This is a genomic window from Desulfosediminicola sp. (assembly GCF_048381775.1).
Lineage (GTDB): Bacteria > Desulfobacterota > Desulfobulbia > Desulfobulbales > Desulfocapsaceae > Desulfopila > Desulfopila ganghwensis.
In genome coordinates, this window is record NZ_JBLXGE010000007.1 from 230,687 (window position 1) to 286,991 (window position 56,305).

Below are 56,305 nucleotides of genomic sequence, written 5' to 3' on the forward strand. Positions count from 1 at the left end.
AGCTTGAAAGGTTAGGAAGTAGACATGTAATGTGGAACGTGATTGATTGGCAAGTGACCAATCCCCGGAATAGCTCCGCAATCGGCTTGTAGAGAAGTGCTTTTAGCTTTAAGTTTGTACTCCTACCACCTTTCTCCGCACCCCTCACTCCGTGAAGCTGATCCTCAATGGTAATCAGAATTATTCATCCAACAACCTGACTAAGGTCGATAACCAGATCACAAGCAACCGCAAAGGAACGCCAGGCGGCACTGAGTACCGCTTGGCACTCGTTGGTTTCACAGTCTAGACCTGACTATAGAGTCACAAGCAGAGCGCCTTTCGCGAAGTACCCCCCTAAAGAAAACAACAGTTTTTCTGCGACAACACACTGCTTTTACTAACTTTTTCTTAGTAAATTACAATACATAATCAGATTGTGTCCACGCGCCAGGCAGTGGTCGATCTCTTCTCGTCTCTAATGGAGAAATCCATGAAAAAATTTATCTATCTCATTAGCACAACCCCAGTATTTGTCGCAGGCGGCAAAAATCATGGAGATGTAGGATAGGGAACGTGTCGATCAGGGGGGACACCGGCAGTGAAACCGGAGCAGCTCCCGGAGACAATGCCCAGGATAACCAAAGTCCTTAATCTTCAGTTGCCCGAGACCAACCGCCGCCCCATTACAAACCGATTCTGAGATTACTCACCAGATGTGATGGGGCTCAAAAGAACACCTGATTTTTTTTCCTCACACTTTCCTTCCTACTTCAACCGAACTTCGCATAGAAACGATTTCGTTAGCAGAAATGCGAACAACTCCAGGGCGGAACACATTATCTAGTGGTTGACTTTGCCCCCTCGCACAATATAAAGTAGGCGCCTCATTGTATTGGTTCACTTCAGGTGAAGTGTGGCAACAGGGAATCTGGTGAGAAGCCAGAACTGTCCCGCAGCGGTTATCAGAAACGAAAACCATTCAAATGCACTGGAACTGTCAGGATCTTCATCCGGATTTTTTTCGTATGTAAACCAGATAGTCCGGGAAGCTATGGTGATTAGGCAACAGTGGTTCTTACCAGGCACGACCTGCGCGAGAATCCCACTTACGCCGTTGTTGATACCAGCACTACGGCAAAATGTCTGAAAGTCCGAAGACCTGCCAATACCTCACAGTCATTGACCACCTTCGAGGAGAGGAGTTATGTCAGCACATCCAGCAGAGATCCGACCGCTTGGCCTATATAAGATCAGAAAACGGAACGGTGAAGTTGTTTCGTTTGAATCACACAAAATCACAATGGCCATAGCCAAAGCAGGTCTTGCAACCGGCGAGTTCGGTAAAGACGAAGCCAAACGACTCAGCATTAAGGTATTGTCACTGGCACACCAGATAGTTGAGGGCATACCTGAAGTTGAAGAGATCCAGGATCTGGTTGAAGAGGCTCTGCTCGCCTCACCCCACAGGAAATCAGCCAAGGCCTACATCCTCTATCGCGATCAGCAGAATCGCCGCCGCGAGATGATCGAAGAAGCCGATGTGCAGCTCATCGACAACTACCTCGACCGGCTTGACTGGCAGGTGAATGAAAACTCCAATATGGCGTATTCACTTCAGGGGTTGAACAACTATATCGCCAACGAAACCAGCAAGACCTACTGGCTGCACCGCATCTATCCCCCCGAGGTACGGCAGGCTCACGAGAGTGGCGACCTGCATATCCACGACCTCGGTCTGCTCTCTGTCTACTGTGTTGGCTGGGATCTCCAGGATTTGCTCAAAAAAGGCTTCCGTGGCGTACCAGGCAAAGCTGCTTCTGCTCCGGCTAAGCATTTCAGGAGTGCGATGGGCCAGGTTGTCAACTTCTTCTACACCCTTCAGGGTGAGGCCGCCGGTGCCCAGGCTTTTTCAAGCTTCGACACTTTGCTTGCCCCTTTCGTCCGCTACGATAAGCTGAGCTATAAAGAGGTAAAACAGGCAATTCAGGAGTTTATTTTTAACCTGAATGTACCGACACGTGTCGGCTTCCAGACACCTTTTACCAACCTCACCATGGATCTTCAGCCGCCATCCACCTTACGCGACCTGCCGGTTGTGATTGGCGGGGTTGAGCAGGAAACCTGCTACGGCGACTATCAGGCTGAAATGAACATGATCAACGAGGCCTTTTTAGAAGTTATGTCTGAGGGTGATGCCAATGCCCGTGTTTTCACTTTTCCCATCCCAACCTACAATATCAGTCCGGACTTCAACTGGGAGGAAAAGAGCCTTGATAAGCTCTGGTCGGTGACGGCCAGATACGGCATCCCCTATTTTGCCAACTTCGTCAACTCTGACCTCTCCGTGGAAGACGCCCGCTCCATGTGTTGCCGTCTGAGGCTTGACACCCGTGAGCTGGAAAAACGAGGCGGCGGTCTGTTCGGCGCCAACCCGCTCACCGGCTCCATCGGTGTTGTCACCATCAACCTGGTTGCACTCGGTTACCAGAGCAAGGATAAGACCGAGTTTTTTGAACGGTTGGATGCTCAGCTGGCAATTGCCAGTGCAAGCCTCGAACTGAAACGCAAGGTGCTCGAAAACTACACCACCAAGGGGCTTTACCCATACACCAAATATTATCTGCGCAAAGTATATGAGCGCTTTGGTCGCTACTGGGAAAACCATTTCTCCACCATCGGCGTGATCGGCGCCAACGAGGCCTGTCTCAGCGTGGTAGGAGATGGTATTGCCAGTGCTGAAGGCAAACAGTTTGCCGAGGAAATTCTTGATTATATCCGTGAGAAGCTTTCCACCTTTCAGGAAGAGACAGGCAACCACTACAACCTTGAAGCCACCCCGGCTGAAGGTACCGGTTTCCGTCTGGCCCAGATAGATCAGAAGCGCTTTCCGGAGTTGACCACCGCCCTCAGAACAAGCGATGGCAAAACCCCGATCTACACCAACTCTACCCAGTTGCCGATTAACTACAGTGACGACATCCATGAGATCTTAGACCTGCAGGACAGCCTGCAGACCAGGTATACCGGCGGCACAGTCCAGCATATCTTCCTGGGCGAGGCTGCACCTGATCCTGAGGCAGTGAAGAACTTCGTACGTTCAACCTGCAACAACTACCAGATCCCGTATTTTACCCTGAGTCCGTCATTCTCTATCTGCTCTGATCATGGCTATGTAAATGGAGAAGTTACCTCCTGCCCAACTTGTAATGCCGACACCGAAATTTACTCACGTGTTGTCGGTTATCTCCGCCCGGTACAGCAGTGGAATGAAGGAAAGCAGTCCGAATTTGCCCAACGTTCCCACTTCACAGTGGTGAAATAGTGCGGTTAGGAGGTTTACAGAAGTTCAGCCTCTCCGATTTTCCGGGAACTCCGGCTGCCATTATCTTTACTCAAGGGTGCAACTTTCGTTGCCCCTTTTGTCATAATGGCAGCCTGTTGCCGACTGCTGGAGAGCATGAACTCGACGTTGAGGAAGTGCTCTCCTGGCTGAAGACTCGTTCTGGCAAATTGGAAGGAGTAGTGGTGACCGGTGGCGAGCCGACGATTCATGCTGACTTACCCGACTTTTTGGCCACGATCAGGGGGATGGGCTACAAGATCAAGCTGGACAGCAATGGCAGCAACCCGAAAATGTTGAAGCAGGTCATTCAAGCAGAGCTGGTCGATTATATCGCCATGGACATCAAGGCTGACTGGGGAAATTATGAGAGGCTGTGCGGTACGCCCGTAGATCTTGAAAAGATTAACAGAAGTATTGAAATACTTGCAAACTCCGGCACCCCGCACCTCTTTCGCACCACCGAGGTTAAAGAACTCATGTCCACCCATGAAATAGCAAATATCGAGCGGATGCTGCCAGCCAGCTCAAACTATAGTATTCAAACGTTCAAGCCGGAAACCGCCTGGAACATGTAACAACACTTCCACCCCGCCCGCAATTTTTCACTCCTTCAGTCATGACTCTTCGCCGGTTAGGCGAAGAACCCTTTCAAGAACCATCAACACGTTATCTATTACTTTCTGCCTAAAAGAAATATTTGCCCTTTGCAGCCCCCTTTTCGGTCAGATCAGGCCAGTGGCCCAGGACAATAATAAATACATTTCCATATAGATAGCCGACGACATCTGACAATCCCGGCTATCCATTCTTGCTAAGGGCCAAACCAGCTGCATTGCTTCCTGCCAGTTGCCTGATCTGTTTCTATTGCCACCTGTTATGGATATCAATTAATGTTGGGGCAAACAGTACATTCATACTCTTTGGAGGAGTGAAAATGAATACAATCCGGTTCGGCATCCTCTCCACCGCCAAAATTGCTCGCCAGAAAGTCATTCCTGCCATGCAGCGGTCTGCCCATTGTGAGGTTACGGCTATCTGCTCGCGTAATCTTGACAATGCAAGGCAGTACTCTAAGCAGTTAGGCATAGCCAAGGCCTATGGCAGTTATGAAGAACTATTGGCTGACCCTGAAATTAATGCCGTTTATATCCCTCTGCCCAATCATCTGCATGTCGAGTGGTCGATAAAAGCCCTCGAGGCAGGTAAGCATGTTCTCTGTGAGAAACCGATTGGCCTGAATAGTGGCGAAGCACAAAAGCTTATCGATGCTGCATCCTGCTTTCCAGACCTGAAAATCATGGAAGCCTTTATGTATCGCCACCACCCGCAGTGGATCGAGGCTAAAAAGCTGGTTGAGAGTGGAGCAATCGGTGAGCTGATTACCATCCAGTCGTTTTTTTCCTACTTCAATAATGATCCTGGAAATATCCGGAATATTTCAGATATAGGTGGTGGCGGCATGATGGATATCGGCTGTTACAACATCTCACTCTCCCGATTCCTTTTTGATGCTGAGCCGGATCGTGTCACAGGCTTTATCGACCGCGATCCTGATTTCGGCACTGACCGGTTATTTTCGGGCATGATGGATTTTGGCGGTAAAGTCTCCTCGTTCACCTGCTCAACCCAGCTTTCACCGTATCAACGGGTGAACATTCTCGGTACTTCCGGTCGCATAGAAATCCTTATCCCATTTAATGCTCCACCGGACAGAGAGTGTGAGATTGTCCTCCAGAAGGAAATACCCGACCAGGCAAGTTCATTAAAGACATTCACCTTTCCAGCATGCGATCAATACACAATACAGGCAGACCTGTTCTGTGAGGCTATTTCAGAGGACAGCCAGCTTCCGACCCCACTTTCTGATTCGCTGAATAACATGCTGGTATTGGAGGCACTTGTTCACGCTGCTGATGGGAAAAAATGGCTTGAGTTTAAGGCCTAACCTGCTCTCAAGATCGATTACCTCTATAATGGGCAGATTCCCCCCTGCCCGTTATAGTTTCGAGACCAGTATTGCGTGATAGCTGCATTTCTTATCAGAATCGGTAATTCAGGCCAGCTGTAACCAGCACCGCACAGGCATTCGAAAATTCGCCAAAAACTATACCCTCAGGATCAGCAGTATTCGATCTGGTTTCTTTATGATCATAGAGAGCTGCTATGCCAATATCCATCTTGTCATTGACCGCGTATTGCATGCCGATTGTGTAGATATAGCCGGTTGAATCAGGTGTGCTGAATTCCAGATTTTCGGTAGGGATTGGATCGTCATCGTAGGCAAAGCCCGCCATGAGCGTATATTTTTCATTCAACTTGTAAGTAATGCCAATACGAAAGGTATCGGCATCATCCCAGTCTCTTGCGGCTGGCAGAGCAAAAGGATTTGATTCCGGATCATTAAAGGGCGGTGCATAGTTGAATTCAAGCGCGTCATACTCTGACCAGAAGGTTCTATCCCAAACCAATTCTATGTTGAGCTTATCTGTGACGTCATAGGCTACTGCAACAGCCAGAACGGCTGGTGCCGGGACTTCAACCTCACCGTATACTGTAAAAGGATTTCCCATTATATTTAGATAGCTGTTATCCTCGAATTCGAGATCCACATTCGAGCGATAGGTAACAGCCAGATCCAGCCGATCATTTGGTTTTGCCGCCAATGCTACATTCCAGCCCCATTCTATCGTACCGTCCTCCATCGATCTGGAGAAAGGCCCTACCAACTCTACTACCCCATCGTCCTCTCGTTCAGGGACATACAATCCTGTGCTTTTTACCTTTGCTTCGGAATAAATCATCCTAAGTCCTGCCGCCACCGAGAACATATCTCCTATACCATAACTCACCGTCGGGTTTATATCGAAAACAGCCAGGGAGAATTCTTCAGCGAACGCCTTGGCATACCCCTCCTGCCATCGCTTCTTCAGGCCAAACGGTTCAGTAATTGAAAGGCCGAAGCGCGCCCCGCCATAGCTTGGTGAAACTATAAATCCTGTTGGCAGCAGGCAGTGTTCCTTTTCAGAATCACTGTCAAAAGCTGGTGTTCGATCGTCTTCATATTCAACACTCGAGAGATAGAGATATGTGAGATTTCCTTGAATATGCCACGTGTCCTCCATCCAGGTCATTTTTGCAGGGTTATAGTAGGCCGTATCAGCACGACTTGCCGAAGCGATGTTGGCACTTGCCTTGGCAGTGGCGTCTACCGATTGCTCAGGTATGCGATATCCTGAAGCCCAAGCTGTACCGCCGGAAATGATACCCAGAGAAGCAACAACACAGATAGTTTTCTTCATGCTTTTCTCCCATTACGTTGAAGTATTTCGCAATTGATCCCGATACAATCAATTGCCCTCCTCTCTCTTCACTATTTAAAACGGGATACTGCACAATATGCCTTTTACGTTAAAGTCAATTAGCGGACCCGTTTTGGTCATACGCCAACACTTCAACAACACCTCTTTCAAACTTCGTTTATCTTCAGTTTTTTCAGAATGTTCTTACCGGGGGCACCATTTTGATCATAGCCCCGTAAGCTGTAATAGCGTGGAACAAGATCGTCTATGGGTACAGTCTTCTTCTCTGCATCACAGGGCAATGGTTCTTTCGTCAACCGCAAGGGCAGGATATCTTCTGATCCAGTTCCCCCTTCACGAATATTCATATATCGTTCAAGGACATGGATACGATCCCCTGCCTGTAAAAATTCGCGGTTCGACATTCGTATCCCGGTGGCTCCATTCCACAGTTGGGTGTAAGTGCTGAAGTCGATCAGAGCTATGGCAAGCTTCGGGATATTCTGCATCAGCAATCCCAAGATCAGATCTGGGGTATATTTAGACAGCAGCGGTTCCAGGGTGTAGGAGTACATGGTAAATTGACAGGTTTGCAGGGCATTGATACAACAGGTCAGGCGCTCGAAGAAAATTACGAACTCAGGTTTCGCCCGGATGGTGTCAGGCTTCAGCAATCCAAAGTAATTCTCCAGCGCCACCAGATATGCCGAAAGATGACATGGACCCCTGTTGGCCACTGCATAGGCAAGGCCTTGCCCGAAACTTCCTCTAGGGTCGTAGGCTGCCATCTCAAGGCCCTTGACCTGCATGGCAAAATCCTGCCCACCATATTTTTCAGACAAAGCCCGACAACCAAGACCTAGCTCTTTGCCAAACCCTCTGCCATAGGCTATATCGGCTATTACTTCGGCAACCTTCTCCTGCTCGCCAAATCTCAGATCCATATCGATCAGACCTTTTTCAGCAGCCTCCATAGCCCAGCCCAGAGTCCCGCCGGTACTGATGGTATCAAGCCCCAACTCACCACAAAGCTCGTTGAATTCGGCAATGGCCTGTCGATCAAAGATATCCAGGTTAGAGCCGAGCATGGCTGTAGTCTCATATTCCGGCACTGCTAAGGTTTTCCCACCATAATTGCCTTTATGACCACAGAGGATCTTGCATGGCTTGCAGGTCTCGAACCGGGTGGTGTGAACGTCCTTTACCATTTCGCCGGATATTTGATACGCTCTGTCATCTCTGCCATCGGAAAAATTTTTCACCGGCAGAATCCCGGCCCTGTTGTTCGGATTCACATTGGAATTCGTACCGTAATTCCTGAGCCGCACAGCACTCATCTCATTGCGTGCTATATAGCTACTGCCTCGCTTTGCCGCCCGCTTGTACTCCTTTTTACTGACTGGGGCAATTCGATAGGCTCCGCCGCACGCAACCAGCGCCTTGAGCTTCTTGGCCCCCATCACCGCACCAAGCCCGCCTCTCCCGAGGAATCTCTTGCCGGAACGAACATTGGCATAACGCACCAGATTTTCTCCGGCCGGGCCGATCAATAACGAACTCTGTTTCTCATCATCCAGTACATCCTGAGTTTCCACTGTGGATTTTCCCCAGAGATGATCCGCAGCATGAATGCTCGCACCGTGCTCATCAATCAGGATATAGACTGGTTTTTCCGAACTTCCTGAAACAAGGATACCGCCCCAACCGGCTGTGCGAAGCGCCAGACCAAAGGGTCCGCCGCAGGAAGATGTTGAGATGATACCCGTCAAGGGAGATTTGGCCAGGGCATGAAACCTGCCTGTGCAGGGGCCACCCATACCAAGCAGCACTCCTGGCATGATCGCGAGAATATTGTCCGGCCCCAGAGGGGCCCTGCCAGGTTTGAGACGGTCAAAGAGGAGTTTCAGACCTAGCCCTTTTGCTCCCAGATAGAGGCGTCTTTCCTTATCCTTTACCTGGTAGATCGATACCTTGCCCGTAGACAAGTCAACTTCAAGGATTCTATTGCCGGGCCCTGTGAATTCCTGTGTCATTGCGGTCCAATCCCTGCTCATGTTAACAATTCAGTTCTCAATACGCCTTTTTCAGAATATTAAGCGCATCCTCATACTCAAGCTCTCTTGTGTTGAAGGTTACCGAGCCGTCTGAGATTGCCGCTCTGGCAATCTCCCCGAGCTGATGTTCTGCCACACCTGCGTCTCGCAGATTCATAGGAAGCTGACAACACTTATAGAGTGATCTCTGTAGATCTCTAATGACAGAGATTGTCTTAAACGCACGCTCATCCGAGTGGGTTCCTGCGTAAAGTTCAGGACCAGCCAGAGGGAGCAGAAGCTCGGCAATCAAATCCTCGTTCACACTCAAATTGTATTCAAGGCCGAGGGGAAGAAAAATTGACATTGCCTGCCCATGGGGAATATGCGCAACGCCACCCGCAGCATGGCCGAGAGCATGCACCACGCCCACCATTGAGTTAGAAAACGAAATACCAGCCATGGTGGCAGCATTGGCCATAGCCATACGTGATTCGCGCCCAGTTCCATCCTGAACAACAGAGAGAAGATGTTCACCGACAAGCTTTATCGCAGCAACAGCATACGCATCGCTTAAAGGGTTTTTCTGCAAGCCGGTATATGCCTCCATGGCGTGGGCCAACGCATCCATACCGGTGGCGGCTGTTATTTTGGGTGGCATAGTCAGGGTCATCCGCGGGTCAAGAATCGCCACATTCGGCAAGAGACGCCTCGACGCAAATGCCATTTTAACATTCCGTTCCGGGTCCGAGATAACGGCGACCTGGGTAACTTCTGAACCAGTGCCGGAGGTGGTCGGAATAACCAGCAGCGGTTTCATCGGCTTTTCAAGAATATCCACACCCATAAATTTCATCAGGTCATCAGAACCTTCCGAAACCAGAATATTGACCCCCTTGGCAGTATCGATCGGTGAACCACCTCCGATTGCTATGATCGAATCACAGCAATTCTCTGCAAAAATTACCGCTATTTCATTCACCACCAGGCTGGATGAATCGGCTGGAACCGTGTCATATATCGCCCCGATGGTCACCTCGGAACTGTAAAATGCCTTGATCAGCTTCTTGACCAAACCGGCTCCTGCCACACCCTGATCCGTGATCACCAGTGGCCTTTGGACCCCAAAATTCTTTAATTCGGAAGGTATGTTCTCGAGCGCTCTCTGCCCCGAAACAATTTTAACAGGATTACTGAATTCGTAATACGACGGTATCATGTGCGACTCCTTTGATTATGGACGACTCAACACATATTCCCCGATAACAATTTGATACTACACAATACTTATATTGAAGTGGTTATCGCCCAAATGGGATGCCAACCATGTAGAGATACAACCTGCGTCTGTATAAAGAGTGAATCGGCTCCGGTAGTCGCTTAACCAGCCTCCTGGCAATAACTCCAGGATAGAGATAGGCAAGAGTAACATTCAGACAACGGGTCAAGGCTACGGCTTTTGCCAGATCGCCGACAACACTCAACCTGCTTTCGGAAAAGGCTCTGGCCGCCCCCATCTGGGGGGTGAGCACCAAAAAGGCAGATTCGAGATTGTTAAAGCGTATGGTAAGATCTGCCCGGGAACGGAGACGGCCTGTATATTTGAGCCTGCCGTTCGCTTTCTCCAGTACCATTGTGGGGGAGATCCGGCCTGTTTCCCTCTCCGGCAATACCACCATTTTTATTGTGAAACCTTCCGGCAACTGAGCTACTTCGTTTTCGAGGCGGTGATCAAACTTTGCAGCACTCTGCAATGCCCGACCAAGAACGGACAAAACGATCTGGCAGATATATTCTTTCAGCCATTTCCTTTTGGGCGGGACAGCTTTGCAGAATTTCACATTATACCCCCTTCTTTTATGTCCAATCCATAGACTGCATTACATGATCATCTGAAAGCACAGCATATTTTCAGCTGAAATACCCCTTCCGTACTGGTTAGAATCTGCTTAAATACTCACCTATCTCTTTGGTGGGGATATCTCTTGCACCAAGCAGGCTCTGGAGAATGAAACCGTCTATCACCGCAATGATGGTGTCTGCCAGATAGGGATGATTGACACTTTCCGGGTCGAGTTGCGCCATATTCGCGACCAGCAACTGTCGCCATTCACTGTATTTGCCCCTGAAGCGTTCCCTGAGTGCCTCATTGCCTGTTAATGCCTCATGCATCAGGTAGTTATGCAGACGCCCACGGGTTTCGGCCTGAATCAGTGCCTCTAGCACCAGACCAATAGCCTCTGCCAACGACTTATCCTGCATGGTATTTGCCACCAGATCGAGTAGCTCTTCGGTCAACCCGGCCATCTGGCGTTCCGTAATTGCAAATATCAGGTCGTTTTTGGAGCTGAAGTAGTAATACAGCGTTCCTTTACTTATTCCTGTTGCCTTGGCCACGTCAGACAGACTGGTATTGTGGACCCCTTTTTCTACAAAAAGCCCCTCGGCAACATCCTGGATCCGCTCTTTATTATTTGGCTTTTCAGCACATTTTTTCTGCACGCTCACCCGACGCCTCCGTCCTGCTGGTTGTCAGTCGGCCGGCTGGCCGACAATTTACGTTTAACTGCATCGTATTGTTTTGTCAACATTATTCATTGACCACTGCGACGTTCATCGGTGCATGCAGACAGTGCAGGTACTGGATCAACTTTGCTAATCTCCCCCCTGGAATCCTGCCAAACCTGAGAAGCCCCCCTCACTTTTGCCGACTCAGCACAAAAGCCGAAATCGCAGACACTGCCCTTGTCAAACTCCCGGCAGTGACTAATAAGGTACTTAATAATAAAGCAAATCAGCTAACCAGAACTTCACATACGGTTGCTCCTTTATGCCGATCTAAAAAATCACGATAATTTCACCTCGGACGGATCAATATGAAAAGTTTAGAGCACAAAAACTGCAGGATAGTTCTCGCTTCAAGACCTAAGGGTGCCCCGACCAAAGACAACTTCAGAATGGAAGAAGTCACCTTGCCGCAACTGACTGCGAATCAGGTTCTTCTGCGGACCGTCTTCTTATCGCTGGATCCATATATGCGCGGTCGGATGAGTGATGCCCCCTCCTATGCGGCCCCGGTGAAAATTGGTGAAGCTATGGTAGGTGCCACTGTCTGCCGTATTGAAGAATCCTTGAACCCGAAATTCCAGGAAGGCGATTGGGTACTGACCTATGGTGGTTGGCAGTCCCATATAATTTCAGACGGTTCAGATCTCACCCGATTGGGCAGTAACCCTGAAAAACCTTCCTATGCTCTCGGCATTATGGGTATGCCAGGGTTCACTGCATATATGGGCCTGCTCGATATAGGCAAACCTCAAGATGGTGAGACACTGGTTGTCGCTGCTGCAACAGGCCCCGTGGGTGCAACCGTCGGCCAACTAGGTAAACTCAAGGGGTGCCGGGTAGTGGGGGTGGCAGGTAGCCCTGAAAAATGTAGATATGCAATCGACACGCTCGGCTTTGATGCCTGCCTGAATCACAAAAATGCTGATTTCGACGAACAGTTAAAAACTGCCTGCCCCGGCGGTATAGATATTTACTATGAAAATGTCGGTGGCAAGGTCTTCGACGCTGTTATGCCACTTTTAAACGTCGGAGCGCGAATCCCCGTTTGCGGCTTGATTTCCCGTTACAACGCAACCAGTCTTCCCGATGGCCCGGATCGATTGTCGCAATTAATGGCCACCATCCTGATCAAGCGCCTTACAGTAAAAGGGTTCATCATCTTCGACGACTACGGCCATCGTTATGATGAATTTGTTCGGGAAATGAGCCAAATTCTTAAAAGTGGCAAGATGTATTACCGGGAGCAAATTGTCGAGGGACTCGACAAAGCACCTGAAGCGTTCATCGGCCTGCTGGAAGGCACAAATTTCGGCAAGCTCATCATTCAGGTTTCCTCGGAAGATTAATAGTTCAGGGCAACTCCCACAAAACCAGAATATCACCAGGAGTAATTTATGAATATTTTAATGGTACTCACCTCCCACAATCAACTTGGCGACACCGGGCACAAAACCGGCTTCTGGCTAGAGGAGTTTGCATCTCCATATTACCTCTTCAAGGACCGGAATTTCACCGTCACCCTTGCCTCGCCGAAAGGTGGCCAGCCTCCTGTTGATCCTATGAGTGAACAACCCGACCATCAGACTGCTGCAACCCTACGCTTTAGTAACGACGACGAGGCTAAAGAACAGCTCGCCAACACCCTTCGTCTCGATAGTGTTGAACCTGAAAATTTCGATGCGATCTTTTACCCCGGGGGTCATGGTCCGCTTTGGGACCTGGCCGAGGACAAGCATTCAATTTCACTTATTGAGCAATTTGCCCGTCAGGAAAAACCTGCCGGTTTTGTCTGTCATGGGCCTGCTGTTCTGAGACATGTAAAAGGAATTGATGGCAGACCGCTGGTTAGTGGCAAGCGAGTGACTGGATTTTCAAACAGTGAGGAAGCCGCTGTGCAATTAACAGGGGTCGTCCCTTTTTCAGTGGAAGATATGTTGACGGCAAACGGTGGTCTTTACATCAAAGCAGATGACTGGACGAACCACGTTCAGGTAGATGGCAGGTTAATAACAGGCCAAAATCCTGCATCTTCTGAAAGCACAGCATTACATCTTGTGAAGGTACTGAAAAAGTAAGAGCGGCAGTAGTGGAGCCCACGACCGGATTTGAACCGGTGACCTCATCCTTACCAAGGATGCGCTCTACCAACTGAGCTACGTGGGCCTCCAAAACGAGTACAGTATGCCAAGAGCTCTCTGCATACTGAAAAATGGTGGAGGGGGGAGGATTCGAACCTCCGAAGGCTGAGCCGACAGATTTACAGTCTGTTCCCTTTGGCCACTCGGGAACCCCTCCATATTTTGGGCGCCTCATTGAAAAGGCAGAGTCCTATTTACACTCTCTGCTGCTCTCTGCAAAGATCTTTTTTACTTTTTTTTGAAAAATTTAAAGAGAGTCAGTGAGTCAATATCGACTATCCACCATAAGTCGGCAACATAGCACCTCCCCTGATCCCGGTTTGAGAAGGCATCCAATCCAGGGAGCAAATCAAACAGGATTTTCCCGCCTGTACCGGTATCGATTTTTCATCCAGCAGACAGACTCCCAGCCACGATAGTCATTCTGCAACCTGACTTAACCGGGCAAACGGTATCCCCTGTTTCTGATCAATCCGAAAGCTTCATTCCCCCAGCGCCCTTGTCTCGCAATGATATAGGGTTTCAGTCAATTTTCATCTAACCTTTTCCTCTTTTCACAGATATGATCATAGGATGAACAATGAACGAAGAAATACCAATGTCAAAGGATTTTGGTGGAAGCGTTTCTTTTACTCGGTCACAGGAGCAACCAATGACTACGAGTTGGGCCCCAACTGGTTTGCCTCCGTGATGGGTACAGGAATCATAGCCAACGCAGCCGCTTCGTTGCCTCTACTTTCTGAAAAACTTCAAGTATTTGCTCTCATTGTCTGGTGCATCGCGTTTACCATGCTGGCTGGCCTTATGCTTGCAACCTTCGTCCTCCTGCTCCAGGGACTCAGTGTCTGGAGAAAGCATTTCAGAGATCCGATGATGGCGCAATTTTACGGGGCACCTCCCATGGCCATTCTCACCATTGCAGGTGGCACCATCCTGCTGGGTGATACCATCCTCGGCCAGGAATTTGCTCTTAGAGTCAGCTGGGCTCTCTGGTTTCTCGGCACCATCAGCGGCCTTGGCTCTGCTGTGATTATTCCCTATCGCTTGTTTACTAAATTCAGGGTGCGACAGGACTCTGCCTTTGGAGGTTGGCTGATGCCAGTTGTCCCTCCAATGGTATCCTCGGCAATTGGGGCGATGCTTGTTCCCCACACCCCTGCGGGCACTATCAGAGAGACGATGTTTTACCTCTGTTTTTCCATGTTCGGGTTGAGCATGGTGACTGCCGCGATCATCATATCAATGATCTGGAGCCGACTGGCGCACCATGGTACATCCGGCACCTCCCGGGTACCAACTCTATGGATTGTTTTAGGCCCATTGGGCCAGTCCATGACCGCGGCAGGTATACTCGGTACTGTCGCCGATGGCGCGATCCCGACCCATATTGCTCAGGGGTTTGAGTTGTTCGCTGTGCTCTATAGTGTACCAATTTTCGGATTTGTGATCCTCTGGACATGCATGGCAACGCTGCTGACCTTTCGTGCCCGTCGCCGGCAGATGAGATTTGCCCTTACCTACTGGGCATTCACCTTTCCTGTGGGTACGTGTGTCACCGGTATTGCGCAATTAGCCCACCACACCGATCTTCCCCTGTTTGAATGGGTGAGTATTTTCTTCTATCTCTGCTTATTAACCGCCTGGGCTGTGGCCGCCTTTGGCACCACAAGAGGCATGATAACAGGACATCTGTTTCGACCACCAGCCTCAACATCCCCCATCATTTCCACCAAAGACCCCGACTTCACCGGTGACATTCTCGATGAGCCATAGTCACTGTCAGCACAAGGCATATAAAATCAATGAGTAAAACTTCGATCAGTCATAACGTGATAGGGCCCCGACACGTAATTTTCGGATATAGTCGCCCTGCATTCCTTCCCTTCCGTTGACTACAAACAAAAAAAGCCCCATGGACCGAAGTCCATGGGGCTTTTACAATCTACTCTAAACGTAATCAGAATTAGATCTGGGTAACGTTTGCAGCAGCAGGTCCTTTCTGACCCTGTACAACGTCGAAGGTTACGCGAGCGCCTTCTTCGAGGGTTTTGAAACCGGTAGCATTGATTGCGGTGTGGTGTACGAACAGATCGTCGCCGCCATCCTGAGCAATAAAACCAAAACCTTTTGAATCGTTAAACCATTTTACTGTTCCTTCAGCCATGATACTTCTCCATAATGAAGTTCTTTGTTCCAAACCAAGGCAGAATCCATCATACTGAAAAAACAGTATAGTAATAAATTTCGCATCCTAAGTACTGAAACAGAGTAAGAGATAACTTTCTTACCTCTATTTAATATGAATAAGACGAAATGCCCTATCCATCTCTACTGTGCCGTCTCCCGATCCAATATGAACCAATCGATCATGCACCCTACCGACACTCTGTCGGATATTTTTCGAGGGTTTACAGCTAAAAACCATCCTCCCTCTTTATATCTGGTACGCCCGAGAGGATTCGAACCTCTGACCTACGGATTAGAAGTCCGTTGCTCTATCCAGCTGAGCTACGAGCGCTCATAGATTGTAGATGTGTAGTGCCAACAAAGACAACACAGTCACGAGCGACATAATAACCAAACCAAAACAAAAAGCAACAGGTTCTTTTAAATTAATCGAGTCCCCTGATTTTTTTCCATACAGGGCCACTGTCAGTATCGATCACAGTTATCCCCTTAGCTGCCAGCTCTTCTCTTGCATCATCAGCAAGTTGCCAGTCTTTTTTTAACCTGGCCTGCTCCCGGCGCTGGATCAAAGCATTCACTTCCGGCGCCAGTGGACAACCCTGCAAACGAAAAATTCGCAGCACATCATCAATTTTTTTCAGGCATTCAAGAATATACTCTTTTTGGTCACGATCCAGATTATTGAGCAGGAGAATGGGATTGGTCCGATTGATAAAGATGTAAATCGCAGCCATCGCTTTAGAAACGTTCAGATCGTCATCCATTGCCTCGAAAAACTGTTCTTCCATGGCCGACACATAACTTGCAACTTCCGGATGCGGCTTGCCCGGCGGCAAACAGTGCAGCTTGCAGATAAATTCATCAATACGCCTCAAAGCCGTACGTACACTCTCTAACCGTTTATAAGAGAAGTTGATTGGCTTGCGATAGTGCACACTCAGAAGCATCAAGCGCACTTCCCTTGCGGTGAAACCCTTCGCCACCACATCGGCAAGAGTCACCACATTACCATTCTCAGCAGCCATCTTTTTCCCATCAACCAGGAGCATCTCAGAGTGCAGCCAGTATTTCGCCAGTGGTTTGTCCGTCAACGCCTCCGATATTGCGATCTCATTCTCATGATGGGGAAACATCAGGTTACGGCTGGAGGTATGGATATCCATCGTCTCACCGAGATTGCGAATTGCCATGGCAGCACACTCTACATGCCAGCTTGGGCGTACATTTCCCCAGTCTGTCTCGAAGAAGATACCTTTTTTCAACTCAGACAGAGTCGAACGCTTTAAAAGAGTAAAATCACGCGGGTTGTCTTTTTCATAGTCATCCAGATCAACTGTTTTGCCCAACTGAATCTTGCTAAGATCAACCCCGGAGAGCCGGCCGTATCTGGGAAATTTAGAGATATCGAAATAGATTGAGCCATTTTTTTCGTAGGCATACCCTTTATGCAGCAACTCATGGGCAATCTCGATCATGTCCTTTATATGCTCACTGGCCCGGGGGTAACCTGTTGCCTTCCTGGCACCCAATGCCTCAATATCTGATATAAACCCATCGATATAGCCCTGGGTAAAATCAGCCAGTGGCTTACCTGCCGCCTCTGCACCGGCGATGGTGTTATCATCGATATCGGTGAAATTCATATACGCTGATACCTCAAAGCCTTTAACTTCGAGATAACGAGTCACAAGATCCGAAAATACAAAGCGCCTGCAGAGCAGCAGGTTTGCCTCTTCATATGCGGTGGGGCCACAACTGTACAGGGTGACACTCCCCTCTTTTTGTGGCTCGAACAGTTCTTTTTTCTTGGAAAGAGTGTTGAAGAGATGAAGTTGAGATTCTTTTTCCTCTCTCTTTTTCGGAGGTGTAAAAAGCGGAGTACTGAGATACCGCTCACCACTATCCGGCAGCAGCACTACAAACATCCCACTCTCGACGTTTTTGGCATAATCCACCGCCGCAGACATGGCCGCACCGCTGCTCATGCCAACCAGCACTCCCTCTGTGCGCGCTAACCTGCGCACCATGTTGAAGGCATCATCATCTTCAATAGGCAGAATCTGGTCCGGCTGATTTTTATCATATATACCAGGACGATACGACTCCTTCATGTTTTTCAGACCCTGGATTTTATGTCCCCGGCCTGGCTCAACAGCCAGCACTTTGACATGGGGATGATTATCCCTGAACCATTTACTCAACCCCATGACGGTGCCTGATGTCCCCAGGGTTGCGACCACATGGGTCACCTTTCCTTCCGTCTGCCGCCAGATCTCCGGGGCAGTACCAACATAGTGCGCCCGCCAGTTGGCCTCGTTGTTGTACTGGTCGGTCATAAAGTAGCGATCGGGAAATTCCCTGGCCATTGCATAACACTTCTCTATCGCCCCATCTGTGGCGCGCCTGGCAGGAGTCAGTAGAATCTCCGCACCATAGGCTTGCATTATCTTACGACGCTCAATGGAGGCAGACTCCGGCATCACCAACACACAACGGTAGCCCTTGGCTGCACAAACCATAGCCAGGCCGATACCGGTATTGCCGCTGGTAGCCTCCAGCACGATCTTTTCCTTGGTCAACGCGCCGCTGGCCTCGCCAGCTTCGATCATGGAAAGAGAGATACGCTCCTTGACGGAGCCGCCGGGATTGGTGGCTTCCACCTTGCCGTAAATTTCTACACCAGGCTGGTCCAACAGCCTGTTCATGCGGACCAGCGGGGTGTTCCCAATTGCATCAAGAATTGAATCAAATAACATTGGCCAACCGATGATTTTGAACACACCACGATACATCTGTGATGGAGTTGTTGATAGATGAGCTTTCAGAGAGAAAACTTAAGAACCACATCCGGAAATAACTAATACTTCGTGGAAGATACAGCCTATCACAGTTGGGTCAAGTCATTTTTTGGGGGACAGGACCTGGCAAACCCTTTCTACTCGCGCTTGCAGGCTTTGGAAAGGTACCAGAGCCGGACCAGGGCCTCCCGTGATGCCTCATCCTCAATAAAGGACGACTGTTCCTCGAATTTTTCCACCTCATCCCGTGGTGGGGCAACGAATTTCAGCTTCGGCTCCTCAACCTTCGCCTTTCGGCTCTCATGGGGCAGAACAAAGCGAATATCCTTAATTTTGGAGTTTTTCAGATGACCATTAATAGTCTTTAAAAGCATTATTTTCTGGTATTGAAACTGCTGCATCCAGGCAGAGTTCTCCACCTCTATCCATAAAGTTTCTTTGACAATTTTTAACGGTTGGGCGTAGGTGGCAGTGGTCTCATCCACAACTTTTTCCCAGTCTGGAAAGATGGAGTGCATCTCGAGCCTGGCTTCCCAGCCGTTGTCCTTCATCACTCGAGGCAGAATTGCCGCCAGCAATTTTTTTGCGTTTTTTCTCTGTTCATCTCTCATAGGTAACACCAGACCAGAATATTTCATGAAAGCGCTGTTTTTTTCTGGCTATATCATGAAACACGATGTGATTACGCCTCATTTCGCCACTCTTTTAAGGGTAATACATATACCCGGCGGTTGCAGATCAGATTTGCATCGTGCGGCAACGTCTACCGATTTCGTACTCTTTATTATTAAAATTAACCCGTGCTTACTACAGTCCTACCCTTGACACCAGGATTCTGGAATCGATAAACACACGAAATACTCGGATCAGCAGATTTTCTTCTATCTACTTCCTTGCCAATCATTATTCAATGTTACACATGAAAAAACCCGCATCCCTCAGATGAGGGATGCGGGTCGCAAAACAACAGTGGCAAAATACTGCTGTGAAAAGATGTGCTAGTAAATGGTGAGGTAGTTCTCAAGTTCCCACTCAGTTACGGCGGTACGGAAACTATCCCACTCTGTCTCTTTAGCTTCGATATACTTCTCGAAGATATGCGGTCCAAGTGCTTCTTTAGCGATTGGGCTCACTTTAAGCTCTTCGATAGCCTCTTTGAGATTAGCAGGCAAAACGGTGATACCTTCTTCTTCCATATCTGCAGTGGTCATCTCGAAGATGTCCTTCTTTACCTCAGCTGGCGGAGCCAGCTCGCCCTTAACACCCTCAAGACCACAGCTCAGCATCATAGCCAGTGCCAGATATGGGTTACAGGCTGGATCCGGGCAACGGAGCTCGGTACGGGTAGAAATTCCGCGGGAAGCAGGAATACGAATCAGCGCAGAACGGTTGGAAGCAGACCATGCAGCATAAACAGGTGCCTCGTAACCAGGAACCAGACGTTTGTAGGAGTTAACCAGCGGATTGGTAACAGCTGCGAAACTACGAGCATTCTTCAAAAGACCGGCAATATAAGAGTATGCTTCCTTGGAAAGCTGCAGCTCATCGCTCTCGTCAAAGAAGGCGTTGGTGCCATCAAGCTTGAACAGGGACTGATTGGTATGCATACCAGAGCCGTTGATGCCAAAAATCGGCTTTGGCATAAAGGTCGCATGCAGACCGTATTTGGAAGCAACAGACTTAACAACCCATTTGAAAGTTACGGTATTGTCAGCTGCGGCCAGAGCATCGGCGTACTTGAAGTTAATCTCGTGCTGTCCTTCAGCAACCTCGTGATGAGATGCCTCAATCTCAAAACCCATGGACTCGAGGGTCTCGATAATCTCACGACGACAGTCATTGGCCATATCCTCAGGATCGAGGGAGAAGTAGCCAGCGGTATCGTTGGTGATAGTGGTCGGCAGACCATCTTCGTCACGCTCAAACAGGAAGAACTCAGCCTCGGTACCTACATTCATGGTGTAGCCAAGCTCTTTTGCTTCGGCAAGTACACGCTTGAGGTTCACACGTGGGCAGCCTTCGAACGGAGTGCCATCAGCTTTATAGACATCACAGATGATACGTGCTGCAGCAACACCGTCTTTATTTCTCCAAGGCAATACCGTGAAGGTATCATAATCCGGCTTGAGGTACATATCAGACTCGTTGATACGTACAAAACCGTCAATGGAAGAACCGTCAAACATCATATTTCCATCAAGAGCTTTACCAATCTGGCTCTTCGGAATAGCTACGTTCTTCATAAAGCCTAGAATATCAACGAACTGCAGACGGAAATACTGGATATTCTGGTCCTCAATAATCTGCAAAATTTCTTCCCTGGTCATTTCAGGTATCTCCTTTTTGTACTTATTTTTTTTTCTGCACTGCTCAACAACTACGCTCATTAATTGATTGGTGCTAAAATAACATTTCTGACAACCTTTGCAATAGCAATTTTAATTTTTGTTACACTTTTGTCATTTTTGATGCGCAAAAAAATGCGCACACAATGACTTAGTGTACGCATCAGACAACGTGGGATCTATTTTTCAGAGCGTCCGAGAGAGTAGAGCACCCCCTGGGTTATCTCCTGCTTGAAATCCTCATCCTCGACTTTTCTGCCCCGGGAGTCGAGAACATAAAAAACATCAATCAACTGCTCGACTTCCGTGGCAATAATCGCCTTATGTATATTCATGCCGAAATCAGCAAGCGTCTGGGTGATATGGTAGAGAAGACCAGGCAGATCTGCCGAATACACCTCGATGACCGAGTAGGTATCAGAACTTTCATTATCAATCACCACCCGCGGCTCAACCTTGCTCACAAGCTCATGACGCCTGCCGATAGTAGGTGCGAGCTTCTGATACAACCTGTGCCCGAGACCAAGGCGATGAACAATCGCCCTATCAAGATCATCATTAATGGCCAGCCAGTCTTTTTCGACAAAACTCAAGCCGTCTGTCGGTCGCACATCAAGAATATCCACAGCGGTATTATCATCCCAGGTGAAAATCTGAGCACGAACCACATTAAGATTATGCAGAGCGAGCACGCCGCATATTTTCGCCAGCAACCCCGGCCTGTCCATTGACATAACCAGAAGCGACCAGCAGTCATCACGATCACTGGCGACAACGAGAGACTTCTGGCGCACCAGCCCATAATGATCCCGGTGCAACCGGACATGATCACAAACGGTATCTGGGGAGAATGTCATCACATAATCAATCGGCAACATCTCCAGATCGACTCTCAGACCATTGCTCCCCTTAAGCCGCTCGGCTATCTGGGTTCGCAGCCACTCGGCATTCTGCTCCACATCCCCTTCAGACAAACCGGCCTCAACTTCAACCACCTCCATTGTCTCAATGGAGGAACGCACTTTAAAATACATCTCCTGCATAAGGGCGGCTTTCCAGTCACTCCAGGCGGAAGGCCCGGTGGCACGCGAATCCGCAACACTCAGCAGATAGAGCATAGACAATCGCCCCACATCGCCGATGGTTTCGGCGCAGCGCTGGATAAATGATACATCGTTCAGATCACGCCTGAGTGAATTTTCCGGGACAAAGAGGTGATACCGGACGAGAAAGGAAAGACATTCAATCTCTTCATCCGTAAAGGACATACGCCGCCCTATCCTGGCCACGACATCGGCACCCTCATCCGAATGATCACGCCCGGAACCTTTACCCACATCATGCAACAGCGCTGCCATAAACAGCATAGCCGGCATCTCAACCAACTCAAAAATACCCGGTTCAGCGTCAATCACCTTGCGAAGCTCAGCCACAGCCTGTAGCGAATGACGATCTACTGTATATATATGGTAGATATCGTGTTGAGCCAGGGTCTCGATTTTCTTAAACTCCGGAATGTATGCCGAAAGCAACCCGGTCTCCAGCATAACCTCCAGGATTGCGAATACATCGTCCGCCTCCTCGAGAATATGCACCAGCGCCTTTGACATGCGGGGCGAATGCCGCATCTTGTCATTTACCCGATCGAGGGATGACGCGATCAGCTTGCGGGTTCTATGATGCAGAAGCACGCCAGTGCGTGCAGAAGCGAGAAAAGCCCTCATCAACAATTGCGGCTTGGCCGCGATCTGCCTCGGCATCGCAGTGATATGCACACGCCCCCGACGGATCTCCACTCCCTTCTCAATCTCACGATCTGGGATCTGTTGAGCGCTTTTCGTAGCGAACCCGAGAACCTCGTCGACATGATCAAAGAAGAGATCGGAGGCGATGGCAATATTTTCCATATGCCCGTAGGTATCGCGCATGAACTGCTCGACCCCCAAAACACCATCAACAACCTGATACCCGAGCGCCTGGGCGACTTCTTCCTGCAACTCAAAATAAAGCTGGTCGTTCTTACGGCGCGAGCAGTAGTGGAGGCGATTCCGCAACTGGACCAGCGCATCCCAGGACTTGAGAAACTGATCCCGCTCATCCTCCAGCATCAGCCCGGCATCGCAGAAGTCCTCAACACCCTGGAGCCCGAACACAACCTGCGCCACCCAGGACATGGACTGGATATCACGCATCCCGCCCTTTCCCTCTTTTATATGGGGCTCAAGCAGAAAACTATGGCTGCCGTAACGATTACGGCGCCGCTCACGGTGCTCTTTCATCTGCTCGACAAAACTGCCGCGATTACCTGTCACAAACTTCTTACGATACGCTGTCAGCAACTCGTCAAAGAGGCTCTGCGACCCGTGGATAAGCCTGGCGTCGAGCATGGCTACCTGGAAAAAATAATCTTCCCCGGCCTGCTGCATCGATCGCTCCACGGTCCGAACACCGTGCCCGACCTCCAAACCGGTATCCCAGAGTGGATACAGTATCCCGTCGACCACAGCACCAATTCCGTCCTCCAGATCCTGATGATACAAGATCATCAAATCGATATCCGAAAACGGAAAGAGCTCACGGCGGCCATAGCCGCCAAGGGCCAACAGGGCAACCTGGTCCCCGCCCACATCCGGCTTCACCTTTTCAAAACACTCGACAATAAACTCGTCGACCAGACGGCTATGCTGCAGGAGAAGCTCTTTGCCGGTCAAGCCCTGCTCCCATAACCGCTCGAGAGCCTCTCTGTCTGCACGAAGCTGTACACTCATGAATTACACCGCATCCCGCCCTTCTTCACCAGTACGCACGCGAATAACCCGCTCAACCGGGGTGACGAATATCTTACCGTCTCCAATTTTATTGGTATTGGCGGCATTCCTGATCTTGTCGACTACCAAATCAACCTGGTCGGCCGGAACAACCAGTTCGATCTTAACCTTTGGTATAAAGTCGACGACATATTCGGCACCGCGATAAATCTCTGTATGCCCTTTCTGACGACCATACCCCTTCACCTCTGAGATTGTCATACCCTTAAGACCAACCTCATTCAAAGCATCCTTTACATCATCAAGTTTAAACGGCTTGATAATCGCTTCAATTTTTTTCATGGCTTCCCTCTATATTTGGCCCTGACCGGAACCACAGACTATCGCCTGCGGCTTCCGGTCAGAACATAATCATTTCATCATACAGCCAACCCATCTGCCTGATTCTCAATGCGACATAGTAGCCGACATCACTTCCAATAACAACACGTTGCAGCACAGTCAGGCAAATGATCGAAAATCGACCCGCTGAACGAAAACTAATTATTATAGGCCGTCTCCGAATGCTCAGAAGAATCCATACCAACGACCTCGGCCTCCTCTTCAAGCCTGAGACCAATAGTCGCGTTGATCACCTTAAAAAGCACCCAGCTCACAACAAAGGTATAGCCCCCTACAATCAGGATGCCCTTCACCTGAGCGACCAACTGAGCAACATTACCATAGAGCAGGCCATCAACTCCACCCGGATTTACCGCAGTTGAAGCAAAGATACCAAGACAGAGGCTACCCAGCAAGCCACCGATACCATGAATCCCCACAACATCCAGAGAATCATCCAGTTTAAACTTCGATTTTGAGTTCACCGCGATAAAACAGACCACGCCCCCCATAAGGCCAATCAATATCGCTGCATTCGGCCCTACAAAGCCTGCGGTCGGAGTAATGGTCGCCAACCCCGAAATCGCACCGGATGCCGCGCCAAGCGTAGTCGCCTTACCCTGGGTAATCCACTCCATCACAACCCACATGAACATCCCTGCCATACCTGCAAGATGCGTGGCCACAAAAGCGGTGGCAGCGACTTCATCTGCAGCAAGAGCCGAACCGCCATTAAAACCAAACCAGCCGAACCAGAGTAGTCCCGTGCCGAGCATAGTCATCGGCAGATTATGCGGCATGAAACTCGTCCTGCCATAACCGCGACGATTGCCTATCACCAGCACACCGGCCAAAGCTGCCGCACCACAGGTAAGGTGAACAACGAGACCACCCGCAAAATCCATAACCCCCATATTACCGAGCCAACCGCCCTTACCCCAGATCCAGTGACAAACCGGGTTATACACCAGAATCGCCCAAAGAACTGAGAAGACCAGAAATGGCACAAAACGAACGCGCTCAGCAAAAGCGCCGGTAATCAGCGCAGGAGTAATAACTGCAAACATACACTGGTATATCATAAACACGGTCTGCGGAATCGTGCTTGCATAATCAGGGCTCGGCGCAGTTGTCACACCATTCAGGGCAAACCAGGACAAATCACCTACAAGCCCTCCCACATCCGGGCCAAAAGCCATCGAATACCCAACATAAACCCACTCCAGAGAAATGAGTGCAATCAGAAAAAGACTCTGCATAATGGTTCCGAGTACATTTTTCCCACGAACCATACCACCGTAAAATAAAGCCAGACCCGGTGTCATGAGCATAACGAGCCCGGCAGCTGCCAAAATAAACGCTGTATCAGCACTATTCATCCAACCCTCTCCTTGTTGAAATTTTTTCAGCCGGAAACGCTCTCCAGGCACTTCCAAACCGCATCACAATTACATTTCTGTAATTTTTATTGTATTTTCAGCACGGAGGGTAACATAATTGAATCTTAAATCAATAATGAATTTTCGGCACACCAGGCAATGGACCACCTCAATTATCCCGACTTAACCATTATTTACTCCATTTTAACGATGAGATATCCAGTTTTTCACACGAACTATTATTTACTTTTTTGTTATATTTTAGTTTTAGATCTTACCAGATCCCCTTCTGGGGCGTTTTACTCCTTCCCTCCCCTTGAGTCCTTTCCACCTGCCGGTGCCATGTTAAATGCTGGTTAAAGAGCAGATCTCTGTTTCGAACGCGTTTACATTTGCCAACCATCGCAGTATTCTGGCCAGACCTGTCAAGCCACACCCCTCAACCAGATACATACATGACTTTTTAGGCAAGATTATGAACATACATGGAAAGCACTACAGAACCATCTGGCCGGAAATCGGGAAAGATGGTGTTGTCAACATCATAGACCAACGCCAGCTACCCCACTCCTTTATCGTAGAACAACTTTGCACCGTCGATGACGTGTTCAAAGCCATACGCGAAATGCACGTCCGCGGCGCCGGCCTCATTGGAGCGACAGCCGGCTTCGGCATGTATATAGCCGCCTGCAAAGCTTCTGACGATAGCTTCATGGAAGAGATGATCAAAGCAGGCGAGCATCTCAACTCCAGCAGGCCAACAGCAAGAAATCTTAAATGGGCAGTAGACAGAGTTCTTGCCGCACTGAGCCAGGTTGAATCGGCAGCGGCAAAACGCAAAGTTGCTTTTGACACCGCCTGTGCAATCGCCGATGAAGACGCTGATTTCTGCAAACGACTTGGAGAGCATGGTAAAGAGTTGATTGCCGAAATAAGCAAAAAGAAAGGCGGCAAGCCGGTCAACATCCTCACCCACTGCAATGCCGGCTGGCTTGCCTTTGTTGACTACGGAAGTGCCACAGCCCCGATTTATGCAGCACGGGATGCCGGCATCCCGGTCCACGTCTGGGTCGATGAAACCCGACCCTGGAATCAGGGCGCCAAACTTACCGCCTGGGAATTACAGCAGGAAGGTATCGACAATACGCTGATCACCGACAATGCCGGTGGCCATCTGATGCAACATGGTATGGTAGACATGGTAATCGTCGGCACGGACAGAACCACCAGAGCAGGAGATGTTGCCAACAAGATCGGTACCTATCTGAAAGCCCTGGCCGCCAGAGACAACAGCATCCCTTTTTATGTCGCACTACCATCTTCAACCTTTGACTGGACCATCGATAACGGGTATGATATTCCGATAGAAATGCGGTCAGGGGATGAGATTACAAAAATTTCCGGGCTCGATCCTTCCGGCTCTGCCAATACGGTAGCCATCGCTGCACCGGGCACCAAAGCAGCAAACTACAGTTTTGACGTAACACCCGCCAGGCTCGTTACAGAACTCATTACCGAGCGTGGCAGATGCAAGGCCGACAAGATGGCAATTGCCGAGCTGTTTCCGGAATACGCTCATCTTTAAAACCGCTTTCCTTTCCAAGTTACATTTTGCAATCATCACGAGCTGCAGGGACGGACTCCAGGCATATTTCAACCTGCAGCTTTTTTATGACGACACACGTCATGCACACTCATGTATGCTTGGCGATGCTACCATATCAGTACGCATGCCAAGGCTTCAGGCTGCCAGAAAAAACTCTGTCAGCTAACGGCACAAAACCACCAGCCACTGCCTGACACATCACAGCGCCATCATTGATTTCTTGCCAGGGGCCCAGGAACATTTGATCTGGGATTTCTCACAATAATCCCGGCCTAACTCATTCTGCTAATAACTCTAACCAGTCAACCCTATGAGCGAAAAACGGAAATTCATTCGACACAACGCCATTCACCTGCTGGACTATCTGGTTCTGGAAGATGACGGCACCAAGACGACCTATTCCATGGGCCGCACCATCGATGTAAGTGCAGGTGGAATTAAGCTGGAGACAGCGCATGAACATGAGCCAGGAACCCGCCTTGAAATAACGGTTGGCCTGGAAGAAGACCTGGTTGGCCTGATTGGGACGATAGTGTACTGCCGAGAGAAAATGGGGAAATATATTTCTGGAATTGCCTTTGAAGAACTTCACGGTGAACACAAGAGGGTCTACCAGAAATATGTAGACGCCTTTTTAGAGGTAAAAAAAGGGCAGAATCTAAATAGAGAGCCAATTAACTATTTGCATTCTCCGCGATCAGACGGATCCGAACGCGAAGAATTGCAGTTTTAGACGACCAGCTGACCTGCCAGAAACACCCGGCTAATTTTCATCTCGCCCATATTCATCTTCGAAACGGACGATATCGTCTTCGCCAAGATACGGCCCTATCTGCACCTCAATGAGCTCCAGAGCAATAACACCTGGATTCTCAAGACGGTGAACTGAGCCTGCAGGAATATAAACCGACTCGTTCTCATAGACCAGCAGCACCTCGTCCCCGTTCGTCACCCGTGCTGTCCCCTTGACCACAACCCAATGCTCATAGCGATGATGATGCATCTGCAGTGAAAGTTTCGCTTTCGGGTTAACAGTAATCCGCTTCATCTGATAGCGTTCCTGCTCTTCCAAAACCGTGTAATTCCCCCACGGTCTATGGACTGTCCGGTGGAATTTAAATTCCTTACGATTTTTCTTTTTCAGCTTGTTTACTATTTTCTTTACATCCTGAGCCCGCGAAAGGGGTGCCACCAATACGGCATCGGCTGTCTCAACTATCAGGGTATCCTCCATGCCGACAGCAGCAACCAGTGTATCGCCGGATCTAACGAGGCAGTTTCTGGTGTCTTCAAGCAAAACATCACCCTGACAAACATTACCATCAGCATCCTTATCCAGCACCTGCCACAGAGCCTGCCATGATCCTATATCACTCCACCCGAGATCCGCGGCAACAACTGATGCTTTATCGGTTTTTTCCATCAGGGCATAGTCGATCGAATCGCTTGGGCATTGTTCGATCACGTCGGGATTAAATCGAAAAAAAGCTCCGTCTCTGGTTCCAGTCGCAACCGCTTTTTTCATGCAGTTATAAATTTCAGCCGCATGTTGTGCCATCTCGTCTTTAAAAGCTGTCAGCGAAAAGGCAAACATACCACTGTTCCAGAAATAATTGCCACTGAGGCAATACTCCTGAGCCACGGCCAGGTCCGGCTTTTCCTTAAATGATCGAACCCTACTCTTCTCTCCGCGCTCTATATAACCATAGCCCGTTTCAGGGTGTGTCGGCTCGATTCCAAAAGTGACAATAGCCCCTTTTTGAGCGAGTTCGGCTGCATGGCCTACGGCCTCACAAAAAGCATCTACCTTCAACACCACATGATCTGCCGGCAATACCAGCATCACAGCATCATCGGCGATATTTGCCGAGCAATATTCAACCGCCCCGCAAATAGCCGGAGCCGTGTTACGGCCAGTGGACTCAAGAAGGATAGTAAATTCCGGAAATACACCAAGCTCCTCGATCTGCATCGTGGTGGTAAACCGATGCTCCTCTCCCACCACAATCACCGGTGGCAGGACATTATCAAGCGCATGTATTCTCAAAAGAGTGGTCTGCAGCAGGGAATGTTCGTTGGTAAGCTGCAACAACTGCTTCGGATACAATTCACGCGAAAGTGGCCAAAGCCTGGAACCGCTTCCGCCAGCTAAGATGACAGGTTGTATTTTTGGCACAGATGCACCTCGTATTTTTGGCATTTTGTTTATATCCCTCTACGACCAGAAGTTGGAGATGCCGGCTAAGCACCCTCGATAAGAGCCAATAACTCTCCTGTCTTCTGCCGGAGTAGCTCTACATCACCTCTGGTTTCCACATTGAGCCGCAACAGGGGTTCGGTATTCGATTTTCGCACATTAAACCGGAAGTCTGAGAATTCTACCGACAAACCATCAATATAGGTTTTCTTTCCGTCAGAATATCTCTCTTCAATAGCCTGAATTACCGTATCTGCATCAGCTACTCTACGATTAATCTCTCCGGAAACCGGGTAGGCGCTCATTCGCTCGGTCACCAGCTCTGATAGTTTACGCTTATCAATACTCAGCTGAGCGCAAACCAGAAGCCAGGGAATCATGCCCGAATCGCAGTAGCCAAATTTCCTGAAGTAATGGTGCGCAGACATCTCACCGCCATAAATGGCATCTTCTTCTCGCATGCGCTCTTTAATGAAGGCATGACCTGTTCTGGTAATAACCGGTATCCCCCCCGCCTGCCTGATAACCTCTTCACTGTTCCAGGTGAGCCTTGGATCGTACAGAATTTTGCTGCCGGGCTCCTGGACCAACATCTCCTGGGCCAGTAATCCGACAATGTAATACCCTTCTATAAATTCCCCTCGCTCATCCCAGAAAAAGCATCGGTCAAAATCCCCATCCCAGGCAAGTCCGAGATCCGCCCCGGTCTTCCTAACCATCGCCGCGGTTTCCTCTCGATTTTCCGGCAATAGGGGGTTTGGCACACCTTTTGGGAAGGTGCCGTCCGGTTCATGATTCAAACGTATAAATTCGAATGGCAGATGTTGTTCCAGCAGATCAACTATTGCACCAGCGCAACCATTGCCACTGTTCACCACAATCTTCAGCGGCTTGAGCTGAGCTGCGTCTACATAACTGAGGAGATGATCTATATACGGAGTTTTATCCTCCAGCGACGACTCTCGTCCATGCCCGTCTTTCTTACCGGACAAACCACCCTCGTTTATAAGCCGGGCCATTTCCAACAGACCGGATTCACCGGTGACCGGCCGTGCACCCTGAACCACAAACTTCATGCCATTGTAATCAGCAGGATTATGACTTGCGGTAACAATTATTCCACCGTCAACACCTGAGCCCTGCATTGAAAACGCTGCATGGTAGATCTCTTCGGTACCGCAAAGCCCTATATTTACCACGTCCACTCCGCTTTCGAGAAGACCGGCAATTAGTGCACCAGCCAACTCCTTGCTGCTCAACCGGATGTCATAACCAACCGCAACACGCTGAACTCCAAAAATTTTGCTATAAGCTCGCCCAATCTGCCTGGCCAGATCAGGGTTCAACTCTTCCGGAACTTTGCCGCGTATGTCATAGGCCTTGAAACAGGCCGGAATTTTATCTACCATAATACCATTTCATATTTTATTTTGGGCGGTTATACTATCAAATTGATTATGTGATATACTCGATAGTATAAGAAATTCAAGCCAACATCAACGACCAAACCTAAACTCCTGAAAAAACACTTCTTATGAAAGGAATAATCCTTGCCGGAGGCTCGGGAACCCGCCTCTACCCTCTCACCCGTGTCGTCAGCAAACAGCTTATCCCGGTATATGATAAGCCAATGATATATTACCCACTTTCCGTGCTGATGCTGGCGGGCATACGTGATATTCTGATCATTTCCACACCGCATGACCTGCCGGGTTTTGAAGACCTCTTTGGCGACGGCAGCCATCTGGGGCTGAGAATCAGCTACGAAGTACAGCCAAAGCCAGAGGGACTTGCCCAGGCCTTCATCATAGGCCGGGAATTCATCGGAGATGATTCGGTTTGCCTTATACTTGGTGACAACATCTTTTTCGGCCCCGGTTTTTCACGTATTGTCAAAAGCGCAGCACAACTCACTGAAGGCGGCCTGATTTTTGGTTACCTGGTAAAAGATCCAGAGCGATACGGCGTGGTTGAATTCGATGAAAAAAATCAGGTATTCGGCATTGAAGAAAAACCGTTCAAGCCAAAATCAAAATATGCAGTTCCCGGCCTCTATTTCTACGATAATAATGTTCTTGAAATCGCAGAAGGGATCACACCATCTGCACGGGGTGAGCTGGAAATCACCGATATAAACAACGAGTACCTGAGGCGCGGTAAACTCTCTGTAGAACCCCTTGGCCGCGGCTTTTGCTGGCTCGATACCGGTACCCATGAGTCGCTTATGCAGGCTTCCAACTATGTGCAGGCGGTTCAGGAACGCCAGGGGCTAAAAATTGCCTGCATAGAAGAAATCGCCTTCCAACTCGGCTATATCACCTTGGACCAACTCAACAGCCTGGCCGAAGACATGCTTAAAAACCAGTATGGTCAGTATATCAGGGAAATATCCTCAGAATTTCAGATGCGTTAAGATCTATGAAAATTGTTATTACCGGAAGTACCGGACAGCTCGGCCGCGATTGCTGTGCGCTGCTCGCTGAAAATCACCAGGTGATTGGCTGCAACGCCCCACGTATGGATATCAGTGACGCTGCAACCATCAACAGCCATATTGCCCGGCACCAGCCCGAGGTATTGATAAACTGCGCCGCCTACACTGCAGTTGACGCCTGTGAGACCGAAAGGGAACACGCCTGGAAAGTAAACGCGCTCGGGCCTGAATTACTGGCTAAGGCCAGTCACGAGCATAACTTCAGGCTGATACATATCTCGACAGACTACGTGTTCGACGGCTCCCTGCCTGCTCCTGAGGCGTACACAGAAAATGATTCAACCAACCCGCTTTCCGAGTATGGAAGATCCAAACTTGCCGGCGAAGAAGCTATAGCGCGCTATGCAGAAGATTACGTTATTTTACGAACGGCCTGGCTCTATTCAGCCCATGGCAAAAATTTCCTGAAAACAATGCTGCGTCTGGCACTTGCCGACAAGGCCGGCAAACTGGCCAACGGAGTACGGGTAGTCCATGACCAGTACGGTTCACTCACCTGGTCGTACACCCTGGCGCAACAGATAGAGCGCTTGCTGACTTCAGACATCAAGGGAATCGTCCATGCAACAGCCGATGGCTACTCCACCTGGTTTGAAGCCGCGCTATACTTTCTCATGAAAATGGGCATAGAGCATAATTTCTCCCCCTGCGCTACCAGCGATTATCCAACACCTGCCCACCGCCCTGCCAATTCTATTCTCGCCAACAGCCGGCTTGATGGCGCTGGCATCTCCACTTTTCGACACTGGCAGAAAGATATCGATCGTTTTGTGAATCATCACAGGGAAGAACTTCTGAAAGAAGCTGAAACTTCATTGGGAATATAGAGCTACTCAGGAGAGTGGGAGTAATCGGAACAGATGGTCTCCCCCTCTCACCTCACTCCGCTCTCCAACCTCTATCGCTCAGGACTGAAAGCTGAATTTTTTCAGGAGTTGATCGATATACTTGCTCACCTCTGTGGTAATTTTGTGTATTTCGAAGCCTGCTATATAAAAGTGCGGATTTTCGTCCTGTTTGCACCAACGACTGGTTGCGCTGAAAATGAGCTCATCCTTGTCAGCAATTTCAGTCGGTAACCGCATACGCAGTCTGTATTTCTGATCGACCGAAACCGGTTCATCACAGATCAGCATCATCCCCTGGTGGGAGATGTTGACAATATGGCCGACAACCCTGTTGCTCATGCCATCAAAAACCCGTAAATAGAATACGAGGTGCATCCTCTCCAGGGCACGATTTTCCCCAAGTGGTTGCTTTCCTCCCGAATCTGCTCCATGCTCAACCATTATCAGATCCCTCACGACAAGCTGACGAGTTCAACCTCTCCTGCTGCGCCTATTACCTCACCACAGATAACCACCACTCCACGAATGTCAGGAATGGACTTTGCGACAGCAAGCGCCCTGTTCACTCCTTCCTTGCCTCCTTTACCCTTGCCGACCTCGTTGCCCAACCTCGTGGCGGCCGCATCTGCAAGCGCTGTACTTTCTGCCAGCACTGTGACAGAATCGGCATCACCGAAGCTCAAGGAATGCCCCACCGTACCTGAAGAAGTGCACACTCCGCAGGGCATCCGCCCTGCAGCTATTTTTATCCCCACATTATAGCTCAAAGGTGACTGACCGGCAAAGATGGCTATCCTGCTGTCCTTTTTCCGGCTTAAAAAAATATCACCGCCGTTTTCTACAATGACTTCCGTTGCCCCCTCCCTCAACAAACCATTACCCACATACTCTGCCAAGGTACCGGCCACCGCTGCCATCGGCCCCACCTCCGTGGCCCGGGCGGCGACCAGCATCTGCCGTATAAGGGCTGGCGCCGACTCATCGACAGGTCGTGGTATCAGCGAAGTCGCAAATTCAGGAAAGCGATCGATATAAGACTGCAACTGCAACCGTGCCTGTAGCACCAAATCCCTGGCTGCATCCTCATCCATGCGATCGCATGAGATATGAAGATCTGTCTCTTCAATACAGACCCTCGCAGAGCTCAGCTCGCTGACATCCGCCACCAGGCGATAATCGCGCTGGACATATGACTCTGGAGCTCTCACCTGCTTGCGCTTTTGCGGAGTATCACCCATGCAGTCCCTGCCCCCTCATATTATTTCTCAGTATTTGCAGCAGCTTTTTCTCCAGCTTCCGCCTTACCCTTTGCAGTCTCCCCGCCTGAATTAAAAAGAGTCGAAGATATCGGCTTCAGGTAACCCTTTACTGCATCGAGGGTAATGGCCGGCTCCCGCCGTTTTAAAGCTTCACGCACCTCTTTGCTGGAAATCAGGTCCCGGGTGACCTCTGACGCTGCGTTCAAGGTGTCACAACTTTGGCAATCGCGGGTCATTTTGCTTTCCGGTGAAAGAACAGCTCCCAGGACCATATGCATCAGCACGACAATGATCAGTGCCTTGCCAAAACCGAGAACCGCACCGAGAATACGATCAAACCAGCCGACAATAGAGACTTGAATGGTGTGCGCCAGCAACTTTCCAAACAAAAGTATTATGATATAGGTAACTATGAAAAGTATGACATAGCTGGCCAGAAAGACAATTTCGGGGTTATCGGATAAATCTCGCAAAAAGGGAAAGAATTTGTCATGATACCGACTAGCCACAATGTAGCCAAGATAGAGCGCAAGCAAGCCAGTTATCTGCTTGATAAAACCAAGCCAGATGCCGCGTCCGATCAAAATGGCAAAAAGTGAAAGAACGACAATATCATAGGCTGTCACACCAGCGCCACCATCCATAATATACCTCTGATAAAGTTACAGAAAAGACCGGGATAACCGGAATAAACAGTGTCTATTAGTTAGCAGCCTGCATACAAATTGCAAGTTTTTTTTCCAACACCTGCCAATGTGCAACACTCCGATGTTTGTTAATATTTTTCCTAAAAATCTTCTTGGCCTGATTCGACTCCTTAACCCCCGCCATCGGTTTCAGGCTGTTATGCTGCCCATTATGGCTCTTGGTGAATATCAGCAGATATGCAGCAACATACCAGCAAAGCTGCACAGCCTCAACAAACAAGAGCTCTCTGAGGCCACCTCATTTAAACTTGAAAAACGCCAAAAAGAGTGGCTCACCGGTCGAGTTTGTGCCAAAACGGCATTTATCCAATATCATAATAAGTTTGCCCAAAATGACCGCCTGTTCACCCCCCGGGAGATACTGATAGGGAACGCCGCCAGTGGCCGTCCCCTGCTACAGGTACAAAACGCTCAAACACCTCTAAAAGTTGATCTGTCCATATCACATGGTGCAGACTTTGGAGTTGCCTTGGTTGCGGAGACTCAATGCGGCATAGACATCCAACGCTCCCAGGATACCCTGCTCAGGGTACGTGAAAAATTCTGCTGGCCTGAGGAAGAAGAGGTACTCTGTAAAAATTTTGGAGATCTTTCGGAACTCATGCATCTTACCCTTCTATGGACGGCAAAGGAAGCTGCCAAGAAGGCACTCAGCAGTGAGCGGATGCCAGGTTTTCTCGAACTCATACTCACCCAGGCCGAAGCGCACACCAATGGTTGGCAATTAAGTTTTCTCATAAGCTCAAGGTATTTTGACAACTACCCATTAACCATAGATGTCGGCATCGAGCTCTATGACGGCTACGCCATCGCTTTCTGCATTCTGCCCAAATAAAGAATCCTATGCCAGAGTTGCCAGAAGTAGAGACCATATGCCGTGGTATCAGACCGCATATTAATAACAGGGAAATCATAGCCATTTCCCATAGCGGCAAAGATCTGCGTCAGCCTCTGCCCATAACAGAGATGCGCCTTCATATGATTGGGGCGAGAGTATCCTCAGTCACTAGACGTGCGAAGTTTCTCATGGTTGAGATGGATAACGGCACCATATTGATCATCCACCTTGGCATGACTGGCAATCTCGGCATCTTTTCACCGGAAACACCACCCGCAAAGCATTGCCATGTGCAATTTCTGCTCGATAACGGTATGGAACTACGCTACACAGACGTCAGGAGGTTTGGTTCAATGAACCTGGTTACAGCCCGGGAAGTGCCAATGCTCGAAGAGACCTTCTTCCGCACATCCGGACCGGAGCCGTTCAGCGATGCATTTAATGCCAAATATCTCTACGATCTGTCCCGCTCGCGTTCTATCCCGGTCAAGACCTTTCTCATGACCAATCAGGTGGTCGTCGGGGTTGGCAATATCTACGCCAACGAAAGCCTCTTTGAGGCTGGTATTCGTCCCAACCGCAGAACTTCTACTATCCCCCAAAAAAAGTGGACGGTTATCGTTGAAAAAATTCAAACGGTTCTGCAACACGCCATTGAGTGCGGCGGATCCACAATCAGTGACTATGTCAATGCCGACCAGTCCAGTGGCTATTTTCAGATTAATTTCCAGGTCTATGGCAGGGAAAACCAACCTTGCAGGAGATGTGAAGGAACCATAACAAAGTCTGTTATCGGTGGCAGAGCCAGCTACTATTGTCCCGATTGCCAACACTAGTGCAACATGCGGTTAGGCACACTCTTGGCACCACAACATACAGTTCACAGCCAAAAGGGGCCGTGCAGTTTGCACTGCACGGCCCCTTTTGGCGCTGGCGTAATTCAAACGAATTACTTCTTCATCTTACGGCGAAGACCGGCAAGACACACAAGGCCGGTGCCTAAAAGAAACATAGTTGCCGGATCGGATACTGGAACAGGGGCAACATCAGCCATGTTGACAAGGTACTTGCTTTTATCGAAACAACCAGAGTTGTACCATAACGAGACGTTAACCGTGTCAACACCAAAATCCGGGTTCATCATCATGAGGCATTTATTGTCATTGAAGTTGAACTGTGAAGCAGAGTAGATTCCGGAATCGTACTTGTAGCCATCAACCTTATAGTAAAATCCGAAGTCAGTACCGAAGTCATCATAATTATCCACTCTTATATTACCACCAACTGGATTTTTCACTGTTACTTGAAGGTCGTAGTTTGAGCCGTCGAAGGTAAACGACGCAACAGCAGTATTTCCCAAAATATCAATGTCATAGAAGACCGATGCCTCGGTGTCGAGCATATTGCCGTTTGCGGTAAAAATACCGAAAGAAATCTCATCCCAGCAGTCACGATCAAAAGTAATGCCGAAGTTGACGGTACCATCGGGGCCTGCAGTTAAATCCGACAGTGACCAGCAGGAAATGAGACTGTTAGCGTAAGTTAACGTTGAGGCTAAGGTTAAGCACCCTGCTAACAACAAAGATTTAACAAACATCCTGGATTTCATAATTTCATCCCATAGTCATTGTTAATGAAAATTGGATGCTGCACTCCACATTCAGTTTTTGCAGGAATTTTGGATATGAGCAATATTGGACCCAAAACGGCAAAATGCAAGAAACGGCAAAGTGACAGAAACGATTTGATATCAGGTGCCCCAAGCCACGCGGGGCACCTGATTTTGTTTTCTAAGAGTAGCTTAGGGCAGCTTTAAAAATAATCCAAGGGAGAAAAAGCCTGACTAATTACATGCGTAGTTTTAACAGGATGTTGGAAAAATTTTTTTCTAACTACCAGCAATCCAATGTTGGCGCTCTGGAATGAGACCAATGTTGTGAGGCATGATACATATGGAAGTTCAACAAACGGCGAAGATTGACAGGCTGGTTAAATCAAAAGCAGAATTCACCCAGATATTGAGGTAAACGGCTATGGATTATCCAGTGACATATATCGGTAATGGAATTTTTCACATTACCAATTATAGTGCTCAACCGATCAAATACTCGAAAGTCTGGATCAAACTGCCCCCCCTGCCAAAACGTATAAGCAGTGGAGGGCCTTTCTTACTCGTGAGGATAGCAGCGATAAATGGTGTTTTTCCTTCAGCACCCCGTCTTCGCTTTCCACCAGAGCAATTGCCGCCCCAATAGACTTCATCATCCTACACAAAATTTTTAAGCGGCAGGGAATCGTCATAAATTTTCATAACCATCTGCAGATTATACTTGGTCCGCATGGCAGCAGTAGCGGAGATACTAAGAATACGTCGTAGTTTCAGAGAAGAAATGACTTCCTTTGATCGACTTGTCTGGGTGGCACATAGTGTGCACCCAGACAAACAAAACGTTAGGCTGAACTTTAGTGGTAATCAGATTGTTTTTGAAGAGTTGCTCTCAATTCAGGATAGGTGATAAATACCTTGCAAATTAGTGAGTTCAACTAATTCAGAATGACGGATATAAAACAGTGTTTCTTAAAAGTTACATTGAAAAGAATAGATCTCCCCTCTTTCATAGACCAACTCCTATAACGCAAAAAGGCCTGCAGCGAATCGCTGCAGGCCTGATCTAAAACCAAACTAAGGGATTATTGATTACTTCTTTCTTCTTCTCCAGCCTGCGATACCAGCAAGGCCAGAACCAAGCAACAACATAGTGGCTGGCTCGGGTACAGGAGCTACGTCGGCAGCCTGAACGACATATTTCAGTTCTTCACCGTAATACAATTGAAGAAAGACAAGTTCGTTATCCAGATCTGCCACCATGTCCATGGAGTTGTCACCCTCATTATTATTGAAGGCTGGATCAGAGAATATCCAACGACCGCCATCTGCTTCCCGGTAAAAATAGAAGCCGAACTCCGCGCCAAAACCATCATAGGAATCAGATGGTTGCACCAGGTTTCCTGTGTTGTCTCTCAGGCTCACAACAACATCATACTCCGTACCATCCCATGTAAATTCTACCGCTGCTGTGTATCCAACTGCAGTACCGGGCTCAAAAATTGGGATAAGCGTGTCAATCGCGGTGTTACTTGGATCGGTTGTATTGAAAATTCCAAAGGTAATGTTACTGTTTGAAGCATTGTCAAAAGTAACACTAAAGTTTGCAGTACCATCCGTACCCGTTGTAAGATCTGTCAAGGTCCAATATGGATACCCATCTGCCATTGCTCCGCCTGCGGTAAGCAGTATGCTTGCACAGAGCAAAAACACCCACCTGACAACCTTTCTTTTCATAACTTCCTCCCTGGCTACCTGACCTTTTTGAATGTTATAGAAATTACAGGATGTAAAAGATACACCCCCCCTTTCTAACAGTTTGAAAATCATTACATATGCCGTCCTCCCCCATTTGAATCATTAACGAATCATCCAATGGCCCTTTATTACGATAACCAAGCCATCTAACACAATGATCCGACATAACACCTGGGAACTCGACACTTCCAAGATTGGAAAAGACAATCCACTCTCTCAAGAAAAATGTGTTTGTTTGAACCTTAGAGAGTTATAAATGCCTACCATTCCAGTACTTATAACAATTGCAAGAAACCCGCGACTATTGCTCCTTTTAAAAGTTAGGTATACGCTCTACCCAGCATACACCAACACCCACCTTGCGACAACACTTATTAGTTAGGCAAATGGTTTTTTTACATTTACCTGCCAGTGGGAGTTGGATTTTTTTACTATTGGAAGATGATACGGGAGGGTAAATTATTTTGGATCTCTGCTAGGAAAAACGCGACGTCGAAAAGATCTGATACCCCTCATAAAGGGTGAAAAAATAATATCAGCGCCCTCCTCTACCAAAGTGCACTGTTTTCACTGTGTGAAAAATAACCAGCAGGTCCAAGGCAAATGAAATATTCTTGAGGTAGTACAAATCATTTTCCAGTTTACGCAGGCATCTTCATTTGATGCTGCGTAAGGGTAACACACTTGAGCCCATCCAGTGACACCTGGCTTAACCACATGCCTGACAGAGTAATAAGGTATCTCTTTCGCAAGCTCCTCTAAGAAACGGTACCGCATAATAAACACCAGCAAGAATAATACACCCAATTCCGAATCCTACAAATATCTTCGTTACCTTTTTGAGAAGTTGCCATTTGCAGTGACAGTTGAGGATTACAAGAAGTTGCTGCCGTCCATGATAACTCTGCAGATGCTGCAGGAAGTCACTCAAGTCAGTTCTGTGTAAGGTGGTTGAGTCCGCTATAGGAACCACTTATCCTAGTACAGTTGGTGAAACGCTTACGTTGCTGTATGGAAAATACAGATGCCAGAAATCTCCCAAAAGAAGTTCAGCAGCACAACAACAGGGATCAAGCTATTCGGTTGTCATTTCTAGAATTGACAGTGGAGGGAAATTTGGCGGACAACGCTACGGAGTAAAAGGGGCCGCCCAATGTTCCAGCTGTATAAGGTCAGCCTTGAACTTCATGATATCGAACATTGTAGCTCCAGAGCCTGCACTCCAAGAACTACTCGCTTGACCGCTTCAACCGCACCGTAGTTGACAACTCCTTCCGTGCTGCTTTCAGGAAAAAGCTGCATGAATCTGTTGAAGCGTTGCAGAAGGATTCTGCAGGAACGTCTCACTATCTCAATCATTAGCGGCCTCAGCGAAGGCATCGCCATCAACCTAGATCGTAGGCTTACTGAAACGTTTGACAAAACAGAGAACCACCTAGATGGCAAACTACGTAGCTCCATTGATATGATAAGGAACTATCAACGCCCTCCTCTACCGAAGAGCACTGTTTTCACAGTATGAAAAATTACCAGAAAGTCTAGAGCAATGGAGATATTTTTAATGTAGTATAAATCGTATTCCAACTTACGCAGCGCATCTTCCTTGGATGCTCCGTATGGATAGCAAACTTGAGCCCATCCGGTGATACCAGGTTTGACAACATGCCGAACAGAGTAATATGGTATCTTTTCTGCGAGGTCATCGATAAAAACCTTCCTTTCCGGCCTTGGCCCCACCAGGCTCATTTCCCCTTTTAGTACATTGATGAGTTGGGGCAATTCATCAATTCTTGCTTTTCTTATGAACCTTCCAAACGTCGTAACCCGATCATCATTCTCCTTGGCCCACACCGCCCCATCTTTTTCAGCATCCTGGCACATGGACCTGAACTTTATTACTTGAAAAAGCTTCCCATTCTGACCGACTCTTTCCTGCAAATAAAAGACAGGCCCCTCGGACTCCCACTTTATGATTATGGCGGAAATCAACATTACCGGAAAAGAAATGACAAGTAAACCTGCTGCCATTAGGATATCTATCAGCCTTTTAGTGAAATACTTCCAAACGCTCAAGACAAAACCATCTGCAAAAATGATCCAACTGGGATCTATCCGCTCAGCAAGGACCTTTCCAGTGATCCTCTCATAAAACGTGATACCCTGCTCAACAGCTACTCCTCTGAGCTTCCAGGCAAGCAAGGTACGAACAGGCATGGTCCCCCTGCGCTCATCCGGTGCGACCACTATACGCCTGATGGTTAACCCTGGATAAGCCTTCTGCAAATCTTCGAGACTTGCTATTAGTGGGACTTTATAGGGATTAAATTGGGGTTCATCTTGTCCAATAAACGCCAACACCTTGTATTCTGAGTCATGTTTATGCTCAATCTCCCGGGAAATGTCATCGGCCAGTTTGCCAGTACCAACGATAACCACTCCGTTATGAAATAACCTTTTTCGAAGAACGTAATAATACAGTGCTCTGTAGCTCAACAGCACTGCACCCGTCGCCACAAACCCAGACCAGAATATCAGGGTAGTGATCGTAAGAAACGGTATAGCATAGTATACCCCTGCCAGGATAATACATCCTACCCCAAAGGCTTGTGCCAGGCGGGTAGCTGTATCAGGCATACTCTGGTGCTTGCTCAACTCATATAGGTCAAAAAAATACAAACATAGCAAAAAGACAACTGTCACCAACAGCGCCTGGCCTGTGTAAAGTTGCCAATCGGTAACGAAAAGATCATACCCCTTGAACCCCAGGCACATGAGCATCATAGAAAAGAGAATGAGCAATCCCTCACCCAGTAAAAACATAACATTTCTAACTGAATAATACCTGTTTAGGATGTATGGCATATTTATCAATCTCACATAAAGTATATATACGCAACTACAATATGTTATAAGATATAGTCTACACAGCCCCTAACGCTTCCCCCCCAATCAGCCGTTCTGATACAGTCTCTCCTATTTCTTCATTTGAAACAGTTAAGATCTTCCCAAACAGTTAGAGCCAAGATAAACGCCCCCTGCCATTGAAAGGGCTGAGGGGGAGCATATAAAGGGCGCCCGGCTTTGTCGAGTCCCCCTACCGTACGGTGCTCGACAAATTCTTCCTCACTGCTTGCAGCCAAAACTCTATGATTCGGTTGGACCATTGCAAATCGATCTGGCTGAATGGCTTCACCATTACAATTACGACCAGCCGCACCGAGGTTATCGCAACCAGTGGGGCGCAGGCTTATTGAGACGTTTGAAGATGGCAAAATATTATGGCAGGAACACAATTGAACTGAATTTGATCTGACAGGCACCTCGGAACAACTTGTAACTGTCAGATCAAATCTGAACTACTATAGGCGATCAAGATGAGTATACTTGCACCCCTCACCTTTGCTCAGCATATTGCCTCCGTCCCATTCTTTGATCAATCACCATCTGAAAAAATCATTTTCATATATCAGAGACACAAAAAATTTGTAACTGTCATACTCATCTTCCGGCAGGTCTGAATTGTACACATTATATACGTATTTGAAATCAAACACATAATGAGCACTGAGACGATAATCAAAGCCACATCCAAATGCATACCGATCTGTTGTAACTGAGCGCAACACCAAACCACTTACTGGGCCCTCACCTCCAGAGTCTGTATCAATTACAGGAACGTCATCTTCATCTTCCTGTCGATAGGTAAAAAACGCTCGCAGATTCAGATATTCGATAGGCATGTAGCTCACATCCGCCTGCAACTGCTGGAAATCTACTGTTCCTCTTTGCTCAGTACTATTAAAGTTTTGAAATTCGCTGCCGGTCGCCGCCGTCAGGTTCAATGAGCCTCTCTCAATTCTCCTGGATAATCCCACATTGGCATTTAATGACCAGTCACCACTTTTCCCATCTATTTTGGTGTAGGTTGGGCCAGCCCCAATGTTGAACTCAGTCTTCGGTGAAAACTCCTTGATCCAGCCAAAAGTTATATCCTGAATTTCATTATCCGGTTGCAATGGAGCGTCATAATCGGCCCGACTGTATTTGTATGCTGCACTGTATGATTCGACAGCAGATACCCTGTACTCCCCACGCACCCCAGCAAAATACTCATCCAAATCATCTGAAAGCTCCAAGGATGTTCCGGGTAATTCTTCCTCTTCAAAATCACCAATCACATAACCGAGGCTGGCGGATGTGAACCAGTTACCAGTAAGGAGATGAGCGATCTCTGCAATAAAGCTATATTTATCGTAATCCTGATAACCGTTAGATGCCTCATCATCCTCGTCATTATCCAACGTAGTCCAGTTATAATCGAAAGCGAAATAACTCCCTTCCTGATAGGCGTATTTCGTCCCAAAACTCAAAGCGTTGCGCGTATACCTTCTTACCCCCTGATCATCACTTATACTCTCTCCTGAGGCAAGGTCTTCACCTGGGGTCCCCGATATGATCGAATCTGTATCCGGGTCGAGTACCGGTGCATAGGAGTTGGCATCCTCAGCCTGCAAGAAATCGTTAGCTGCTGTAAACTCCCACCGCTCCGTCAGCTGTCGTTCATAGTCCAGAATGAGCCGGTTATCTACGTCGTTGTCATCGCTATCGTCCAGATCGAAGCGAAACGTTGGACTATAACTAAAGGAAAGAGTATCCCGGGCGCTTTCAGTAGCTATCAAAATGAAGGGTGAGAGAATAATCCTCGAATAGTCATCGCTACTCGAGGAGGGGCGTTCGATATCATAATCTCTTTCATAATCAGTATAACCGAGAGAAACTCCTCCGGAGAGGGTGGTAACCCTTGCTTGTGCCTCACCGACTATCATCAAACAACAAAACACAGCCATCCCAGACAGTATCCGTGCATTCATGTTCAGTGCTCTTTAGTATTGTCGAAGCAGTTCGTTAGTGAACTATGATAATATCATCCGGCTCAACCTGAATGTTTCTCTTCAGGTCTTTCCCTTTGAGGAATTCATCATAGTCAAATTTCAAGGTATTACCTTCAAACAACCGGGTTTGCTTTTCGGTGTTCTCCCGAACCACCGTCATCTTAGAGTTGGCCCACTCGGTAAAACCGCCGGAGCGCGCGATAGTCTGCACTAAATTAATCGGGTAATCTATATAATAGACACCAGGGCTGAGCACCTTACCCATAACCGTATATCTCTTGCTGTTGCTCTTATTCAGCACCACCGTTACAATGGGGTCTTCATAAACTGTTTTGTATAGTATTTTTAGATAATCCGCCATTTGGGTGAGGGTCATCCCGACGACCTCAACCTCACCGATGTGCTTGAGAGATACCCGGCCATCAATACGAACCTGCACCCCGGCGCCACCTGCCCGCACCATGTCCGGAGACGGCTCGATTCCCAGCGTTCCTGCAGACGGGGTTGGTGCGGATACCGCCATACTCCCTTCTCCATAGAGTTCCACCTCCAGGAAGTCACCAGCACCAATAATGTATCCCGATGTATCTGAAGATTTCCCCGCATCTTTCCCCAGCACTGTCTTTCGAGCCTTTTCCTTTAATTCATTGGATGCCATAATATCTGTGGTCGACTGTGCAGCATGGGCCACGAATGATACTCCAACTACAAACACGACACATATCAGCATTACAAGTATTGTGCGAAGGCTGTTCATGTTTCCCCCTCTGGTGGTAGTATGGAACCAGTATGGTAGCAGCTTGAAATTAAGATCAAAGGAATTGTTAGATTTGACCATATTTAGAATGCAATGTCAAAACTTTACACGATATCGATACTGTACGACTACATATTTACCAGAGTCATCCTAACTATCTGTACACACAAGTGATCAATAAAAAGAAGACCGTAATCGACTTGAAATCACATCCCTTTCTATGGAAAATCTTCATTAAATTTTTTTTGCGTGTGGTGGAGGGGGCACAGAATTTTGCCGGACGATTGATTCTCAAACAGGTTCGGGACTTCATACGGGTACCCCTTTCACCGCTACGCAGCGGCCCGGGTAGCGATTCACACCTTTCAGTATATAAATCAGCTCAAATACGGTATCATAAGGGATTCCACCGACTCCACCCTCTATCAGAATCATGACCTTATGGTGACTTTTGAAGAGAGAGAAAAATTGTACTTCGGGACAAATGGGCATATTCCAGAGCCTAATACAAGGTATCGTTTAACCGAATTCCTGTCATCAGCTCGTTTATAAAGAACCAAAAGGACGGCTTTTCTGATAAGCAGAAGGAATGGCTTGACTCGGGTAGATACAAGGGAAAACACAAGACCTAACTGCAGTACTTAGAACTGAGTGAAACTGTTACGAAACAAGGTTTGAATTGGAGTGAAGCGATGAGGAGTGTTGCGGAGGGTGCATTTAATCATTCATGACTTCGGTGGGTTAACGTGTGGGCGAGGAAAGGTTACACATGGCGCGAAGGTGGCGTTGCCCCCCCACGAGTCGTGCTTATTTTTTTCACAGATAATATTATAACTCCCATTTCTTACCTGGAGGTAGTGTTATGGCAGAGAAACAGCGACTTGGCGAACTCCTTATTCAACAGAAGATGGTGTCTAAAGACGTTGTCGATGAAGCTCTGCGCCTGCAGGCCGGAGGGAACCGCAGGCTTGGGCATATCCTTGTTCGGATGAAAGCCATATCAGACGACCAGCTGGCGGAGACGCTCGCAGGTCAGCTGGGCACCACAATTTGTGATATCGACCAGAGTTACTCACCCGAAGTAAAAAAAGTTTTACCCCGTTACCTGTGTCGCCAGTTCGGAGTGTTGCCACTTTCCTTCCAGGATAACAACATCCTGAAGGTAGCCATGACCGATCCATCCGATCAGGAAACCATAAGCAACCTCGAGCATTACACCAATATGGCGGTGAAACCCGAGCTGGCACGTCACTCCGAAATCGACAGGGAAATCTCCAAACGCATACCTTTCGGCATCAAAGACCTGTTCTCACCGCAAGCCAGCAGCATAATGACCCGGTCGATTGCGGCCGTGGCCCTTGTCTTTGCCCTTGGACTGGGGTTTTATACCTACGATTACATAAAAAAAGTCAGAGAGGGAACCGTTTCCATCACCAACGATATGGTGCTCTATCATCACCACGATCTGACCTTGGCACTGGATAAAGAGGGTACGTATTCCCTGCAGGGACACGGCACCTATGCCGGAGGACTGTATAAGGCCAGTTTTAACAACCTGCAAGACCTGTCCGCCTTTATCGAGCGCCGTGCGCACGAACTGTCCGGCAAGCAAAAAGAGTGGTTGCAGTGGGCGGTCCCTCAGATAGAGGCCACACGGGCAGAAAGACAAAAGTAATGGCCCAGAATTAACACCATTCATTATCTTGGATAGACTTATGGGACCAGTCTCTTTTACGGGGAAAAATATACTTCTTACCTTCGACGTTGAAGACTGGTTTCAAGTGGAGAATTTTAAATCGTATATCGATTATTCCTCCTGGCCCAGTCAAGAGCTTCGAGTGGGGAGAAACACCCATGAGTTGCTGAATCTGCTGGACGACTTCCAGACACCGGTACAGGCCACCTTTTTCATCTTGGGCTGGGTTGCCGAACGCCGCCCCGACCTGGTACGGGAAATCCATAGCCGAGGGCATGAAGTGGCTTCCCATGGCTATGCCCACCAACTCTGTTATGAGCTGACAGAAGACGAATTACGACAGGACCTGATTACCAGCAAAAAACTACTTGAAGACATTGTTGGCCATGCAGTCTCAGGATATCGTGCCCCGAGTTTCTCTATTTCGGACGAGGCCCTCAGTCTGGTTCGTGATGCCGGCTATCTTTATGACTCCAGCTATAATTCATATGAGGGCCATGGTCGTTATGGTTCCTGCACTTTGCCCAAAACCAGGAGCCCCGATCCTCCGCTCTACTCCATTTCTTCTTCATTTCACGAAATCCCGGTGAGCAATCTGCGCATCGGCCGAAAGCTGATTCCCTGGGGTGGTGGTGGATATTTCAGATTGCTGCCGGGACTTGTACACCAGGTCGGGGTAAAGCACATCCTGCGCAAGAGCGGCTGTTACACTTTTTACATGCATCCCTGGGAGATCGATCCCGAACAGCCACGAGTAAAAGAAGCGAAAGCATCCTATCAGTTCCGACATTATGTCAACCTGAAAGGTGCAAAAGCGAAGTTGAAAAACTTTGTGAGATGTAATCGTAAGCATAGGTTTCTTACTTGCAGTGATTTTGTGCTATCGCAAAAAGGATAGTGTCCAGAATTCTGTTTCATCTTCCACAATGGTACGGTATCTATCCTGCCCGTGAGCGGAGCAGAAAGCCTACTTCGAAAATGGGTCTTTCACTAGCGCTCGTCGGAGCTGCTTGCTTTCGGCGAAAGGAGTAGCTAACTCTACCCCCACACCTAACTTGCCCACACCTTCAAGACCCTAACCCGGATATTTCACGAGTTTGGCGGCTTCATGTGCTAGGCATCAAGGGTGAAGCTGTAGCAATTTACCGCAAGCCTTTTATAACGCCGCATATGAGTCTGTCAGATACGCCCGAAGGGTGAAACGCCAGACTCTGATCACGGGTACAAACTGCACCCTGAGAAATAGAGTTATTGTTAAATCCAAGCGACCGACTCAATGGAATTACATGTGATCTGCTCAAACATTTCATGAAATAATCGGGTTAATTCATTATTAAGCTGGCCCTCGAAGAAAATAGCCAATTGAGAAAGGGCCAGGGTCCAGTTTCTTATGGCCATAGCCCACTTCTTCTGAGCAATTTGGATTCCAAGATACAATAACTGCAGCAGACTATCCTTACTCGGAAACGCACCCTTGGTTTTGGTAGCTTGCGAAACTGGTGATGCACTGCCTTAATGGTATTCGCAGTGTAGATGATTCGACGTACCTTTTCAGGATACTTGAAATATTCACTCAGCCCCTTCCAGTTCTTGCGCCACGATGTGGTGACCAAGGGTATTTACCGCCCCACGTTGCTTCCAGGTTATCGCTAATGGAGGTTTGCCGCTTCTTTACCGGCTACTGAGAAAAACTACCACTGAACTACTTTATGGTCCTTTGGTATTTATTATTTTTCCGGTTATCTGTGACTTTCTGAGTGAAATGTGAATCCAGCTCAGTCTCAAGAGCGGTCCCTACAAGCTACTTGATTAATGGGGTTAAAATGCTCCCTTTGCCCTTCTGTAATTCTTCGGGGAGACGGTTGAAATCGAATTCGGATTTTTCACCTGTCATGTCAGTCTCCCTGAGTCGCTGACGATATCAACGTTTCATATACGGACACAATACACTGAATATCCTAGCAAAAAATAGTTGTATAATGTGACACTAATGTATAACATGGAACTTACGTCGTTTATGGAACTTATCGAAGTTATGAAACTTATAGAACTTATGGAACTTAAGACAACTCGATTCAAGAGATCTCCATTCGGCCACATCCTGGGTCTGACCATAGTCTGCCTGCTCATCATCTTCCTGTACAAGATAACGCTGCTGTGGATGTATGACCGTTACACGGCAGCGGACAGCTATTACTCCCATGGCTTTCTCGTGCCACTCATTTCGCTCTATTTTATCTATCAGAAACGGCAGCAGCTTCAACTGTACACACAACAATTCAGCATGCTTGGATTGCTGTTGATACTGTTCGCCCTGCTCCTGCATATCCTTGGTACGGTCCTCTACATTTTTTCGATCTCCGGCTTTTCAATTTTTTTCCTGACTATTGGTCTATCCCTTTTTCTCTTCGGCAACCAACGAACGAAAGTTATCTGGTTCCCCTTGCTTTTTCTGATCTTCATGTTCCCGCTCCCAATGACTGTTATCAGCGTTATAGCATTCCCGCTGAAAATGATGGCCGCAAAGGCAGGTGTGTGGGTGACAAGTCTGTTTGGGGTACCTATCTATCATGAAGGATTCAACATTTACATTCCGGCCGGCCATCTCCTGGTAGACAATCCATGCTCCGGCTTACGTTCGCTTATCTCCTTCATGGCTCTCGGTTCAATCTTTGCCTACGTCGCCCCCATCCCAACAGGCCGCAAATGGCTGCTCTTTTTGCTTACCATTCCCATTGCACTCTTCTCAAATTTTATCCGCGTGCCTCTGCTTGTTCAGGCCTCGCACTACTTGGGGTTAGAGGCTGCAGCACCCGACACCATTATCCACACCGGAACGGGAATACTGGTATTCGTAATAGGCTTTGTCCTTCTTCTGACCTCTGCCAAGGTGCTCGAATGACGAGTATTACATTCCGATACATTGCAGCTATTCTTCTGTTGATATCGACCTCCGCCGTGGTCAATGCCCTCCAGTACACCGCCAAGCATGATGATGAGACAGGATTCGCCATCCTGAGGCAAATCCCTTCACAAATCGGCGAATGGCAGGGGAGAGACTATCCTTTGGAGGAAAAGGTTTATGATATTCTCGAAACCAGGTCCATTATCCACCGTTCATTCAATAGCGACAGCGGGCAAAATGCCTTCCTCTCCATTGTCCATTACCACGACACCAAGGTAGATTTCCATAGACCCGAGTCCTGCCTGGGTGGAAGAGGCGTGGAACTTGATAAGACCACCAAGGCTGTGACACTGCAATCAAACAGCGAGCCCATCACCTTTGATATTGCCAGGATAATTTCTACCAGCAGTAATGGGAAAACACTGGTCTATTATTTTTTTAAAGCGAACCGATTCATCGGTAGCAGCTATCTCATGATGCGTCTTAATATTGCCGCCAACAAAATGACTGGGAACGACACCAGAGGGTCACTGATCAGGATTTCGACCAACTATACACCTGGCATGGAAACCGAGGCTGAAACAGTGTTGCTCGATTTTTTGCAGGATTTATTCCCCCATATCGAAAAACTGTTATAGATTGCTCATCGGTGGTTGCCCTTCGAAAAGGTTGAGCACTAACAAACAAGATAAGTCCAATTATAATCCCCGGAATTTCACCATGAACTTAAAGAACGACAGCATCTGACAAACACACAGGGCTATCCACGCTGTGTAATTACTGCATTTGCAGAGGATTCGAAAAATGCCTTTACCTTGAGATCTTATTTGATTCACTTGAAGAATAGTTCGAGTTTCCACCGTTTTTGTATAATACTAAGCCCTTGTATGCTATCAGTTTTCAAGAGTTAGTCCAAACCTGATGAGTGATGCCCGTTTCCGAGTCAACAGAGGTGATTCGTCTAAAAGTTAACTTCACGTTTATCTAGAGGATCGTACCAAGTGTAATTGTTGAAATTACAATCAAAGACAATGCAGGAGGTAGTGTTCATAATTCTGTTTCATCTTCCACAATGTTCATGTTTCTCGCCCGTCAGTGAGTTCCACTGAAAGCCAACGTCCAGAAGGGCCTTTCACCAGCACTCGCCGGAGATGCTGGCTTTCAGCGGAACGGGTCGCAACTCGGACGAAACCTGATTACCTGACATTAAGAGGATTTTCGAATAGCTCTTGAGGAGAAGTTACATTATGTAATCTCCAGACTATGTCAGGTAATCACCGTACTCCTGACGAACTCCATACTCCTACCTGAATTGCCCATATTCTCAAATCCCTAAATCATTATCAAGCCCCCCCCTCAAAGAAAATAACCAATTGAGAAACAGCCAGTGCCCAATCTCCTGGCCCGGATATTTCACGGAGTCTGGCGGATTCATTTGCAAGGCATCTAGGGTGAAACTGTAGCAGTTTACCGCAAGCCCTTAATAACGCCACACATGAGTCTGTCAGACACGCCCGATGGGTGAAACTTCAGACTCTGACCACGGGTACAAACTGTACCCTGAGAAATAGAGTTATTGATAGACCCAAGTGTCCGATACAATTGAGTAAAATTTCATCCACTCAACCATTTCATGAAATATTCGGGCCAGGCATTCTCGATTGCAAGGCAAAGTAACTTCAGCAGACTCCCCAGATTCGGAAACGCGCCCTTTGTTTTGCGATACTTCGCCCAAGAAAACACAGTTAGGCAAAGGTTTATTGTCGTTGCATCGAGTAGGCACCTCTGGCCTTTCAACTTCAAGCTGAGCTGAGGTGCAATCACCTGGCATTTCCTGAGATGTTCATAAAGCCTCTCCTATGGCCTTTGGTATGGTTGCTCGCATCTACACGTGTCACAGTGCCACCCTGCTAATCAATTTCATCCCCAGATGGTACATGCGCTTTTCCTGAATGTGAGTTGAGCTATTGCCATCACAAGAAACCGTCCTTCCCCATTGAAGGAGCTGAAGCTCCGGTCACGATGAAGTTTTTTGAGCACATTTTTCAAAATCATATCTCTGGAAAAATAAAACGATCTGATCGAGAACCGTAGCGGAACGTGCCATAACTCGGATCTCCTTGATGTTGTTTTGTTCTTTCGCACAGTCAAAAATAGCACAAAAAACGCTCCGAGCCTTTTTTCTGCAGCACCTACCTAACCACCTATGAGACCGAATCGATATATGCTAAAATTCACTGAAGGCCCTAGTAATGAAGGACATTTTACGCTCCAAGACACTTGTTAGGCACGGTTTTCATTAGGATTACAACGTAGTTGCCGCTCCCATTTGTGCATAATCCCATAGCCGCGCATAAATAGTGCCCATCCAGGAGTTAGGGAGGTGCAGATGACTATCATACACGTATTATGCAAGTGTCGTATCCCGCAGGGTGACACCTGGCCACAGGCGAGTAAAGCAAGCACGATTCATAATGGCGACAGGTTGAGATATTTTCTTGGAATCGTCCTCATAATAGGTTGTCTTTTTGTTTCAATGTTCAGCTTTTCTGCGATAAAGATGGCGAATGCCCGCATTCTGACTGTTGCGGTTCTGATCGATTCCGGCAATATCACCGGCTATAACGAAAATCCTTCAACCCCTGGTGAATTTCAAAGATATCCAGAAAGATATTTGGAGCATCTGCAGGCTCCATATGAAATCTTCGACGTATCGACACAGGAGCCTCCTTCTGATTTTACTGAACGTCAGTTGATCCTCGTCGGTCATAAGGATGTTCTGCTGTCCTCTGCCTGGAGAGAAGGCATTGCCTCGGCGGTATACGCCGGTTCGGGTCTGGTGAATCTCGACTGGAACGAGAACATCGGCCTGGCATCCCATATTCAGCAAATTTTCGGGAGCTATGATTCTTTTCCCGACAATCCCGCTTCTACCATTACAGTCCCTTTTTCTGTCACAGCGGATGGCTCGGCACCACACTTCATAGCCGGATTACAGCGTAAATTTCTCGGCGATCCGGCGGGGGATTTCATTTATAATTTTCATGAGGACGAAAGCGGACTGATTCAGGAATCGGCCGCGACGGTCCTGGCTGGATCAACAGGCACCGTGGTCGCCTATCTCGGTGCTGCTCCTCTGATTACAGCAACGAGCTACGGTCAGGGACGTGCGGTTCAATTCGGGACCCTCGAGTACCTGAAGGCGGATCGCTTCGGCTTTCTGATGGGCATCGATGATCTGTTCTGGCGTAGCCTGGTGTGGGCTGCCAGGAAACCATTCGTTCTCCGTGGTTATCCCCGGTTGTGGACGGTTCAGATGGACGATCAGAAAGCGGACTGGGGGTACCGCGTCAAGGATATATATGACACCACGCTCACCGGCCAGATCGACTCCGACGGCATCGGTGGTCCCTGGAAGCCAACCGGCTTCATCATGTCATACATGCTCCGTGGAGATGAACGCAATTCTGTAATCGCTGACATAGAAGCTGGTTTACTGGAAATTTCTCCCCACTCCTTAAACCACGTTGAATACGGGGACTTTTTCTGGAATGGAAGCAACGGAGAACTCACCGATTCTCAGTGGGTTGCCAACCTTTCTGATTTTATTGCCTGGGAAGCAGGGGACAGCTCAGTCCAACCGATCCCCTCGTTATCCCGATCAATGGTGGGCCACTTCTGGGATATAAGCGATAATATCGGCTATGACGCCTGGCATACTCTGGGGTTCAGGTACATTACTGCCATTCTCAGACCAGGTTTTCAGAATCCATGGTACGACCCGGATCTGTACGGCGGTTCCGAACGCTTGAGCCCACGTCCATTCTGGATTTATGAAAGGCCACCCAAAACCACAGCGGATGAGGATTTTTCATTTTTCTTCGCTGACGATCTGATCATCAACAGCCGAGCAGGTTTCCCGGCACAGACCTTTTATCTGTTCACGACCCAGTTTCATGACTACTCCCTCTACAATCGTCCTGACATATCCTGGCCCGACGCCTATGCTTCTGACAACATGACCGCGGCTGAGAGTGTTGGCATGCATACCCGTGCAACGTGGCGCTTCTGGTCATCTCTTGCCCCTTTTCAAGCCTACACCCATGACGGCAGTAACTATCAATATTCCTCAGTTGAGGATCGCCGCCAGGTTATCCAACAGGTTTCCAGCTGGTTGAGCCAAAATGGTGTCCGACACGTGTTCATGGACGAGATGGGAGATTACATTTATGCCCGGAACAACTCGATGCTGGAATCAGTCACCTCAGATAACAACATGCTAACCTGTTCCTTTAGCGGCACGACTGCAACCGCTGGTGGGACTCCGGTAGATACCCAGGTCCTGGTTTTCCCAGACCAGTACTCCCAGGGTGCCTCTATCATAATCCCCGCATTCAGCGGAGGACAAACCCTGACAATTCCGCTAACCCCTACCAATCCTCCCACAATATCGGATGTAAACCCAGACCAAGGGACGATAGATGGCGGCACCCAAGTTACCATCAGCGGCACCAACTTCCTCGCTGACGGTGAAGTGAATATCACCGGTGTACTGATTGGCGGCAACTCCGCCACGGCCGTTACTGTCATCGACTCCAACACCATTACTGCGACAACACCGGCCGGGGCGACGGGCCCGGCAGATGTCGCCGTGCTCAGCACTGCAGGAACCGCCCTGCTCCAAAACGGCTTTTTCTACATCGGCGCGCCCGTCATTACCTCATTGAGCCCAAATTCCGGTCCGGAAGAAGGCGGGACAACGGTGACCATCACCGGACAGGGATTCGAACCGGGCAGCACGGTACAATTTGGCACTACTCCAGCATCCTCCGTCTCATATGTTGATGCCACTCGACTGGATGTCATCACCCCTGCCGGCACAGCCAGCCTGGTTGATGTCACAGTGAGTAACTCCGTCGGCAACACGACCTATCCGGATGGCTTCCAATATATCGTTCCAGGCAGCCTGCTCGCCTCAGATGACTTCAACGATGGCAACGCCGACGGCTGGACGATCTCGCCCCTCGGGGGAGCGGATGGCTGGAGCGTCATCGATGGTGTTTACCATTATGACGGATCCGGTCACACGCAATCCTACAGCGGGGACGCAAACTGGACCGACTACGTCCTGGACGTTAAATTCCGGTTAACTACCTTGAACAACTATCCGGGGGGCATCCGCGGCCGAGTCAATCCTGACACCGGTGCCGCCTATGCCGTCTGGCTCTATCCTGCCAAAAGCCAAATAATCCTCTGGAAAACCACTGGCTGGAACATTGATAGTGCCGGTCTGAGCCAACTGGCTGTGGCTACTGGAATCAGCTTCGATACCACGCAGTTTCATCTGCTCAGTATGAGTTTCGAAGGAGATCAGATTACGGTTTCATATGATGGCGCACCCATCATCACCGCCACGGACGCAAGCTACGCCAACGGCCTGATTGCCCTGGATGTGTCAAATCAAGCAATAGATTTCGATGATATCGTCGTCAACACCATCGGCTCGGGCGGGTCACCCACGTTGACAGGGCTTTCAGTCACGCCGGCCTCAGTTACATTCAGCCAACTCCTCGAAACAGCCCAACTCCAGGTGACCGGACAGTATAGCGATGGGAGCACCACCGACCTGACCAGCGATCCGGACACCAGCTATAGCTCCGGTAACACCAACGTGGTTACCACCACCAGCACCGGCCTGCTGACCGCTATCGCTGATGGCGATACCTCTGTTACAGTTGCCAACGGCACGGTATCCACTCTGGTACCGGTGACAGTAGCCACAATCCCTGCTCCACCCGAAATCCTTGGCGTCACTCCCACCTCCGGCCCGGTCGAAGGTGGCACGAACATTGTGCTAACTGGCAGCAATTTTCTCTCCGACTCAACGGTTACGATTGGAGGTGCACTTGCCAGTGATATTGTTATCGTCGATTCAAACACCATCAACGCTGTTACACCGCCAGGTATCGAGGGAAGCGCCGATATAATCGTGACAACATCGGCCGGTTCTGCAACCCTGGCAGGCGGCTTCGCTTACACAGGTACGCCTGAACTCACCGAGCTGCAAGTGTCTCCCAGCTCGGTGAATCTCTCCACGATAGGTCAGACCCAGCAACTGGAGGTTACCGGCCTCTTCTCGGATGGCTCAACTCAGCCCCTGACCAGCGATCCGGGTACCAGTTACACCTCCGGCAGCACCAACGTGGTTACTACCACCAGCACTGGCCTGCTGACCGCTATCGCAGATGGCGATACTTCGGTGACCGTTGCCAACGGCACGGTATCCGTGCTGGTACCGGTTACCGTGAACACCTCACCAGCTCCACCTGAAATCCTTGACGTCAGTCCCAACTCCGGTCCGGTCGAAGGCGGCACGGACATTGTGATATCCGGCAACGGCTTCTTGTCCGACTCGACGGTTACCATCGGAGGCACCCTAGCCGGCGATATCGTTGTTGTCGATTCAACCACCATCAACGCAGTTACACCGCCAGGTATCGAGGGGAGCGCCGATATAGTGGTAACCACATCGGCCGGTTCCGCGACCCTGACAGATGGTTTTTCCTACACCACCGGCACAGGCGGTATCCTGTTCAGCGACGATTTTTCAGACGGAGATGATCTCGGCTGGACGATATCCCCACTTGGGAACGAAGCAGGTTGGAGCGTCATTGATGGTGTATACCATTATGATGGATCTGGTCACACCCAATCCTACAGCGGTGATCCTACCTGGACCGACTATGTCCTGGACGTTAAATTCAAGCTAACCATCTTGAAAAACTACCCAGGTGGTATCCGAGGCCGGGTCGATCCGGACACCGGCACCTCTTATACTGTCTGGCTCTATCCGACCAGAAAGCAAATAATCCTTTGGAAAACCACCGGCTGGAACATTGACAGTTCCGGCCTAACCAGATTGGGCGTAGCTTCAGGGGTCAGCTTCGATACCACGCAGTTTCATCTGCTGAGTTTGGCCTTCGAGGGGGATCAGATCACGGTCTCATATGATGGCGATCCCATCATCACCGTCACCGATGCAAGCTACGCTGGCGGCCTGCTTGCCCTGGATGTATCAAATCAGGCGATTGATTTCGATGATATCGTTGTCAACACCATCGGCTCGGGCGGGTCGCCGACGTTGACAGAAATTTCAGTCACGCCCGCCTCAGTTATATTCAGCCAGCTCCTCGAGACAGCCCAGCTCCAGGTGACCGGACAGTATAGCGACGGGAGCACCACCGATCTGACCAACGATCCGGAGACCAGTTACAGTTCCGGCAACATCAGCATGGTTACCACTTCCAGCACCGGCCTGCTCACCGCTGTGGCGGATGGCGATACCTCGGTTACCGTTGCCAACGGCACCTTATCCGTACTGGTGCCGGTTACCGTAGCCACCACCCCTGCTCCACCCGAAATCCTTGACGTCAACCCCTCCTCCGGCCCGGTCGAAGGAGGCACGGACATAGTGATAACCGGCAGCAATTTTCTCTCCGACTCAACGGTTACAGTCGGAGG

General features: G+C 48.7%; 40 protein-coding genes, 3 tRNA genes, 2 pseudogenes and 1 riboswitch. Of the genes and pseudogenes, 17 read left to right on the forward strand and 28 right to left on the reverse strand.

What is annotated here, in order from left to right; genetic code table 11:
- Positions 1–858: 858 nt before the first annotated feature.
- A riboswitch (cobalamin riboswitch) is annotated at positions 859–1,164 on the forward strand.
- Between the two features lie 22 nt (positions 1,165–1,186).
- From ACN5NT_RS13630 to ACN5NT_RS13640, 3 genes are all read left to right on the forward strand, one after another.
- Positions 1,187–3,304: a ribonucleoside triphosphate reductase gene (locus ACN5NT_RS13630; RefSeq protein ID WP_419175785.1), complete on the forward strand. Its 2,118-nt coding sequence runs from the start codon at positions 1,187–1,189 to the stop codon at positions 3,302–3,304.
- Positions 3,304–3,900: an anaerobic ribonucleoside-triphosphate reductase activating protein gene (locus ACN5NT_RS13635; RefSeq protein WP_136795726.1), complete on the forward strand. Its 597-nt coding sequence runs from the start codon at positions 3,304–3,306 to the stop codon at positions 3,898–3,900. The genes ACN5NT_RS13630 and ACN5NT_RS13635 overlap by 1 nt, the downstream gene beginning before the upstream one ends.
- A gap of 359 nt (positions 3,901–4,259) precedes the next feature.
- Entirely contained in the window at positions 4,260–5,270 is a 1,011-nt protein-coding gene (locus ACN5NT_RS13640; RefSeq protein WP_419175786.1) for a Gfo/Idh/MocA family protein, read from the forward strand.
- 94 nt (positions 5,271–5,364) lie between these two features.
- Here the strand turns inward: ACN5NT_RS13640 and ACN5NT_RS13645 are convergent, their stop codons facing one another.
- The 5 genes from ACN5NT_RS13645 to ACN5NT_RS13665 all read right to left on the reverse strand — a co-directional run bounded on the left by ACN5NT_RS13645 (position 5,365) and on the right by ACN5NT_RS13665 (position 11,165).
- Entirely contained in the window at positions 5,365–6,624 is a 1,260-nt protein-coding gene (locus tag ACN5NT_RS13645; RefSeq protein ID WP_136795728.1) for an OmpP1/FadL family transporter, read from the reverse strand.
- A gap of 167 nt (positions 6,625–6,791) precedes the next feature.
- On the reverse strand, positions 6,792–8,657 hold the full coding sequence (locus ACN5NT_RS13650) for an aldehyde ferredoxin oxidoreductase family protein (RefSeq protein ID WP_419175787.1): 1,866 nt from the start codon (positions 8,655–8,657) through the stop codon (positions 6,792–6,794).
- 37 nt (positions 8,658–8,694) lie between these two features.
- Complete coding sequence (locus tag ACN5NT_RS13655; RefSeq protein WP_136795730.1) at positions 8,695–9,876, reverse strand: iron-containing alcohol dehydrogenase; 1,182 nt, start codon at positions 9,874–9,876, stop codon at positions 8,695–8,697.
- An 82-nt stretch (positions 9,877–9,958) separates the two neighbouring features.
- Complete coding sequence (locus ACN5NT_RS13660; protein ID WP_136795731.1) at positions 9,959–10,498, reverse strand: hypothetical protein; 540 nt, start codon at positions 10,496–10,498, stop codon at positions 9,959–9,961.
- A 97-nt stretch (positions 10,499–10,595) separates the two neighbouring features.
- Entirely contained in the window at positions 10,596–11,165 is a 570-nt protein-coding gene (locus tag ACN5NT_RS13665; protein ID WP_136795732.1) for a TetR/AcrR family transcriptional regulator, read from the reverse strand.
- Between the two features lie 368 nt (positions 11,166–11,533).
- On the opposite strand from ACN5NT_RS13665, the gene ACN5NT_RS13670 reads away from it, so the two are divergent.
- Both ACN5NT_RS13670 and ACN5NT_RS13675 read left to right on the forward strand, forming a co-directional pair.
- Entirely contained in the window at positions 11,534–12,571 is a 1,038-nt protein-coding gene (locus tag ACN5NT_RS13670; RefSeq protein ID WP_136795733.1) for an NADP-dependent oxidoreductase, read from the forward strand.
- 48 nt (positions 12,572–12,619) lie between these two features.
- Positions 12,620–13,300 carry a type 1 glutamine amidotransferase domain-containing protein gene (locus tag ACN5NT_RS13675; RefSeq protein ID WP_136795734.1) on the forward strand — a complete coding sequence of 227 codons (681 nt, stop codon included), beginning with the start codon at positions 12,620–12,622 and terminating at the stop codon, positions 13,298–13,300.
- Between the two features lie 12 nt (positions 13,301–13,312).
- Here the strand turns inward: ACN5NT_RS13675 and ACN5NT_RS13680 are convergent.
- Both ACN5NT_RS13680 and ACN5NT_RS13685 read right to left on the reverse strand, forming a co-directional pair.
- Positions 13,313–13,388, reverse strand: a tRNA-Thr gene (locus ACN5NT_RS13680).
- 47 nt (positions 13,389–13,435) lie between these two features.
- Positions 13,436–13,520 (reverse strand) — tRNA-Tyr (locus ACN5NT_RS13685).
- A 416-nt stretch (positions 13,521–13,936) separates the two neighbouring features.
- Here ACN5NT_RS13685 and ACN5NT_RS13690 point away from each other — a divergent pair.
- Positions 13,937–15,136 (forward strand): TDT family transporter, encoded by a 1,200-nt coding sequence (locus ACN5NT_RS13690; protein ID WP_136795735.1) that lies wholly within the window; start codon positions 13,937–13,939, stop codon positions 15,134–15,136.
- A gap of 190 nt (positions 15,137–15,326) precedes the next feature.
- Here ACN5NT_RS13690 and ACN5NT_RS13695 read toward each other — a convergent pair whose 3' ends face one another.
- The 8 genes from ACN5NT_RS13695 to ACN5NT_RS13730 all read right to left on the reverse strand — a co-directional run bounded on the left by ACN5NT_RS13695 (position 15,327) and on the right by ACN5NT_RS13730 (position 25,221).
- Positions 15,327–15,527 (reverse strand): cold-shock protein, encoded by a 201-nt coding sequence (locus tag ACN5NT_RS13695; protein WP_136795736.1) that lies wholly within the window; start codon positions 15,525–15,527, stop codon positions 15,327–15,329.
- A gap of 277 nt (positions 15,528–15,804) precedes the next feature.
- Positions 15,805–15,881: transfer RNA gene (locus tag ACN5NT_RS13700), tRNA-Arg, on the reverse strand.
- Positions 15,882–15,975: 94 nt separating this feature from the next.
- Positions 15,976–18,306 (reverse strand): cysteine--tRNA ligase, encoded by a 2,331-nt coding sequence (gene cysS / locus ACN5NT_RS13705; RefSeq protein WP_419175788.1) that lies wholly within the window; start codon positions 18,304–18,306, stop codon positions 15,976–15,978.
- A 179-nt stretch (positions 18,307–18,485) separates the two neighbouring features.
- Positions 18,486–18,959, reverse strand: coding sequence for a DciA family protein (locus ACN5NT_RS13710; protein WP_419175789.1), 474 nt, complete (start codon positions 18,957–18,959; stop codon positions 18,486–18,488).
- A 387-nt stretch (positions 18,960–19,346) separates the two neighbouring features.
- On the reverse strand, positions 19,347–20,675 hold the full coding sequence (gene glnA / locus ACN5NT_RS13715; RefSeq protein ID WP_136795739.1) for a type I glutamate--ammonia ligase: 1,329 nt from the start codon (positions 20,673–20,675) through the stop codon (positions 19,347–19,349).
- A gap of 197 nt (positions 20,676–20,872) precedes the next feature.
- Entirely contained in the window at positions 20,873–23,461 is a 2,589-nt protein-coding gene (gene glnD / locus ACN5NT_RS13720) for a [protein-PII] uridylyltransferase (RefSeq protein ID WP_419175790.1), read from the reverse strand.
- Between the two features lie 3 nt (positions 23,462–23,464).
- Positions 23,465–23,803, reverse strand: a complete 339-nt coding sequence (locus ACN5NT_RS13725) for a P-II family nitrogen regulator (RefSeq protein WP_419175791.1) — start codon at positions 23,801–23,803, stop codon at positions 23,465–23,467.
- Positions 23,804–24,000: 197 nt separating this feature from the next.
- Positions 24,001–25,221, reverse strand: a complete 1,221-nt coding sequence (locus tag ACN5NT_RS13730; protein ID WP_136795742.1) for an ammonium transporter — start codon at positions 25,219–25,221, stop codon at positions 24,001–24,003.
- A gap of 475 nt (positions 25,222–25,696) precedes the next feature.
- Here ACN5NT_RS13730 and mtnA point away from each other — a divergent pair, with 475 nt between their 5' ends.
- Positions 25,697–26,806: an S-methyl-5-thioribose-1-phosphate isomerase gene (gene mtnA / locus ACN5NT_RS13735; RefSeq protein ID WP_419175792.1), complete on the forward strand. Its 1,110-nt coding sequence runs from the start codon at positions 25,697–25,699 to the stop codon at positions 26,804–26,806.
- 331 nt (positions 26,807–27,137) lie between these two features.
- Positions 27,138–27,560 (forward strand): PilZ domain-containing protein, encoded by a 423-nt coding sequence (locus ACN5NT_RS13740; RefSeq protein WP_419175793.1) that lies wholly within the window; start codon positions 27,138–27,140, stop codon positions 27,558–27,560.
- Positions 27,561–27,590: 30 nt separating this feature from the next.
- Here ACN5NT_RS13740 and ACN5NT_RS13745 read toward each other — a convergent pair whose 3' ends face one another.
- The gene (locus tag ACN5NT_RS13745; protein ID WP_136795745.1) at positions 27,591–29,027 is read right to left on the reverse strand and encodes a mannose-1-phosphate guanylyltransferase/mannose-6-phosphate isomerase; all 1,437 of its coding nucleotides are present in this window, start codon (positions 29,025–29,027) and stop codon (positions 27,591–27,593) included.
- 41 nt (positions 29,028–29,068) lie between these two features.
- On the reverse strand, positions 29,069–30,433 hold the full coding sequence (locus ACN5NT_RS13750) for a phosphomannomutase (protein WP_136795746.1): 1,365 nt from the start codon (positions 30,431–30,433) through the stop codon (positions 29,069–29,071).
- Between the two features lie 125 nt (positions 30,434–30,558).
- On the opposite strand from ACN5NT_RS13750, the gene rfbA reads away from it, so the two are divergent.
- Both rfbA and rfbD read left to right on the forward strand, forming a co-directional pair.
- Positions 30,559–31,437 carry a glucose-1-phosphate thymidylyltransferase RfbA gene (gene rfbA, locus ACN5NT_RS13755; RefSeq protein WP_136795747.1) on the forward strand — a complete coding sequence of 293 codons (879 nt, stop codon included), beginning with the start codon at positions 30,559–30,561 and terminating at the stop codon, positions 31,435–31,437.
- Positions 31,438–31,442: 5 nt separating this feature from the next.
- Complete coding sequence (gene rfbD, locus ACN5NT_RS13760) at positions 31,443–32,345, forward strand: dTDP-4-dehydrorhamnose reductase (RefSeq protein ID WP_136795748.1); 903 nt, start codon at positions 31,443–31,445, stop codon at positions 32,343–32,345.
- Between the two features lie 78 nt (positions 32,346–32,423).
- On the opposite strand, the gene ACN5NT_RS13765 is transcribed toward rfbD, so the two are convergent.
- From ACN5NT_RS13765 to ACN5NT_RS13775, 3 genes are read right to left on the reverse strand one after another with little or no spacing between them, the layout of a single operon-like run.
- The gene (locus ACN5NT_RS13765; protein ID WP_136795749.1) at positions 32,424–32,807 is read right to left on the reverse strand and encodes a PilZ domain-containing protein; all 384 of its coding nucleotides are present in this window, start codon (positions 32,805–32,807) and stop codon (positions 32,424–32,426) included.
- Positions 32,808–32,818: 11 nt separating this feature from the next.
- Positions 32,819–33,604, reverse strand: coding sequence for a UPF0280 family protein (locus tag ACN5NT_RS13770; protein WP_217907623.1), 786 nt, complete (start codon positions 33,602–33,604; stop codon positions 32,819–32,821).
- 20 nt (positions 33,605–33,624) lie between these two features.
- On the reverse strand, positions 33,625–34,269 hold the full coding sequence (locus ACN5NT_RS13775; RefSeq protein WP_136795750.1) for a CvpA family protein: 645 nt from the start codon (positions 34,267–34,269) through the stop codon (positions 33,625–33,627).
- Between the two features lie 124 nt (positions 34,270–34,393).
- Between ACN5NT_RS13775 and ACN5NT_RS13780 the strand changes: the two genes are divergently transcribed.
- Together ACN5NT_RS13780 and mutM are read left to right on the forward strand one after the other, a co-directional pair.
- Positions 34,394–35,167 (forward strand): 4'-phosphopantetheinyl transferase family protein, encoded by a 774-nt coding sequence (locus ACN5NT_RS13780; protein WP_419175794.1) that lies wholly within the window; start codon positions 34,394–34,396, stop codon positions 35,165–35,167.
- 8 nt (positions 35,168–35,175) lie between these two features.
- On the forward strand, positions 35,176–36,006 hold the full coding sequence (gene mutM, locus ACN5NT_RS13785; RefSeq protein ID WP_419175795.1) for a bifunctional DNA-formamidopyrimidine glycosylase/DNA-(apurinic or apyrimidinic site) lyase: 831 nt from the start codon (positions 35,176–35,178) through the stop codon (positions 36,004–36,006).
- 113 nt (positions 36,007–36,119) lie between these two features.
- On the opposite strand, the gene ACN5NT_RS13790 is transcribed toward mutM, so the two are convergent.
- The 7 genes and pseudogenes from ACN5NT_RS13790 to ACN5NT_RS13820 all read right to left on the reverse strand — a co-directional run bounded on the left by ACN5NT_RS13790 (position 36,120) and on the right by ACN5NT_RS13820 (position 44,183).
- Positions 36,120–36,779, reverse strand: coding sequence for a PEP-CTERM sorting domain-containing protein (locus ACN5NT_RS13790; RefSeq protein ID WP_419175796.1), 660 nt, complete (start codon positions 36,777–36,779; stop codon positions 36,120–36,122).
- 1,089 nt (positions 36,780–37,868) lie between these two features.
- Entirely contained in the window at positions 37,869–38,513 is a 645-nt protein-coding gene (locus ACN5NT_RS13795; RefSeq protein WP_419175797.1) for a PEP-CTERM sorting domain-containing protein, read from the reverse strand.
- A gap of 556 nt (positions 38,514–39,069) precedes the next feature.
- Positions 39,070–39,308, reverse strand: a pseudogene (locus ACN5NT_RS13800) (sugar transferase); the annotation flags it as partial.
- A 411-nt stretch (positions 39,309–39,719) separates the two neighbouring features.
- On the reverse strand, positions 39,720–39,893 hold the full coding sequence (locus ACN5NT_RS13805; RefSeq protein ID WP_419175798.1) for a hypothetical protein: 174 nt from the start codon (positions 39,891–39,893) through the stop codon (positions 39,720–39,722).
- A gap of 120 nt (positions 39,894–40,013) precedes the next feature.
- Positions 40,014–41,396 (reverse strand): TIGR03013 family XrtA/PEP-CTERM system glycosyltransferase, encoded by a 1,383-nt coding sequence (locus ACN5NT_RS13810; protein ID WP_419175799.1) that lies wholly within the window; start codon positions 41,394–41,396, stop codon positions 40,014–40,016.
- Between the two features lie 575 nt (positions 41,397–41,971).
- Complete coding sequence (locus ACN5NT_RS13815) at positions 41,972–43,405, reverse strand: hypothetical protein (RefSeq protein WP_136795756.1); 1,434 nt, start codon at positions 43,403–43,405, stop codon at positions 41,972–41,974.
- Positions 43,406–43,439: 34 nt separating this feature from the next.
- Positions 43,440–44,183, reverse strand: a complete 744-nt coding sequence (locus tag ACN5NT_RS13820; protein WP_167495648.1) for a polysaccharide biosynthesis/export family protein — start codon at positions 44,181–44,183, stop codon at positions 43,440–43,442.
- An 862-nt stretch (positions 44,184–45,045) separates the two neighbouring features.
- Between ACN5NT_RS13820 and ACN5NT_RS13825 the strand changes: the two genes are divergently transcribed.
- Positions 45,046–45,858, forward strand: a complete 813-nt coding sequence (locus ACN5NT_RS13825; protein ID WP_136795758.1) for a hypothetical protein — start codon at positions 45,046–45,048, stop codon at positions 45,856–45,858.
- A gap of 40 nt (positions 45,859–45,898) precedes the next feature.
- Positions 45,899–46,777 carry an XrtA system polysaccharide deacetylase gene (locus tag ACN5NT_RS13830; protein WP_419175800.1) on the forward strand — a complete coding sequence of 293 codons (879 nt, stop codon included), beginning with the start codon at positions 45,899–45,901 and terminating at the stop codon, positions 46,775–46,777.
- Between the two features lie 425 nt (positions 46,778–47,202).
- Here the strand turns inward: ACN5NT_RS13830 and ACN5NT_RS13835 are convergent.
- Positions 47,203–47,527, reverse strand: a pseudogene (locus ACN5NT_RS13835) (transposase); the annotation flags it as partial.
- Between the two features lie 342 nt (positions 47,528–47,869).
- On the opposite strand from ACN5NT_RS13835, the gene ACN5NT_RS13840 reads away from it, so the two are divergent.
- The 3 genes from ACN5NT_RS13840 to ACN5NT_RS13850 all read left to right on the forward strand — a co-directional run.
- Entirely contained in the window at positions 47,870–48,781 is a 912-nt protein-coding gene (locus ACN5NT_RS13840) for an exosortase/archaeosortase family protein (RefSeq protein WP_419175801.1), read from the forward strand.
- Positions 48,778–49,422 carry an exosortase C-terminal domain/associated protein EpsI gene (locus ACN5NT_RS13845; protein WP_419175802.1) on the forward strand — a complete coding sequence of 215 codons (645 nt, stop codon included), beginning with the start codon at positions 48,778–48,780 and terminating at the stop codon, positions 49,420–49,422. Before ACN5NT_RS13840 ends, ACN5NT_RS13845 begins: the two co-directional genes overlap by 4 nt.
- Positions 49,423–51,173: 1,751 nt before the next feature.
- On the forward strand, positions 51,174–56,305 hold a 5,132-nt coding region (locus ACN5NT_RS13850; protein WP_419175803.1), incomplete at its 3' end, for a beta strand repeat-containing protein.

Bases quoted from the DNA above. Each gene is read 5' to 3' on its own strand.
- ACN5NT_RS13630 (WP_419175785.1), top strand. From the start codon at position 1,187: ATGTCAGCACATCCAGCAGAGATCCGACCGCTTGGCCTATATAAGATC.
- ACN5NT_RS13640 (WP_419175786.1), top strand. From the start codon at position 4,260: ATGAATACAATCCGGTTCGGCATCCTCTCCACCGCCAAAATTGCTCGC.
- ACN5NT_RS13645 (WP_136795728.1), bottom strand. From the start codon at position 6,624: ATGAAGAAAACTATCTGTGTTGTTGCTTCTCTGGGTATCATTTCCGGC.
- ACN5NT_RS13650 (WP_419175787.1), bottom strand. From the start codon at position 8,657: ATGACACAGGAATTCACAGGGCCCGGCAATAGAATCCTTGAAGTTGAC.
- ACN5NT_RS13655 (WP_136795730.1), bottom strand. From the start codon at position 9,876: ATGATACCGTCGTATTACGAATTCAGTAATCCTGTTAAAATTGTTTCG.
- ACN5NT_RS13670 (WP_136795733.1), top strand. From the start codon at position 11,534: ATGAAAAGTTTAGAGCACAAAAACTGCAGGATAGTTCTCGCTTCAAGA.
- ACN5NT_RS13675 (WP_136795734.1), top strand. From the start codon at position 12,620: ATGAATATTTTAATGGTACTCACCTCCCACAATCAACTTGGCGACACC.
- ACN5NT_RS13690 (WP_136795735.1), top strand. From the start codon at position 13,937: ATGAACAATGAACGAAGAAATACCAATGTCAAAGGATTTTGGTGGAAG.
- ACN5NT_RS13695 (WP_136795736.1), bottom strand. From the start codon at position 15,527: ATGGCTGAAGGAACAGTAAAATGGTTTAACGATTCAAAAGGTTTTGGT.
- cysS (WP_419175788.1), bottom strand. From the start codon at position 18,306: ATGTTATTTGATTCAATTCTTGATGCAATTGGGAACACCCCGCTGGTC.
- ACN5NT_RS13710 (WP_419175789.1), bottom strand. From the start codon at position 18,959: ATGAGAGATGAACAGAGAAAAAACGCAAAAAAATTGCTGGCGGCAATT.
- glnA (WP_136795739.1), bottom strand. From the start codon at position 20,675: ATGACCAGGGAAGAAATTTTGCAGATTATTGAGGACCAGAATATCCAG.
- glnD (WP_419175790.1), bottom strand. From the start codon at position 23,461: ATGAGTGTACAGCTTCGTGCAGACAGAGAGGCTCTCGAGCGGTTATGG.
- ACN5NT_RS13725 (WP_419175791.1), bottom strand. From the start codon at position 23,803: ATGAAAAAAATTGAAGCGATTATCAAGCCGTTTAAACTTGATGATGTA.
- ACN5NT_RS13730 (WP_136795742.1), bottom strand. From the start codon at position 25,221: ATGAATAGTGCTGATACAGCGTTTATTTTGGCAGCTGCCGGGCTCGTT.
- mtnA (WP_419175792.1), top strand. From the start codon at position 25,697: ATGAACATACATGGAAAGCACTACAGAACCATCTGGCCGGAAATCGGG.
- ACN5NT_RS13740 (WP_419175793.1), top strand. From the start codon at position 27,138: ATGAGCGAAAAACGGAAATTCATTCGACACAACGCCATTCACCTGCTG.
- ACN5NT_RS13745 (WP_136795745.1), bottom strand. From the start codon at position 29,027: ATGCCAAAAATACGAGGTGCATCTGTGCCAAAAATACAACCTGTCATC.
- ACN5NT_RS13750 (WP_136795746.1), bottom strand. From the start codon at position 30,433: ATGGTAGATAAAATTCCGGCCTGTTTCAAGGCCTATGACATACGCGGC.
- rfbA (WP_136795747.1), top strand. From the start codon at position 30,559: ATGAAAGGAATAATCCTTGCCGGAGGCTCGGGAACCCGCCTCTACCCT.
- rfbD (WP_136795748.1), top strand. From the start codon at position 31,443: ATGAAAATTGTTATTACCGGAAGTACCGGACAGCTCGGCCGCGATTGC.
- ACN5NT_RS13765 (WP_136795749.1), bottom strand. From the start codon at position 32,807: ATGGTTGAGCATGGAGCAGATTCGGGAGGAAAGCAACCACTTGGGGAA.
- ACN5NT_RS13770 (WP_217907623.1), bottom strand. From the start codon at position 33,604: ATGGGTGATACTCCGCAAAAGCGCAAGCAGGTGAGAGCTCCAGAGTCA.
- ACN5NT_RS13775 (WP_136795750.1), bottom strand. From the start codon at position 34,269: ATGGATGGTGGCGCTGGTGTGACAGCCTATGATATTGTCGTTCTTTCA.
- ACN5NT_RS13780 (WP_419175794.1), top strand. From the start codon at position 34,394: ATGTTTGTTAATATTTTTCCTAAAAATCTTCTTGGCCTGATTCGACTC.
- mutM (WP_419175795.1), top strand. From the start codon at position 35,176: ATGCCAGAGTTGCCAGAAGTAGAGACCATATGCCGTGGTATCAGACCG.
- ACN5NT_RS13790 (WP_419175796.1), bottom strand. From the start codon at position 36,779: ATGAAATCCAGGATGTTTGTTAAATCTTTGTTGTTAGCAGGGTGCTTA.
- ACN5NT_RS13795 (WP_419175797.1), bottom strand. From the start codon at position 38,513: ATGAAAAGAAAGGTTGTCAGGTGGGTGTTTTTGCTCTGTGCAAGCATA.
- ACN5NT_RS13805 (WP_419175798.1), bottom strand. From the start codon at position 39,893: ATGATTGAGATAGTGAGACGTTCCTGCAGAATCCTTCTGCAACGCTTC.
- ACN5NT_RS13810 (WP_419175799.1), bottom strand. From the start codon at position 41,396: ATGCCATACATCCTAAACAGGTATTATTCAGTTAGAAATGTTATGTTT.
- ACN5NT_RS13815 (WP_136795756.1), bottom strand. From the start codon at position 43,405: ATGAATGCACGGATACTGTCTGGGATGGCTGTGTTTTGTTGTTTGATG.
- ACN5NT_RS13820 (WP_167495648.1), bottom strand. From the start codon at position 44,183: ATGAACAGCCTTCGCACAATACTTGTAATGCTGATATGTGTCGTGTTT.
- ACN5NT_RS13825 (WP_136795758.1), top strand. From the start codon at position 45,046: ATGGCAGAGAAACAGCGACTTGGCGAACTCCTTATTCAACAGAAGATG.
- ACN5NT_RS13830 (WP_419175800.1), top strand. From the start codon at position 45,899: ATGGGACCAGTCTCTTTTACGGGGAAAAATATACTTCTTACCTTCGAC.
- ACN5NT_RS13840 (WP_419175801.1), top strand. From the start codon at position 47,870: ATGTATAACATGGAACTTACGTCGTTTATGGAACTTATCGAAGTTATG.
- ACN5NT_RS13845 (WP_419175802.1), top strand. From the start codon at position 48,778: ATGACGAGTATTACATTCCGATACATTGCAGCTATTCTTCTGTTGATA.